A 56888-nucleotide genomic window follows, 5' to 3' on the forward strand; every position below is an offset into this window, starting at 1 on the left:
GAAGTTGCCCTCGAACCAGAACCACTGCCCCTCGGCGACGTTGCCCTCCCACGCGAGGATGTGCGTGCAGGTCCGGTCGAGGAACCAGCGGTCGTGCGAGATGACCACGGCACAGCCGGGGAAGTTCTGGAGCGCGTTCTCCAGGCTGGACAGCGTCTCGACGTCGAGGTCGTTGGTCGGCTCATCGAGGAGGATGAGGTTGCCGCCCTGCTTCAGCGTCAGCGCGAGGTTGAGGCGGTTACGCTCACCACCGGACAGCACCTTCGACGGCTTCTGCTGGTCCGGGCCCTTGAACCCGAAGGCGGAGAGGTACGCGCGGGACGGCATCTCGTTCTGGCCGACGTGGATGTAGTCCAGGCCGTCGGACACGACCTCCCACACGGTCTTCTCCGGGTCGATGTTCTCCCGGTTCTGGTCGACGTAGCTGAGCTGCACGGTCTGGCCGACCTTGACCTCGCCGGAGTCCGGCTCCTCCAGGCCGACGATCGTCTTGAACAGCGTGGTCTTGCCCACACCGTTCGGTCCGATGACGCCGACGATGCCGTTGCGCGGCAGGGTGAAGGAGAGGTCCTTGATGAGGGTGCGCCCGTCGAACCCCTTGGTGAGGTCGTTGACCTCGACGACCTGGTTGCCCAGGCGCGGCGGGGTCGGGATCTGGATCTCCTCGAAGTCGAGCTTCTTGTACTGCTCGGCCTCCGCAGCCATCTCCTCGTACCGCTGGAGGCGGGCGCGGTTCTTCGCCTGCCGGGCCTTCGCCCCGGACCGGACCCAGGCGAGCTCCTCCTTGAGGCGCTTCTGGAGCTTCTGGTCCTTCTTCCCCGCGACCTCGAGGCGCTGCGCCTTGGTCTCGAGGTAGGTGGAGTAGTTGCCCTCGTAGGGGTAGAGCTTGCCGCGGTCGACCTCACAGATCCACTCGGCGACGTGGTCGAGGAAGTACCGGTCGTGGGTCACGGCCAGCACGGCGCCGGGGTACTTCGACAGGTGCTGCTCGAGCCACAGCACGGACTCGGCGTCGAGGTGGTTCGTCGGCTCGTCGAGCAGCAGGAGGTCCGGCTCGCTGAGCAGCAGCTTCGCCAGGGCGACGCGGCGGCGCTCACCACCGGACAGGTGCGTGACCTTCTCCTCCGGCGGCGGGCAGCGCAGGGCGTCCATCGCCTGCTCCACCTTCGAGTCGATCTCCCAGGCGTCGGCGGCGTCGATCTTCTCCTGGAGGTCGGTCATCTCCTCCATGAGCTCGTCGGTGTAGTTCGTCGCCATCTCCTCGGCGATCGCCTCGTACCGCTGCTTGATCTCGAAGATCTCGCCGAGGCCCTCCTCGACGTTCTGCCGGACGGTCTTGTCCTCGTTGAGCGGCGGCTCCTGCTGGAGGATGCCGACGGTCGCGCCCGGATCGAGGAACGCCTCCCCGTTGGAGGGCTGGTCGAGACCCGCCATGATCTTCAGGATCGACGACTTGCCGGCACCGTTCGGGCCGACCACGCCGATCTTCGCGCCCGGGTAGAACGCCATCGTGACGTTGTCCAGGATCACTTTGTCGCCGTGCGCCTTGCGCACGTTCTTCATGGTGTAAATGAACTCGCCCACTGGAGTGTAAGCACCTTTCAGCAGTCTGCGGCACACAGATGTCCCTGTTTTCCGAGCGCCAGTGTACGTGCCCCGTCCCTGAATCCCCATCCCGCCCCGGCCACCGCGGACGACGCCGCCCGACGACGCCTCCCGCGCCGGTCCCGCCGGTCCCCCCGTCCCACGGCGACGGCGGGGACGCCGGTTCCACCCCGGCCTCCCCGCTCCCGCCGGCCCGTCAGAACGGCGGTGCCGCCGCACCCACCCCGGCCACCTCCCGGGCGGTGGTCGCCCCGGATGTCGCCGTGGACCCCGGTTCCCCGTCGGGTGTCGACGAGCCCGACGCCGTGCCGACCGCACCGCCGGTCGCCCCGGTTCCACCGTCCGCGGGGCCACCGGGGCCGCCGGTGGCGTCGGTGGCGTCGCTGTCGGCGTTACGGCGTGCGATCCGTTCCGCCTCGCGCCGGCGCTCGTCCTCGGTCATGCCGTAGCGGTCGTCGTCGCTGCGCCGCGGGCGGACCGCCGTGACCTCGACCCGGTTGAGGTCCGGGCCGCAGTGCGTCGCCTTGAGCCGGATGGCCTGGCGCTGGCGTGTCGTCCCGTCGGGCAGCTCCTCCTGCCACCGGGACATGATGAGCCGGCCGACGACGATGAAGGCCATCCCCTTGCTCACCGACGTCAGGACGTTGCGTCCGAGCTGGCCCCAGCACTGGACGTCGATGTAGACCGTGTCCCCCTGCTGCCACTCCGTGCCGTCGAACCAGCGCCGGTCCGACGCCATGCGGAACGTGACGAGGTCGAAGGTCCCCTTCCTGCGCTCCGGATTGCCGACGACGTTGCCCGCGAGAACGACGCTCGCGATGTTGAGGCTCATGCCCCATCCCCCCTCTGGATGTCAGTGTGTGGTCGCCGTGGACCGGTGCCGGGCGGCCCGGTCGGGCGCGCACCCTCGGTGCGTGGCGCCCAGTCAACCAGCGGTTCCCCCGGCCCGACAGCCCCCTGCCGTCAGGCTGTGGACAACCCCGCTCCCCGGGCGGCCGCGGGCCCCGCCCCCGCCGGGCTGTCCACAGGCGTGCGCCGGCGGGTGGCGCGCACCGCCGGTGTGTGTCAGGCGCGGGTGTCAGCCGCGGGTGTCCGGCTCAGGCCCGTCGACGCCGCCCGCGTTCCCCGCGCCGCCGTCGTTCCCGACGCCGTCTTCGTCCCCGACGCCGTCTTCGTTCGCGACGCCGCCCGCGGCTCTCCGCCGGGGCCGCGTCGCGGCGCGGCCGTCCCCGCGCGCACCCCGGCCCCCGCGGATGAACCCGTGGACCTCGTCCTCGGCGTAGTCGTCCGTGTAGTAGCCGGAGTCCCCCGGCACCTCACCCTGCTGGAGACCGGCGAGCATCGCGTTGTAGGCGTCGAGCTCACTGTCCTCGTGGTGCTCGGCCCGGCGTTCCTCCGTCCGGTCGAACCGGGCGGCCTCGCGCCGGTCCTGCCGGAGCCACTGGACGAAGTGCGCGCCGACGACGATGAGCAGCGGGATCTCGCCGAGCCCCCAGGCGATCGCCCCGCCGTTGTGCTGCTGGGCCAGCAGGTCCACGGGGAAGGGCAGGTGGAGGGACTCGTAGTAGTCCCGGGCGATCGGCTCCCGCATCTGCATCATCGTGATGCCGAAGAACGCGTGGAACGGCATGACCGCGAAGATGGTCAGCATCTTCGCCAGCGGGCTCAGCTGCCGGGGCGCGGCGTCGACACCGATGACGACCCAGTAGAAGACGTACCCGGAGATGAGGAAGTGCACGTTCATGAACAGGTGCCCGGCGTGGTTCTCCGCGAGGAACCCGAACAGGGACGTCAGGTACAGGATGTAGAAGCTGAGGACGAACTGGACGGCGGCGACGACCGGGCTCGTGAGGAACCGGGACACCGGGTTGTTGATGAACACGACGATCCACTCGCGGGGCCCCCGCACGCCCGTCCGCCCCGCCGCCGGCAGGGCCCGGAGCAGGAGCGTCACCGGCCCACCGAGCACCCAGAACACCGGGATGAGCATGGTGAGGATCATGTGCTGGAGCATGTGCGGCTCGAACATCGCCATCGCGTACAGGCCCAGCCCGCTGCTCGTCGCGACGAGCAGCGACACGTTGCCGAGGGTCCAGCAGACCACCCGGATGACCGGCCACTCGCCGCCCCGGCGGCGCAGGGAGATCCACGCCCACAGGTACACCGCCTCGAGCAGCAGGGCGCCCGTGCCGAAGACGAGGTCGAAGCGCCACGTGCCGAGGAACGACGCCCACCCGGGCGGCTCGGTGAGGGTGAAGCCGAGGACGAGCTCCATCGGCGTGACGTCCGCCACCTCCCCGACGGGCGGCGGGATCCGGGACAGGGAGACGGCCACGCCGATGGTCGCCGCCATGATGAGCACCTCGACCGCCGCGAGGCGGATGAAGGGCCACCGCCGGGGGGAGCCGTCGTCCCCCTCCCCCGACCGGGACCCGCCGAGCGCGGGGATCGTGACCTTCCGGTGGGCGAACCCGATGAGCCCGAGGACGACGGTGAGCACGGCCTTCGCCGTGATGACGTGGCCGTAGTCGGTGGTGAACCATTCGTCGAACCGCAGGCGGATCGCGGCGTTGACCACGCCGGACACCGCCAGGCCGATGATGCAGAAGAGCGCGAGGATGCTGTACCGGCGGGTGATGACCTCCAGGTGCGGCCCCCGGCGCAGGGCGTGCGCGATGAGCGCCATGAGCCCGCCGATCCACAGGGCGGCGAGGATGATGTGCCAGAGGAAGGAGTTCACGCCGTAGTCGTGGTTGCCGCCGGACGCGGAGTGCCCCTCGAGCGCGAGGGGGACGAGACTGACGACCGCCAGCGCGAGGAACACCGGCTGCCAGATCCACCGCCGCGTGAACAGGGAGAACAGGGCCGCCGCCCCGGCGAAGACGGCCACCCACAGCATCGCCGTCGCCGTGGACACCTGCTCCAGGGCGACGGACCACAGGGCGGGCCGGATCGTCTGCGTCAGCGGGGCGCCGGACAGGTCGGAGAGGTACAGGGGGATGAGCAGCAGCGCGCACAGCGCCCAGACGAGCATCGACCACGTGCCGGTGCGCGCGGCCCGGTAGCCGTCGAGGTCGAGGGCCCCGTCCGTCCGCGGCGGGGTGCCGAACGCGCTCATGAGGAAGGAGCCGACGCCGAGGCACGCGAAGAGCGTCCCCGCCGACCGGACGAACGGCAGGCCGACGGTCGTGAGCTTCCCCGGGTCCGGGATCCCGAGCGCGGCGAGCGACAGGCCGAGGAAGGAGAAACTCACCCACGCGCCGACGACACCTGCGACGAGGGCCGCCGCGCCGTACGTCCAACCCGGGGAGACGAGCCGTGCGCGGGACCGGGTCCCGGCCGGGGTGGCGGAGCGATCATGCTGCTGGTCAGCCATACCCGGGACCTTACTACCCGGGGTGGACATCCCCGACGCCGCGGGCCGGGGCGGGTCCCACCCTCGCCGCCCCTGGGGGGAGGGGGTCACGACGCCGCGGGCCGGGGCGGGTCCCACCCTCACCGCCCCTGGGGGGAGCGGGTCACGACGCCGCGGGCCGGGGTGGGTGCCACCCTCACCGTCCCACGGGGTGGGCTAGGATGATGGTCGCCCTCGGCACGAACGCTTCCGGGTCTTCACCTCGGGCTGCGTCGACGGCCGTGGCACGCCTCCGTAGCTCAGTGGATGAGAGCATCCGGTTTCTACCCGGCTGGTCGCGGGTTCGAATCCTGCCGGGGGCACCCAGCGGGCGGCGGATCACCCCGGGATCCCGCCGCCGTCACCCCCGCCCGGCACCGTCGACAGCGGTGCCCGGCGGGGGTTCCACATGTCCCGCGCCGCACGTCGTCGCCCCGCGCCCGCCCCGGCGGCCACCCCCTCCCGAAGTAATACAGTCGCATTTGTAACGACCCATCAGTTCTTCGCGTTCAGTGATGTGAACCGCGCCGGCGCTCCAGTCCGGCAGCACGGTCCACCACCCGTCCACACCCGGCCGCCCCCGGCGCCGACCCCTCACCGAACGGAAGACCCCCATGCGACCGACGACGCTCCCGCCGACCCGTACCCGCCGCGCCCGCCGCACCCTCCCCATCGCCGTCTGTGCAGCTCTCGCACTCGCCACCGCCGCGTGCTCCTCCGACGACGAGGGGTCGACGGCCCCCTCCACGAGCGCGCCCTCCAGCTCCACGACGACCACCACCACGTCCGCCACCACGTCCGCGTCGTCGTCGACCACCCCCGCCCCGGCCTCCCCCGGAGCCGCCGATCCGAGCGCGGAGCCCGGCGTCGACACCCACACCCACGACAGTGACACAGACGTGCACGACGACCACGGCGCCGACGCCCCCGCCCCCGCCCACCACGACGCCCCGGCCCCCGAGGCGCCCGAGAAGGAGGCCCCCCTCCCCGCGGACGACCCCGCGCCGGAGCAGCAGGCCCCCGCCCTCATCCCGGCACCCGCCCCCGCGCCCGCACCCGAGGCCGCTCCGGACCCCGTCGCCTACTACGACAACTGCGCCGCCGTCCGCGCCGCCGGCGCCGCGCCGCTGTACGCCGGACAGCCCGGGTACAGCCCGGACCTCGACCGGGACGGCGACGGCGTCGCCTGCGAGTCGAAGCGGTAACCGCCCCGGCCCACCTCTCCACCACACCACCGCCACCACCCCGCCACGCCCCTCCCCCGATCCACCACACCACCGCCACCCACCGCGTCACCACCACCCTCCACACCACCGACCCCCGGGGCCCCTGACGACCCCGGGGCGCGCGGGCGTCCGCCGTGTAGCCTGAACCGCAGACCGACCGCGGGCACCACCGGGGCGGCCGCGTCCCGCACCGGCCCCCGTCGGCACCCCGCCGACGCCCGGCCCGGCACCACCCGGACCTGACCGGCCCACCGGCGGTCGTCGCACCCCACCCGGCCCCCGCCGGGCCCGCCCCGTCCAGGCACAGTCAGGAGTCGATCCCCAGTGGCAGCACACGGTCACATCCCCGCACCCCGGCCGACTGCGGTCGCCGTCGTCACCGGCGCGTCGTCCGGCATCGGCCGGGCCATCGCCCTCGAGCTCGGGCGACGCGGCCACAACCTGCTCCTCGTCGCCCGCACCCCCGGGCCGATGGAGGAGATCCGGGACGCGCTGCCCGGCGTGACCGTCACCGTCCGGCCGTGCGACCTCGCCGACCCGGACGCCCGGGCGGAGCTCATCGCCGAGCTGCGGGACCTGGAGGTCTCGGTCATCGTGAACTCGGCGGGCATCGCGACCTTCGGGGCCTTCCACAAGCTCAACCCGGAGCACGAACGCACCCAGTTCGAGCTCAACGCGACCGCCCTGTTCGAGCTCACCGCCGCGGTGCTGCCCGGCATGGTCGAGCGGCACGCGGGCGGGATCGTCAACGTCGGCTCCGTCGCCGGCAACGCGGCGATCCCGAACAACGCCACGTACGTCGGCACGAAGGCGCTGGTCAACACGTTCACGGAGTCCCTCCACCACGAGCTGCGGGACACGGGCGTCGCGTGCACGCTCCTCGCCCCCGGCCCCGTGCGCGAAGAGGTCAAGGCCGACACCGAGCGGACGGTCGTCGACCGCGCGACGCCCGACTTCGTGTGGACGACCTACCCGGACTGCGCGCTCGACACCCTCGCCGCGCTCGACGCGAACCGGATGCGCGTGGTGCCCGGCGGGTTGTCGAAGCTGGGCAACATCCTCACGACGTACCTTCCCCGGCGGCTCACCGCCCCGGTGCTGGGGGCGCTGTACTCCCGGATGTCCGAGACCGACTGACCGCCCGGGACGCGTCGCCACCCCGACCGACCCCACCGCCCCCCTCCCGACCCGAGAAGGACCCATGAGCTCCGGCAACACCACCCCGAACCAGATCGCGAAGAACGACCGCATCGTCTGGGCCGACTGCGAGATGACGGGCCTCGACCCGTCGCGCCACGTGCTCGTCGAGATCGCGGTCGTCGTCACCGACGCCGACCTCAGACCCCTCGACGACGGCATCGACATCGTCATCCACGCCACCGACGACGAACTCGCCGAGATGGACGACTACGTGACGACCATGCACCGCTCCTCCGGCCTCACGGACGAGATCCGCGCCAGCTCCGTCAGCGTCGCCGAGGCCGAGCGCCGGGTCATCGACTACCTGCGACGGTTCATCGCCGTCGAGGGCGCGGCGCCGCTGGCCGGCAACTCCATCGCGACGGACCGGCGTTTCATCGCGGAGCAGATGCCGGGTCTCGACGCCTTCCTGCACTACAGGATGATCGACGTGTCCTCGGTCAAGGAGCTCGCGCGACGCTGGTACCCGCGGACGTACAGCGGACAGCCGGGCAAGGGGATGGCGCACCGGGCGCTCGCGGACATCCTGGAGTCCATCCGGGAGCTGGACTTCTACCGGCGGACCGTGTTCGTCGCCCAGCCCGGGCCGACGAGCCTGCAGGTCGACGCCGCCGCGAAGGAGTCCGTCCGCGCCGTGCCGGTGGGCGGCTCCGCGGACACGGCGGGGTGACACGGCCGACGGTCCGGGAAAACCCGCCACTTCCAGCCCGTTTGGTCGTCCGGTGCAGGTGACATAGTATTGGGCACGCTGTTCACGCGGCCCTCCGGCCCAGCGTGACGTCCCTCGCGACCCCGGTCGCCGGGACTCCCCGCGGTGGTTCTCCGCCGCAGGTCACACCGCCGGACGGACATGCAGGACAGCAATGGTGACTGTAGTTCAGCTGGTAGAGCACCAGGTTGTGATCCTGGGTGTCGCGGGTTCGAGTCCCGTCAGTCACCCCGAGGCAGAACCCCCGTCCGCATCACTGCGGGCGGGGGTTCTCGCATGTCCGGGGCCTCCCCGGCACAGTCGGCGGCACGGGACTAGCCTCGGCCACACCCACCCGCCCCTCCCGAAAGGCCCCACATGCTCCCCCTGTCCCTCATCGACTTCGCGACCGTCCACCGCGGCGAGGCCCCCCGTGACGCCTTCCGCCGGTCCGTCCTCATGGCGCAGAAGGCGGAGCGGCTGGGGTTCTCCCGCATCTGGTACGCCGAGCACCACAACATGCCGAGCATCGCGTCGAGCGCCCCGGCGGTGCTCATCGCCCACGTCGCCGCGCACACGGAGTCCATCAACCTCGGCGCGGGCGGCGTCATGCTGCCGAACCACGCCCCGCTCGTCGTCGCGGAGCAGTTCGGCACGCTCGCGGAGCTCCACCCGGGGCGGATCGACCTCGGGCTCGGCCGCGCCCCGGGCACGGACCAGACCACCCTGCGCGCCCTGCGCCGGGACCCGCGCAGCGCCGAGTCCTTTCCCGAGGACGTCCGGGAGCTCCGCGGCTACCTCGAGGGCCGGTCGGTGATCCCGGGGGTCCGGGCCGTCCCCGGCGCCGGCACGGATGTGCCGGTGTACATCCTCGGGTCCTCGCTGTTCGGCGCGCAGCTTGCGGCCCAGCTGGGCCTCCCGTACTCCTTCGCCTCCCACTTCGCCCCCGCGGCACTGGAACAGGCGGTCCAGGTGTACCGGGACACGTTCCGCCCGTCGGAGGCCCTGTCGGAGCCGTACGTCATCGCGGCGGTGAACGTCACGGCGGCGGACACCACGGAGGAGGCCGCGGAGCAGGCGCACCGGGTGCGGCGCCGCCGGGTGGCGGGGATGATCGGGCAGCGTCGGCCGAGTGCCCCGCACCTCAGCGACGACGAGCTCGACCTCGTCATGGAGTCCCCGGCCGGCCGGCAGATCGTGGACATGCTGCACTACTCGGCGATCGGCACCGGGGAGGAGGTCCGCGCGTACCTCACGGCGTTCGCGGAGAAGGCGCAGGCGGACGAGCTCATGGTGGCGTTGTCCTCGCCGTCGGAGGAGACGCAGGACCGGTCGATGGACATCCTCGCCGAGGCGTGGGGGCTCGGCGGAGGGGCCCCTGCGGACCGGGTGTAGATTCTGAAGGTATGGCACACCTCAGCGAGCTGTTCAGGACCGCCTTCCGTCATCATCCGACCGGTGTCGCGCTCATCACCGCCCGTGTCGGTGGTGAGCCGGTGGGGATCACGGCGAGCAGCGTCGCCTCCCTCGCGGTGGACCCGCTGGCGGTGAGTTTCTCGCTGACGAAGCGGGAGGGCAGCGCGGGGGCGATCTACGACGCGGAGAGCTACCTCATCCACTTCCTCGGGGAGGATCACGCGGACGTCGCGTACCAGTTCTCGCGGTCGGGGGGACGACGCTTCACGCCGGACCAGCCCTGGGAGACCGTGGAGACGGGCGAGCCGATGCTCACGGACGCGCTGACGGTCATGCGTGCGGTGCCGGAGGACCGGATCAGCGTGGGGCAGTCGACGCTCATCGCCGCGCGGGTGACGGACATCCTGCAGGCGCCGGAGGACGACACGGGCTGCGCCGCGGCGGCGGACCGGCAGGAGCCGGCGCCGTTGATGTTCCGGGCGCACAAGTTCTACCGCTTCCCGGTGGACCAGCCGCCGCTGTGAGCGCCGTTGTGAGCGCGTCGGGCGCGTGACGCCCCTTGCCCCCCCGGGCTCACCTTCCCCCCGTGACCGGCGGCCGGCGCGGGCCCTACTCGGCGCGGGTCGCGGTGTAGCCGGCCTCGTAGACGGCGGCGAGGACGTCGTCGTCGGTGACGGCGTCGGGGGCGTCGAGGGTGAGGGTGCCGGTCTCGGCGCTGACGGTGACGTCGCTCACGCCGTCGAGCGCGCCGACCTCCTCGCGGACCGCATTCTCGCAGTGTCCGCAGCTCATGCCGGTGACGGTGTAGGTCCGGGTGCTCACAGGTGTCTCCTCATCCCGACCGGTTGCCCGGTCGTGTTCTCAACTGGCAGTGACCACCGCCCGACAGTACCCCCCTGGGGTATGTCGCGCATCCGCCGCCCTCACCCGGCGCCGCCGGCCCCCGCCCTCACCCGGGCCTGAGCCCGGGGCCCGGCCCCGCTCACGCCGCGTCGGCGTTCCCGGCCGACCACACGTCCCACGGGATGTTCCAGTCACCGAGGCCGTCCGTGCCGTCGAGGGTCGGCCCGAGGGTGCCGGAGACCTCGACGAGGTCGCCGCGCTTGACGTTCTCGTAGACCCACTCGGCGTTCTCCGGGGAGACGTTGAGGCACCCGTGCGAGTCGTTCTGCACGCCCTGGATGCCGACGTTCCACGGGGCCGAGTGGATGTAGATCCCGGAGTAGGACATCTGTGTCGCCCACTGGATGTTCGAGCGGTACCCCTCCGGCGCGGACACGGCGAGGCCGAACGTGCTGGAGTCCATGACGATGGACGGCACCTGGTCGCCGACGATGTACGTCCCGTTCGGCGTGGGGTACTTGTCCTTGCCCATGGACACGGGCATGGACCGCCACTCCTCCCCGTTCTTGTAGAAGGTGAGGATCTTGTTCGCGTCGTCGACCTTACCGACGACCTCGTCGCCGATGGTGAACGCCGCGTGCCGGTCGACCTCGCCGTACGTGCCGCCGCCGAGGTCGTGCCCCTTGAGCGCCGCGTCGACGGTGACGTGCGTGCCGGGCGCCCAGTGGTCCTTGGGGCGCCAGCGCACCTCCTGGTTGCTCACCCAGTAGAACGCCCCCTCCACGGAGGGTTCCGTCGTGACCTTGATGAGTTTCTCGACGGCCCGGCGGTCGTGGATGACCTCGTCGAACCGCAGGGCGATGGTCTGGCCGACGCCCACGGTCGCGCCGTCGAGCGGGGCGAGCGCGCCGTTGGTGACGGTCTCCGGGGCGAAGGTGGTGAAGGTCTCCGAGAGGGTCCGGTCGCCGGCGGCCGCGGTGAGGGTGTACGTCGTCGAGTAGTTGAGCCCGCCGGTCGAGGTCCACGTGCCGGCGGCGGTGTCGAGGTCGCCGTCGACGACGGTGCCGTCCGCGTCGGTGAGGCTCACCCGTGACAGCCCCTCCCCCTTCACGGTCACCGGCTCGGTCACGCTCACGCCGGTCGCCCCGTCCTTGACGTTCGAGGTGGGGGCCTTCGGCGCGTTCTCCGTGGAGTCCGCCGAGGAGCCGGAGGCCGACGACTGCGACCCGTCCCCCTTGTCGATCGTGCAGGCTGCGGTGGTCGCGAGGGCCACTGCGGCGGTGGAGGCGACGATGAGCCGGAGGGCTGTCGTCGCCGGGCGGCGGCCGGGGCGTCGGTGAGTGAACATGACGTGTCGCTTTCTGTCCGGCCGATGGATCGCCACCGGCCGCGTGATGACGTGTGAGTGAACCTGGTGATGCAGAGGTGCCGTGGTGTGACGCGCGGCGACGGTCACGGCCGTGGGGTCCGTGCCGTGAGGTGCCGTGCCCCACCGCGGCGGGGGTCGTGCCTGTCCTCCTGTGACGGGAGTGTGCCCCGGGGTTACGGGTCCGGGACATCTGTCCCGGCACCGGTCCCCGAGGCGGGGTGGGGGGACCCGCCGCCCGTCGATGGTCCACATCGTGTGGTGGAGCGGCTGGTCCCCCGGTCGGAAGGAAGGTTACAGCCGCGGTGGGGCAGGGACCGCATTCCCGCCACGCCTGTCCCCAACTTGTGTCCGAATCGTTATCGGCATGACACGCCACCGTGATGCAGCCCGGTTCACCTGGCAATTCTGTGGGTTCACTGTGCACGGGTCGCGCGTCGCCGGGGTCCGGCCCCGGGAGGGGGACGACGGCCCCCTCCGCCGGCGGGCGGGTGCGCGACGGGGTGCGCCTCCCCTCCGGCGCGGGCGGCGGGCGGCGGGCGCGCGGAGCAGGCGGGTGGCGGACGGGCAGGGCGCCGCGGGCGCGCAGGGGTCGAGCGGGGGGAGCAGGCGGGCGCGGGCGGGCCGGTCCGGTGGACTCCCCTGTGAAAACACCCCGCAACCTGGAGATTTGTCGGGTCCGGCGGGGTGGGGCTATAGTTTCCCACGTCGCACGGCAGACCGGCAGAGTCCGGAAGCCAGGACATGCGCCATTAGCTCAATTGGCAGAGCAGCTGACTCTTAATCAGCGGGTTCGGGGTTCGAGTCCCTGATGGCGCACAGTTCCACCCCCGTCGGGATCCGTCCCGCCGGGGGTTTTTCGTGTCCCCTCCCGGCACCGCGGTCCGGGCGCCGCCGCCCCCACCGGCGCGCACACGCACACCGTCAGCGCCGCGCCCACGCCGTCAGCGCGCGCCCACGCCGTCAGCGGCGCGCCCACCGCCCGAGGAGCACGGGGATGTACGCGCCGACGACGAGCATGACGACGACCCGCACGACCTGCACCACGGTGACCACGGCCCCGGCGTGGGCGTCGTGCGCGTAGGCGAGGACGGCGTAGATCCCGCCCGGGGTCGTCGCGAGGTACGCGTCCAGGAGCGGCAGGCCCATCCCCCGGGCGATGACCCACGCCGCGGCGAGGCACCCGGCGAGGGCGGTGACGATCGCGCCGACGATGATCGGCAGGGCGGAGGCGAACTGCCGCAGCGAACTCCACGTCAGCGTCCCCCCTGCCTGGACGCCGACGAGCGCGTAGGCGAGCGTCGTCACGATACCGTGCGGGAGGAGGAACGCCTCCGGCACCCCCACGGCCGCGAGCACGACGACGAGGGGGATGCTGAGCAGCAGGAACGGCGAGGGTACCGGCACGACGGCCGCGATGAGCCGCACGAGGACGTACACCCCGACGACGCCGACGACGGGCCGCCAGTCCACCGCCCACCACGCGTCGGGCCCGGTGCCCGCACCACCACCGGCCCCGCCCCCGCCTGCCCCGTCCCCCGGCGCGCCGAGCACCCCGACCATGACCGGGATCGTGAGCACGACGAGGGTGAGCCGCAGGTACTGGGTGAGGGTGACGAAGCGGGCGTCGGCGTCGAGGTCCCGGGCCATCATCGTCATCGCGCTGGCCCCGCCGGCGAGCGTGGACAGCACCGCCGTCACGGGGCCGACGCGCGCCCACCGCGTGAGCAGCACGGCCGCACCACCGCACACGGTGAGGGTGACGACGGTCGACAGCAGCGCCGGCCAGGCGAAACTCACGACGGTCCGCAGCCCCACGTCCACCAGCGGCACGGCGCACAGCATGGAGATCACGACCTGCGCCGGGGTCATCGCCGACCGGGGCGGGGTGACCCGGCGGTCGCCGACGACCGCCCACGCGCCGAAGACCAGCAGGAACGACACGATCCACGGCGCGGGCACGCCGAGGTGGACGCACAGCACCGCGAGCAGTCCCGCGCACAGCGAAACCCCGGCGACCTCGATGAGTCGCCGGGGTCGGGTCACGCCGGGCATCCGTCCGACGCGCGGACCGCGCGGGGTCAGCGTGTCGCCGCCAGGAGCCGCTGGATCTCCTTGAGCTGCTTCTTCTCCTTGCGCTTGCCCGCGGCGGACAGCGCGATGAGGAGGGCCACGCCGGCGGCGACGCCGCCGAGGACCATCTGCACCTTCGGCTCCCGGAGGACGCCGACGGCCTGCCCCTTCGCGTCGTCGGCGAGGTTCTTCGGGTCCGCGCGGATGCTCAGCTCCTCGAGCGTCTGGGCGAGCTGGGTGCGGGTGCGCTCAATGTCACGCTGGATGGCGTCGGTGCTGCGGGCCACGGAAAACTCCCTCGGGTCGGATGGCGGCTGAGCCTGGTGGATCGGTCTCTGCCGGTCTTGGTCGGTCTCGGTCGGTCTCGGTCGTGACCGGGCGCGCCGGCGGGCGGCCACGTGTCTCGTCACCGTCATTGTAGAGGTTCAGGGTCGTCGCGCGCAGAGGAGGGTTCGTCCCGACGCCGTCCTGCGCCCCCGACCCCGCCCACCCGGGTCCGGTACACCCGTGCTGCAGTCGGCGGCGCACGGGGACGTGCAGCCGCGCGTCCCCGGTTAGACTGACCCCCATGGCAGCCTCAGAGGACACGACCCCCACGACAGACACGACCGAGACGACGGACGACCGGGTCCGGCTGGAACCGGGCCAGGAGGCCCCGGCGTTCTCCCTCCCGGACGCCGACGGGAACACGGTGTCGCTCGCGGACTTCCGCGGGCGCAGCGTCGTCGTCTACTTCTACCCGAAGGCCGACACCCCCGGGTGCACGACGGAGGCCTGCGACTTCCGTGACTCCCTCGACGCGCTGGAGGGCACGGGGACGACGGTCGTCGGCATCTCCCCCGACCCCGTCGAGGCCCTCGCGGCCTTCCGCGACAAGCACGGCCTGACCTTCCCCCTCCTGTCCGACCCGGACCGGACCGTGCTCCGCGCCTACGGCGCCTACGGGCAGAAGAAGAACTACGGGAAGGTCGTCGAGGGCGTCATCCGGTCGACCGTCGTCGTCGACCCGGAGGGCCGGGTGACGCTCGCGAAGTACAACGTCAAGGCCACCGGGCACGTCGCGCGGATCGCCAAGGAGATCGGCGCGGCCTGACACGCCCCCGCGCGGGAGGGTCGCGTCGTCCCCCTCACCCGGCCCCCCGCGCGGCGACCCCGACCTCCCCGACACCGCCCGCCCACGACCGACGGCAGATACCCACCATGACCCACTCCCCCTCCGGACCGGCTCCCGCAGCAGCGGCCCCGCGCCGCCTGGCCGACCCGACATCCACCCCGACCCCGACCCCGCGCCCCGCCCGACCCCGGGCCGGGCGCCACCGCCTGCCCCCGACCCGCCCGAAGGGGTGGAGCACGGCGGTCGCGACGATCTCGTCGGTGATGATGACGCTGGACATCACCATCGTCCTCGTCGCCCTCCCGTCCATCGCGAAGGACCTCGACCTGTCCCTCAGCGGCGGGCAGTGGGTCATCAACGCCTACAGCCTCGCCTTCGCCTCGCTCCTGCTGTCCGCGGGCAGCATCTCGGACATCATCGGCCGCCGGACGATCTTCCTCATCGGCCACGTGCTCTTCCTCGCCGCCTCCGTCGGCTGCGTCACCGCCGGGTCGGAGGGGATGCTCATCGCCTCCCGCGCGGTCCAGGGCGCCGGCGGGGCGCTGGTCTTCGGCACGAGCATCCCGCTGCTCAGCGACGCGTTCCTCCCCTCGGAGAAGGGCCGCCGCACGAAGGCCATCGCCGTGCTCATGGGCACGAGCGCCGCGGCGAGCGCCCTCGGCCCGCTCATCGGCGGCGCGCTCGTCGAGTACGGGGCGTGGGAGTGGATCTTCATCATCAACATCCCCATCGGCATCTTCGCCGTCCTCGCGACGCTGCTGGTGATCCCCGACATCCACCGGGAGACCGCGGACGACCGGTCCTCCGACCTGCCGCCCCTCGACCTGCCGACGACCGTCATCGCGGCGGGGATGCTGTTCACCCTCAACTACGGCATCATCTCCGGCTCGGACCGGGGGTGGACGGACGGGCTCGTGCTCTCCAGCTTCGGCGCGGCGCTGCTGCTGTTCGTCGTCATGGCCTCGATCCAGCTGTCGAAGGGCGACCGCGCGATGGTCGACCTGCGGTTGTTCTCCATCCCCTCGTTCTCGACGGTCACGTTCGCCGCGTTCGCGGCGCGGATGTTCAGCTTCGGCATGATGCCGTTCCTCGTCCTGTGGCTGTCCGGGCACGTCGGCCTCACCGCCCTGGAGATCGGCTACGTCTCGACCGCCATGGCCGGGCCGATCGTGCTCTTCGCCCCGGTCGGGCTGCTGCTCGGGAAGCGGATGCGACTGGGCTACGTCCAGGCGATCGGCATGGTCGTCGTCGCGGCGGGCCTGCTCCTCGGGCTGCTCGTCCAGCCGGAGTCCGGGTGGCCGGCGCTCATCCCGGCGTACGTCGCCATCGGCGTGGGCACGGGCATCATGCTGCCGCACCTCATGGACCTCGCCGTGTCGGTCGTGCCGGAGGGCCGGACGGGCACGGCCAGCGGCATCGCGAACACCGCCCTGCCGCTGGGCACGTCCTTCGGTGTCGCCGCGTACGGGGCGTACCTGTCCCACACGGTCCGCGACGCCCTCGACGGCGCACCGCAGCGCATCCTCGACGCGGCGGAGGGCGGGCAGTTCGCCCTCATCGAGAAGGTCTCGCCGCCGTTCGCCGCGACGGCCCTCGACGCGTTCGTCGACGCGCTGCACGGCATCTTCGTCATCGCCGCGGTCCTCGCGGTCATCGGTGCCCTGGCCTGCGCGGTGTTCATCCGCGAACGGCACGACGACACCACGGCCCCGGAGCCGGAGCCCGCGCCCGTCGCGGAGGGGGCCGTCGGCACCTCCTCCCCCGACCCCGCACCCCGTCCGGCGGCGGACGTCCCCGCCGAACCCGTGCGGTACCTGGCCCCGCGACGTCCCCTCCCCCCGCCGCTGCCGACCGACACCCCCGGCCGGCACGCCGCGGCCCCGGACGACGACCGCCGCTGACCCGCGCCCCCCGGGCGCACCGCAGGGGACGCGCACCCGCGTCAGCGGATGCGCCGTGGTGCGCCCGGGGGGACTTGAACCCCCACGTCCGAGGACACCGGGACCTAAACCCGGCGCGTCTGCCGATTCCGCCACGGGCGCGTCGCCGGTTCATCGTAGCAGCGCGGGAATTGCCGCTCCCCCGCTGGTGAGGGGTAGGGTGGACCGCGTGTCCGACAGTCGCCAGGAGAACCCGTTCCCGCTGCGGGTGAGGGTCGTCCAGATGATCTTCCTCGCCCTCGCGGTCGTGGCGACGCTCCTGCTCGCGTGGTGGCAGTGGACCCGTTTCCGGTCCGGCTCCGGCAGCTTCCAGAACCTCGGCTACGCACTGCAGTGGCCGGTGTTCGGCGTGTTCTTCATCATCGCCTACCGGAAGTACATCGAGTACGAGCGCGACCGGATGCTCGGGGACGAGACCCCGGCCGCGCCGTCCACCGACGACGAGATGCGCGCCCTGCCGGAGGACCTGCTGCCCACGCGGGTCCCGGAGCCCACGGTGGAGGTCGACGACCGCCGCCGGTCGAGCCGGCGCGGTGACCTCACGGCGGCGCTCGACCGGGACCGTCGTCCCGGCGGCCTCGGCGGGGACACCCCGGCCGGGACACGCACCGACCGTCCCCGCACCCCGCACACCACCCGGGGGTCCGGCACCGCCGACCCCGCTTCCCACGGAGGATCCTCAGCCCGATGACCGACACCCCGCGCAGCGAGAACCCCCGCAGCGACGCCCAGCACACCGCCACCCCGGCCACCGACGCGACCGGCACGGCCGGCCCCTCGACGGCCCCCACCGGCACCCCGGCGACGGGGACCGCGGCGGCCGGGACCGACGGCGCCCCCGTCGTCAACGGGCGGCCCGTGACCCCCACCCGGCAGCGGCAGGTCCGGGGCGCCCTCACCCGCTACTCGGTGATGGCCTACGCCACGGGTGTGATGCTGCTGCTCCTGTGCGTCGTCATGATCGTACGGTACATCATTCTGCCCGCGACGTCGGGCGGGGAGATCCCGTCGTGGACGAGCTGGGTGGCGAGGATCCACGGGTGGCTGTTCATCGTCTACCTCGTGACGTGCCTCGACCTCGGGGTGAAGGCCCGGTGGGAGCCGGTGAAGTGGCTGACGACCGGCCTCGCCGGCGTCATCCCCGTGATGTCCTTCATCGTGGAGCGCAACCGCCGCCGCGAGGTCCGGAGCACCTTCCTGCTCGACGCCTGACCCCGGCGGTCTACCCGACGCCCGACCCCGGCGGTCTGCCCGGCGGCCGACCCCGGCGGTCTGCCCGGCACCCGACCCCGGCGGTCAGTCGGCCCGGGAGGTCTCCACGCTCGTGGCCTCGACGTCGCTCTCCGACGGGCGGTCGCCGTCCTCCCCCTCGTCCGCGGGGCGCTCGGGCCACTCGTGCCCGAGGCAGGACAGCACCGCGACGGCCGCGGCCTCCGTCGCCACCGGCAGGGACGACAGGTCCGGCAGGAACGCGGGGTTGTGGTTCGTGGGGATGTCGACGTCGAGCCTCCCCGACCTCTCCGCCCGGTCCCACTGCCGGCACGGGGTGATCCCCACCGTCCAGAACAGGTACGGCACACCGAACGCCTTCGGCAGGACGGAGAAGTCCTCCGACGCCGTCCACGGCTCCATGTCCACGGACTCGTCGCCGAAGTGGGCGTCGAAGTCCGGGCGGACGATGTCGAAGACCCCCGGGTCGTTGTCCGTCGCCCCGAGCAGGCCGAGGAACCGGAAGTCCGGTTCCCGCTCACACCCGCTCGCGACGGCCTCCGCGCGGACGATCCGCTTGACCGCGTCCACGCACTTCTTCCGCAGCACCTCGTCGTAGAACCGGCAGCTCAGGGCGATGCGCGCGCTGTCGGGGATGACGTTGCTCGCCTTGCCCGCCTCGACCGACGCCACGGTGACCACGGCGAACTTGTCCGGCGGGACCTCCCGGGACACGATCGTCTGGAGTTTCATGACGACGGACGCCGCGAGGACCACCGGGTCGACCGCGCGGTGCGGCATCGAGGCGTGCGCGCCCCGGCCGAACAGCGTGATCTCGACGGTCGTCGAGGAGGTGAGCACCGGGCCCGGGGCGGTGAACACCCGCCCCGCCGGGCCGGGCACGACGTGCTGGCCGAGGCACACGTCCGGCCGGGGGATGAGGTCCGCCAGCCCGTCGGTGACCATGCGGTGCGCGCCGGTCGACGCCTCCTCCGCCGGCTGGAACAGGGCGACGACCGTGCCGGACCACCGCTCCCGGGTGGCGTCGAGCAGCGTCATCGCGCCGAGCAGGCTCGTCGTGTGCGCGTCGTGCCCGCAGGCGTGCATCGTCGGCACCCGCCGGCCCTGCTCGTCGAGCTGGGAGTGGATGGAGGCGTAGTCCACGTCCGTCGCCTCGGCGACGGGCAGGCCGTCGAAGTCGGCGCGGATGAGGACCGTCGGGCCGTCGCCGTTGGCCAGCACCGCCGTGATGCCGTAGCCGCCGATACCCGTCGTGACCTCCCAGTCCGGGAAGCGGCCGAGTTCCTCGGTGATCCGCGCGGCCGTCCACTCCTCCGCCCCGGACAGTTCCGGGTGGCGGTGGAACGTCTTGTACAGGCCCTCCAGCCAGCTCAGGTCGGCGTCAGCGTTCGCGACGATGTCGGCGGGGGTACCCTGCAGGCTCACGGCGGCAGTCCTTTCGGTGGCTCGGCGGCGCGGTGTCACCGACCCAGCATACTGAGCCGCCCGAGCAGCGGAGCGAGTTTCGTCAGAGCTGCTCCCCGGTGGGAGAGCTCGTCCTTGCGGCCGGGGGTGAGCTCCGCCGCGGACCGCCCGGGCTCCTCGTCCGGACCGAACAGCGGGTCGTAGCCGAAACCGTGCGTGCCCTGCGGTGCCCGGAGGAGGGTCCCCCGCCACGTGCCGCGCACGGTCGTCTCGGCGGCGACGCCCTCCCCGCGCGCCCGGTCGGCGAGCTCCGGGGGCAGGACCAGCGCGCACACGGAGACGAACTCCGCGCCCCGGCGGTCGTCCGGCACGTCGGCGGTCTGCGCGAGGAGCAGGCGGTTGTTCGCGTCGTCGTCCCCGTGGCCGCCGCTCCACCGGGCGGAGAGCACCCCGGGCATCCCGTTGAGCGCGTCGACGCACAGCCCCGAGTCGTCCGCGACCGTCGGCAGCCCGCTGTGCCGGGCCCCGTCACGGGCCTTGATGAGGGCGTTGTCCTCGAACGTCGCCCCGGTCTCCGGGGTCTCCGGGTACTCCGCCACGTCACGGAGGCCGACGAGCTCCACGCCGGCGACACCGGCGGCGCCGAGCACCCGCTCCAGTTCGACGAGCTTCTTCGCGTTGCGTGAGGCGACGAGGAGTTTCACCGCGCCTCCCCGTCGGTCGCGGAGGTGCCCGTCGTCACCGACTCCCCCGGACCCGGCCGCGGGGCCGCGAGTGCCTCCCGCTGGACGTCGATGATCCGGCGGAGCCCGCCCTCGGCGAGGTCGAGGAGGGCGGTGAGGTCCCCACGGCTGAACTCCGCGTGCTCGCCGGTGCCCTGGATCTCGACGAACCGGCCCGCGGCGGTCATGACGACGTTCATGTCGACGTCCGCGCGGGAGTCCTCCTCGTACGGCAGGTCGAGGCACGGCACGCCGTCGATGACGCCGACGCTCACCGCCGCGACCGGCTCCCGCAGCGGCGTGCCGGGGACGACGCCCCGCTCCGCGAGGACGTCCAGCGCGTCGGCGAGGGCGACGTACGCCCCCGTGATCGCCGCGGTGCGCGTCCCGCCGTCCGCCTGGAGCACGTCGCAGTCGACCATCACCGTGTTCTCACCGAGTTCCCGCAGGTCGACGGCCGCGCGGAGGGCCCGGCCGACGAGCCGCGAGATCTCGTGCGTCCGGCCCTTGACCTTGCCGCGCATCGACTCCCGCGGCATCCGCTCGTGCGTGGACCCCGGGAGCATGGAGTACTCGGCGGTGAGCCAGCCCTCGCCGGAGTCCCGCTTGAACCGGGGCACGCCGACCTCGACGCTCGCCGTGCACATGACCTTCGTCGAGCCGAACTCGACGAGCACGCTGCCCGCCGGGTTGTCCGTGAACCCGCGGGTGATGCGGACGGGGCGCAGCTCGTCGGTCGCGCGGCCGTCGGCGCGGGTCACGGCGGGTGTCGCGGCGTGTGTCGCGGTGGTGGTTCCGGAATCAGTCATGGGGGCAGTCTACCGACGGGGTTGTCGACGCCGCCCCACGCGTCAGCCACCGGCGGCGCCGGACCACCCGCCGCGCGGTCCCCGCCCCCCGCACCGCGGGAATTCCGACGAACGGTGACGGCCCTGTAGCGTTGTGCGCGTCGGAAGTCCCGGACGAGACGGAGGAGCCCGACGTCATGACCGCACCCCGTGGAATCGGACGCGACATCTGGGCGCTGTCCGTCGCCACGTTCATCAACCGGGCGACCGGCTTCCTCGGCCTGTTCGCCGCGATCTTCTTCTCCGTCACGGGCATGGACCCGGGCACGGTGGTCGTCGCGCTCGTCGTCGTGGGTGTCGCCGGCGTCGCGGGGTCGGTGATCGGCGGGCAGCTGGCCGACCACGTCGGGAAGGTCCCCGTTCTCGTCGGCAGCACGCTGGTCAACGTCGTCCTGTTCACCGCGCTCGCGCTCGTCGACCATGCGCTGACCGGGTGGGTGATCGCCCTGTCGGCGGTGAGCGTCCTCGTGTCGCAGGCGTTCGTCGGCCCGGCGTCGGCGCTGGTCGCGCAGTCGGCGGAGGGTCCGGAGCGGGTCACCCGCTTCGCGTTCTACCGCATCTTCATCAACGTCGGCAGCATCGTCGCCCCGGCGCTCGTGGGGCTCATCGGGCGCGACCACTTCCCCACCCTGTTCTGGCTCTCGGCCGTCGGGTCGCTCATCGTCCCCGCCGTGCTCGTCGCCGGCTCACGCGCCGGTGCCGGTGCCGGATCCCGGACAGCCGGGGACGGGGAGGGGACGACGGCCCCCTCCGCCCGCGACACCCCCACGACCGCGACCACCGCGCAGGGCGGCGTCGACCCCTCCCCCACCCCACGCCACCGCGCGACCCTCGCCCTGCCGCTGGTCTACGCGGCGATGGCCCTGACGATGGTCGTCTACGCCCAGCACCAGAGCGCCGTGCCGCTGCGCCTCGACGACGAGCCGGGCGGCGTGGGCCTGTACTCGCTGCTGCTCATCATCAACCCCGTCATCGTCATCGCCGTGGAGTTCCCGCTGAGCATGGTGACGAAGCGGATCCCCGGGCACCTCGCACTCGCGCTCGGGGTGGTCGTCATGGGCACCGGCGTCACCGTCACCGGGGTCTTCGCCGGGACCGCCGCCCTCGCCGTCGCGGGCTGGGTGCTGTTCTCCGTCGGCGAGTGCGTCTTCGCGCCGATGTCCAACAGCTACGTCGCGGAGCTCTCCGACGCGTCCGGGCAGGCCCGGGCGCAGGGCCGGCTCGCGGCGGTCCAGGCCGTGGGCTCCGCCCTCGGTCCGGGCATCGGCAGCTGGATGCTGCTCGTCCTCGCCGCGGGGGCGTGGGCCGGGTTCCTCGGGCTCACGGTCGCCGCCGCGGTGCTCGTCCTCGCGGCGGCCGCGCTCGCGGCGACCCGGCGCGGAGACCCCCGGCGCGCGGCCGCCGCCACCGGCACCGGCGCCGCCGACGCCGACGCCGCCTCCACCTGTACCGCCGACCCCCACCCCCGGGAGCAGTGATGTCCGTCCTCCTCGTCGACCCGTTCAGCTCAGGAAGCCACTATCACGGTCTGCTGCGTGACCGTGGCCTGACGTACCACTGCGTGCGCACCCGCCGCGCCCTCGACAGCGGCCTGGCCGACGGCGCCACCGTGCCGCACCTCGCCGTCGACGACGCCACCGTCGACGACCTCGAGGCCCTCGTGCAGTTCAGCCGGGAACACGGCGTCGGGACCGTCGTCACCGGAGCCGAGTCCGGCGTGCCGGTGGCCGAGGCCCTCAAGGTCGAACTCGGCCTCGCCTCCCCCGACTTCGGTGAGCACGGACGGCGGTTCTGGGACAAGGACCTGCTCTACTCGACGCTGCGGGACGCCGGGGTCCGCGTCCCCCGGCGGTTCGGCGTGCTCACCGCCGGGGACGTCGCGGCGGGGCGCGACAGGGACGTCCTCGCCGGCGTCGACTACCCGGCCGTCACGAAACCCGACGTCGGGGCGGGCAGCGTCGGCGTGCGGATCGTCGACGACGCCGCCGGGGCGGCCGACGCCGTCCGGTCGATCGTCTCCGCGGCGGGGTTCTTCGGCGGCACCGTGCCGGCCGCGATCGTCCAGGAGTACGTCCGCGGCCGCGAGTACGTCGTCGACACCGTCTCCCACCGGGGCCGCCACCACGTCATCGCCGTGTGCACCTACGACAAGCACCCGTCGTCGACCGGTGCGATGGTCTACGACCGGATCCGCTGGCTCGACGGCGACGCCCCGGACACCACCCGGCTCACCGCGTACGCCGGGCAGGTGCTCACCGCCCTCGATCACCGGGAGGGGTCGGTGCACATGGAGGTCATCCTCGACGACCGTGGCCCCTGCCTCATCGACCTCGGCGTCCGCCCCCACGGCGCCGGGCACCCGGTGAAGACCCACGCGCTCACGGGGTCGTCGCAGCTCCACGCGGAGGTGGACATCGCCGCCGGGGCCGGCCTGCCGGACACGCCCGGCTACACCCTCACCGCGCCCGCGGCGATCGAGTTCCTCAGCCTCGACCGGCCCGGGACCGTCCGCGCGGACGCCCGGCCGGAGGAGCTGCTCGACCGGGACGTCGTCCGCGGCGGGAGCATCGCCGCCCGGCCGGGGGCGAGCTACCCGGAGACGCAGTCCTTCCTCGACTCCGAGGCGCTGGGGCTGGTGTTCGTCGACAGTGTCGACGAGGCCACCCTCCTGGAGAACGCCGCGCGCCTCCGCGCGGACTTCGCCGCGATGGTCGACCCGGCCTGAGCCCCCGCCCCTACCCCTCCCCGACGGGCACGACGAGGTCCGGGCGGGCGAGCGTGATCCGCCCGTCGAACGTCCGGCGCGCCCCGCGCAGCGCGTCCTCCGGGTCGACCCACGGGGGGATGTGGGTGAGCACGAGGTGCCCCACGCCGGCGGCGGACGCGACCTCCCCCGCGTCCCGGCCGGACAGGTGCATGTCCGGCACCTTCCCGTCGGAGGTCTCCCCCCACGTCGCCTCGCAGAGAAGGACGTCGGCCCCCGTCGCGAGGTCGACGAGATCCGGCGTGGGCCCCGTGTCCCCGGAGTAGACCAGCCGGTTTCCGGCGGCGTCCTCGACGCGGAGGCAGTAGGACTCCGTGGGGTGGACGGCCGGGCACGCGCGGAGGGTCAGCCCGCCGACGGTGACGGTCGGGGTCTCGTCCCAGGTCGCGAGGTCGAAGGTGTCCGAGAAGTCGTCGCACTCGTCGGGGTGGTCGGCACCGGCCCGGCCGAGGTGGAGGGCGGTGGTCGAGGGGCCGACGAGGCGCTGGCGGCCCACCGCCGGTGCCGTGGGGTGGAACCGACGCCACACGAGCAGCGAGGGGAAGTCGAGGCAGTGGTCGGCGTGGAGGTGGCTCAACGCGACGTCGACCGAGCTCGGGTCGGCGTGCCGCTGGAGGGCGGCGAGGACCCCGGGGCCGATGTCCATGAGCACCCGGTGACCCCCCGCCGTGACGGTGTCACGGACGAGATAGCCGGACGCGGGTGAGCGTGGGCCGGCGAGGCTGCCCGAGCAGCCCAGGACAAGCAACTCCATGCCCCGTATTCTTGCATGCCCGACCGGCCGGGGTCTGCCCCTGCGGCGGGGATCGGGGCGTGCTGGAGGCAAACTAACAACCCCCGTCACGGTGAGGTGTACGTCACACCGGGGGGCGGGGCGCCGCGGGTGCCCCCGGACGGGGTCAAAACCCGGGAATCCGGCTCACACCGGAGACGTCCGGCCCGAGGAACCGCTTCGCCAGCTGCGCGAACCGGTGGGGGTCCCCGGTGGACTCGAAGCTCAGCTCCGCGCGGTGCCCCGGCCCCTCGTCGGCGAGCAGCCCGTTCTCGGACAGCGTCCGGTAGGTCAGCTTCGCCGTCTCCTCGGCGGACGACACGAGCTGCACCTCGTCGCCCATGACGAGCTGGATCACCGCCGAGAGCAGCGGGTAGTGCGTGCACCCCAGCACGAGCGTGTCCACGCCCGCGTCCTTCAGCGGCTCCAGGTACGTCTCCGCGAGGCCGAGCAGCTGCCGCCCGGAGGTGATGCCGCGCTCGATGAACGGGACGAACTGCGGGCACGCCGCCGCCGTGACCTCGATGCCGGGGGTGGCGGCGAACAGGTCCTGGTACGCCTGGGAGGTGATGGTGGCCGTCGTCCCGATGACCCCCACCCGGCCGTTCCGGGTGCTCGCGACCGCGCGCCGGACGGCCGGGAGGATGACCTCGACGACCGGCACCGGGTACCGCTCCCGGGCGTCCCGGATGAACGCCGAGCTCGCGGAGTTGCACGCGATGACGATCATCTTGCAGCCGCGGTCCACGAGGTCGTCGGCGATGGCGGTGGACAGCGCGCGCACGCGGGCCAGCGGCTTGTCGCCGTAGGGGGAGTTCGCGGTGTCGCCGATGTAGATCATCGACTCGTGCGGCAGCTGGTCGACGAGCGTCCGGCAGACCGTCAGGCCGCCGACACCGGAGTCGAACACGCCGATGGGGCGGTTGTCGCCGTCCCCGTCCCCGGCGGCCGCGCCGGGCACGGCCGCCACGGTCCCGGTCGCCACGGTCCCGGTCGCGACGGCCCCGGCGGCACCCGCCGCGTCGCCGTCCCCGTCGGTCACGGCAGCTCACCCATCATCGCGGTGAGCAGGCTGTCCTGGTGGAACCCCAGCCACTCGAGGTAGTTGTCCGCCGCCTGGACCTGCTCGGAGTCCGGGCCGAGCTCCTCCCGGAACCGGTCGAGCTGCGCGGCGTGGTAGTTCCGCACGTCGTTGACGGCCCCGAGCCACACCCGCGCCTCCTCCGGCCCGAGGGTCACGGCCACCGACCCGTCCGGCCCGAGCCGGTCGCCGATGAGCCGCAGGTTCCGCAGCTTCTCCCGGATGATGTCCGTCTCGGTGAGCTGCCGGGTGAGGGCGGCCTCGCCCTCGACCTCCTCGTCCCCCTCCCGGAAGAACGACGGCAGCAGCCGCGCGAGGCCGGGGTCGGCGGGCGGTTCGGCGTGGCCGGGGGTCATGCCGGTGAGCTCGGAGAGCTCGTCCTTCGGCGCGGTCCGGACCCGCTCCATGAGGTGGTCGCTGATCGTCGCCGCGCTGTCACCGAGCATCTCCCGCTCCAACGGCTCGAGCACCGTCTGGAACCGGGTGCCGCGCATGATGCCGGACTTCCTCGTCCAGGGTTTCATCTCTCGTGGTCTCCTTCGCTGTCGCCTGCCGTCACCCGGTGCGGTGCGTTGTGTGGTCCGGTGTCACCGTGGTGGTCCGGTGTCACCGTGGTCCGTCACGGTCCGGTGCCACCCGCCGGGACCGGCGGTCACCGCGGTCCGGGCCGGCTCAGCCGTCGGTCCGCTGGATCGTCGCCCACAACCCGGCGACCTGGAGTTTCTTGGCGTCGGACTCCACCTTGTCCCGCGCCCCGGAGGTGACGACGGCCTTGCCCTCGGTGTGCACCTCCATCATGAGCTCCGTCGCCTTCTTCCGGGAGAATCCCAGCACCGTCTGGAAGACGTAGGTCACGTAACTCATGAGGTTGACCGGGTCGTCCCAGCAGATGCAGACCCACGGCAGGTCGGGCGACGACGCGGTCTCCGGGGTGGTCTCCGTCCCGGGGGTCGCGACCGGGGCTGCGGGTGCGGCTGGTGACGTCATGGGGCCCAAGGATAGCGCCGGGACGCACCCCGGATGTCACGTCGGGGCTGGGCACCCGCAGGGCGGGGGTTTACGATGGCGGTGTGACTCACGCGACTGACCCGAGCCCCTCACCCGACAGCCGGTTCCACCACGGCCCCGGTCCGCGGTCGTCGGCCCTGCTCACCGACATGTACGAGCTGACGATGCTCGACGCCGCCCTGCGGGACGGCACCGCGCACCGCGCCTGCGCGTTCGAGGTGTTCACCCGCCGGCTGCCGAACGAGCGCCGCTACGGCGTCGTCGCCGGCACCGCCCGGGTGCTCCGGGCCGTCCGTGACTTCGTCTTCACCCCCGAGCAGCTCGCCGAACTGGACTTCCTCTCCCCCGAGGCGCTGGAGTACCTGCGCGACTTCCGGTTCCGGGGGCGGATCGACGGCTACCGCGAGGGCGAGCTGTACTTCCCCCACTCCCCCATCCTCACCGTGCGGGGCACGTTCGCCGAGTGCGTCATCCTCGAGACGGTCATCCTGTCGATCCTCAACCACGACTCGGCGGTGGCCTCCGCCGCCGCCCGCATGGTCACCGCCGCCGCCGGCCGGCCGATCATCGAGATGGGCTCGCGCCGCACCCACGAGTACGCGGCGGTGTCCGCCTCCCGCGCCGCGTACCTCGCCGGGTTCACCGCGACGAGCAACCTCGAGGCCTCCGCCCGCTACGGCATCCCCGCCTCCGGGACGGCCGCCCACGCGTGGACGCTCCTGCACACGACGGAGGACGGCCCCGACGAGGCGGCGGCGTTCCGCGCCCAGGTCGAGGCCCACGGCACGGACACGACGCTGCTCGTCGACACCTACGACATCACCGACGGGGTCCGCACCGCCGTCGAGGTCGCCGGCACCGGCCTCGGCGCGGTGCGCATCGACTCGGGTGACCTCGGCGTCCTCGCCCGCCAGGTCCGCGAGCAACTCGACGCGCTGGGGGCGTACGACACCCGCATCGTCGTCTCCTCCGACCTGGACGAGTTCGCCATCGCCGCCCTGCGCAGCGAGCCGGTGGACTCGTTCGGCGTTGGGACGTCCGTCGTCACCGGGTCCGGTGCCCCGACCGCCGGGCTGGTCTACAAGCTCGTCGAGGTCGAGGGCGTGCCGGTGGCGAAGCGCTCCCGCAACAAGTCGAGCCAGGGCGGGGCGAAGCGCGCGGTCCGGGCCGTCCGGGCCACGGGCACGGCCGTCGAGGAGGTCGCCTTCCCCGTCGACGGTGACGTTCCCGACCTGGGGGTCCTCCGGGCCGTCGACCTCACCGTGCCGCTCATGGTCGACGGCGACCTCGTCGACGACCTCGGCACCCTCGACTCCTCCCGGGCGCTCCTCGCCGAGCGCCTCGTCTCCCTGCCCTGGGAGGGCCTCGCGCTCTCCCGTGACGAGCCGGTGCTGACCGTCCGTGTCACGGGGTTCTGAGACCGGCGGGGGCCGGTCGGGGGGTGGGGTCGTCGACCTGCTCGACCGGGCCGTCGCGGCCGTCGGCGGCGCCCCCCGGGAGGGCCAGCGGAGGATGACGACGGCCGTCGCCGCGGCCCTCGAGGGGGACAGTCACCTCGCCGTCCAGGCGGGGACGGGCACGGGCAAGTCCCTCGCCTACCTCGTGCCGTCGCTGCGGCACGCCGTGCAGGCCGGGGAGCGGGTCGTCGTGTCGACGGCGACGATCGCGCTCCAACGCCAGCTCGTCGAGCGCGACCTGCCCCGGGTGACCGACGCCCTCGCGGAGGGCCTCGGCCGGCGGCCGACGTTCGCGATCCTCAAGGGCCGGAACAACTACCTGTGCCTCAACAAGATCAACGGCATGCCGGACCCGGTCGACGACGCGGAGGCGCTGCTCGACCCGTCGGCGGTGTCGCGGGTCGGCTCCCAGGTCGCCCGGCTCCACGAGTGGGCGGAGGAGACCGAGGACGGCGACCGGGACTCCCTCGCCCGGGGCGTCGTCGACCAGGCGTGGCGCCAGGTCAGCGTGGCGTCCCGCGAGTGCGTCGGGGCGTCCCGCTGCCCGTTCGGGGACACGTGCTTCGCCGAGCGCGCGCGGGCCACGGCGGCGGAGGCGGACGTCGTCGTGACCAACCACGCGCTGCTCGCCATCGACGCCCTCTCCGATCAGCCGGTGCTGCCGGAGCACGAGGTCGTGGTTGTCGACGAGGCCCATGAGCTGGAACGACGCATCACCTCCGTCGCGACGGCCGAGCTGTCCGGCGCGGCGGTCGCCGTGCTCGCCCGCCGGTGCGCGAAGGTCGGGCCCGAGGGGTGCTCCGACGCGCTCACCGAGGCCGGGGACACGTGGGTCAGCGCGGTCGAGCACGTCGGTGACGCGGCGGTCGGCCGGTGGACGTCCGTGCCGCCGGACCTCCACGCCCCCCTCGTGGCGCTGCAGGACGCCCTGTGGCGGACGCGGCTGTCCCTCACCGGGCGGGGCGGCGCGGGGGCCGCCGGCGGCGGGACCGGTTCCGGCGGCGACGCGGCAGACGCCTCGCGCACGGCGGAGATCCACGCCTGCACCGCCGCGCTGGAGGAGCTGCACGACACGGTCGTGCGGGTGCTCGACAGTTCCCCGGTCGCCGCCGGTGGTGCCGGGGCCGCCGGGGCCGCGACGACGGCCGGCTCCCCCGGGTCCGGGGCCGACACCACCTCCCCCGCCGCGACCCCCGGGGACGCGGACTCGCTGTGGGGCGAGGACGTCGTGTGGCTCTCCGGCGACGCCCACCGCCGGACCGTCCGCGTCGCCCCGCTGAGCGTCGCCGACGTGCTCCGCCGGCGGCTGTTCAGCCGGCGCAGCGTCGTCCTCACCTCCGCGACCCTCGCCCTCGGCGGCCGGTTCGCCGCGATGCTCGCCACGTGGGGCCTGTCCGCGGACGCCTGCCGCACGATGGACGTCGGCAGCCCCTTCGACCCCGCCCGCCACGGCATCCTCTACACCGCCCGGCACCTGCCCGCGCCCGGCCGGGGCGGCCCGACCCCCGAGGCGGTCGACGAACTCGCCCGCCTCGTCAACGCCGCCGGGGGCCGCACGCTCGGCCTGTTCTCCTCCCGCCGCGCGGCCGAGGAGATGGCCGCGCAGATCCGACAGGTCAGCCCGTACCCGGTGCTGTGCCAGGGCGACGACGCCCTCGGCGCGCTCATCGACCGCTTCCGCGACGAGGAGCAGACGTGCCTGTTCGGCACCCTCAGCCTGTGGCAGGGCGTCGACGTGCCGGGCCCGTCGCTGTCCCTCGTCGTCATGGACCGCATCCCCTTCCCCCGCCCCGACGACCCGCTCATGCAGGCCCGCAAGGAGGCGGCGGACTCCGCCGGGCGCAACGGCTTCATGGAGGTCGCGGCGACGCACGCGGCGCTGCTCATGGCGCAGGGGGCGGGGCGACTGCTGCGCAGCGTGACGGACCGGGGTGTCGTCGCGGTCCTCGACCCCCGCCTGTCGACCGCCCGCTACGGCCGGTTCCTCCGCGCGTCGATGCCCCCGTTCTGGCCGACCGAGGACGCGGGGACGGTGCGGGGGGCACTCCGCCGGCTCGTCGGCCCCGAGTCGGGGACGGGCGGCCCCGCGGCGACGTAGGCTGGCGGACGTAGGCTGGAGGACGTGACCGGGCCGTGACGGGCGACCGTGTCGCCCCGCAGCGGGACGGACCGCCGCACCGACCGCCGGACGTGCGGACGGACCGGCGGTGACGGCCGTCCCCCGGCCCCGGCCACCCCGGGTGACACCCGGGTCATGACCGACCACACGTACCCACCGACCCCGACCCACCGACCCTTGTGGCCGACCCGACTGTGAGGAGACGCACCGTGCCAGTCCCCAGCCCGCGAGCAGACATCCGGATCCCCGACGTGGGGCTCCACGAGTTCCTCTACGGCGACCTCACCGCGGAGGACGAGGACCGCGTCGCGGTCGTCGATCTCGCCGAGGGCACCGAGACGACGTACGGGCAGCTCCGCCACTACGTCGACGCCGTCGCCGGCGGGCTCGCCCACCGGGGCGTCGGCGTCGGTGACGTCGTGGCCCTCCACGTGCCGAACTCCGAGGCGTTCATCATCGCGACCCACGCCCTGTGGCGCATCGGTGCCGTCGTGACCCCGGTGCCGCTCCTCGCCACCGCGGAGAGCGTCGCGAGCCAGGTGCAGGACTCCGGGGCCCGGATGCTCCTCACCCTCGCGGGGATGGGCGACGGCGACGAGGAGGCCGCGCGCATCGCGGGGCTGGACGACGACGCCGTCGTGCACATCGACCTCCCCCAGGGTTTCCGGCAGATGTACGCCGAACGCCGCCGGCCCCCGTCGGTCAACATCGACCCCGCGACGCACCTCGCCGCCCTGCCGTACTCCTCGGGGACGACGGGCCTGCCCAAGGGCGTGCGCCTCACCCACCGCAACCTCGTGGCGAACATCGCCCAGAGCGCGGACGCGGAGCTGTGCCTCCGCGACGACACGGTCTTCGGCGTCCTTCCCTTCTTCCACATCTACGGGCTGACGGTGCTGGCGAACCTCGTCATCCGCCAGCGGGCCCGGGTCATCGCCGCGCCCCGCTTCGAGCTCGGCACGTTCCTCCGCGCCCACCGGGACCACCGCGTGACGTTCACGTTCATCGCCCCTCCGGTCGCGGTGCTGCTCGCGAAGGACCCGGCGGTCGACGACGCCGACCTCTCCTCGGTGCGCGGGTTCTGCTCGGGTGCGGCCGTGCTGGACGGGGACCTCGCCCGCGCGGTCGAGTCCCGCCTCGGGGTGCCGGTGTACCAGGGGTACGGGCTCACGGAGACGAGCCCCGTCGCCCTGGCGAACTTCGACCCCGACCTCGACCGGGGCAGCATCGGCCTGCCCGTCGCGAACACCGAGTACATGCTCGTCGACCCGGGGACGGACACCGAGATCCCCCGGCCCGCCGCCGGTGAGACGAGCGCGGTCGGGGAACTCTGGATCCGCGGCCCGCAGGTCATGGCCGGGTACCTCGGTCACGACGACGAGACGGCGCAGGCGCTGCCGGGTGACGGGTGGCTGCGCACCGGGGACCTCGCGACGCGGACGGCCGACGGGGCCGTGACCGTCGTCGACCGGCTCAAGGAGGTCATCAAGTACAAGGGCTACCAGGTGCCCCCGGCCCAGCTCGAGGCCGTTCTGCTCGCCCACCCGGCGGTCGCGGACTGCGCGGTCGTCGCGGCGCCGGGTGAGGACGGCGGCGAGGTGCCGAAGGCGTTCGTCGTCCCCGTGCAGGGCCGGGAGATCTCCGGGCAGGAGCTCATGGACGCCGTCGCCGCGGTCGTCGAACCGTACAAGCGGATCCGGCAGGTCGAGTTCATCGACCGGATCCCGAAGTCCGCGACCGGCAAGATCCTCCGGCGGGAGCTGCGGGACCGGGCGAAGCAGGGCTAGGACCCCGGGCCGGTGCCCCTCCGGGCGGGCCGGGCGGGCCGGGCGGGCCGTGTGACCCCGGGGATCCGGGCCCCGCTCAGTCCCCCGGCCGGTCGGCGCACGCGGCGACCGTCACGGCCCCCGGGGCGACCTCGGTGAACCCGGCGTCGGCGACGACGGCCACCGCACCCCGGCGGGCGTCCGCGAACGTCGCCGCGTCGACCTCCGCCACGCGCAGCGGGAACCCGGCGGCCGCCCACCGCCGGGCCGCGTCCCGGCCCATCTCCGCGGCGAGCAGCATCGACGCGTGGCCGACCTGCGCCGCCGCCTTCCCCACGGTCATCCCGAGCGTCCGGTCGACGTAGAGGACCGGCAGCCCCTCCCCCGCCCACCGGCGGGCCGACGCCGCGACCTCCGCGGCGTCACCGGGCGGCAGGTCCGTGCCCTCGATCTGCAGGCGGTCGACGAGCGGGTCCGTGCGGTACACCGGCCCGGGCACGAACGCCCGGGCCCGCGCCCCACCGACCTCCGCCGTGACGCCGGGGAGGGCCTGCACGGCGTCCCACCGCGCGCCCCGGGCCCGGCGGGCGACCTTCCGGATCCGCGCCCCGTACCAGCGCTGCAGCGCCGCCGCCCACTCGCCGTCGTCCCCCGCCGCCGGCGCGAGACAGCAGGCGACGGCGGCGGTCGCCGCGGCCTCGAGCAGCGCGCGCCGGTCCGGGCGCGGGGACTTCGGGACCTCGAGGACGACAGGCATGGCCTGCACGGTCTCCGGGTCGTCCGGGTTCTCCCCGTCGCGGGGGTCCGCGTCACGCCGCAGGACGCTGAGGCGGTCCCACGCGGCGTCGAACCCGCTCCCCGCGGCCGGATCCGTATCCCCAGGCTCCGCGGCCGGGTCCGCGCCCGCCGGGTCAGCCATGCGGGAACTCCCCCCGGGGCACCCGGCGGTACGTGCCGTCCTCCCGGTCGGCCTCCTCGATCTCGTCGCGGGACACCCCGAGGATGAACAGCACCTCGTCGAGGAACGGGTGCGTCACCGACGCGTCGGCGACCTCCCGGAGCGCGGGCTTCGCGTTGAACGCGATGCCGAGCCCGGCGGTGGAGAGCATGGCGATGTCGTTCGCCCCGTCCCCGACGGCGACGGTCTGGTGGAGCTTGATGCCGTTGGACCAGGCGAACTCCTTGAGGCTCTCCGCCTTCGCCTCCCGGTCGATGACCGGGCCGATGACGCGCCCGGTGAGTTTGCCGTCGGCGATCTCCAGGGTGTTCGCCCGCGCGAAGTCCAGGTCGAGCTCGCGGGCGAGCGGCTCGATGACCTGGATGAACCCGCCGGACACGACGCCGCACCGGTAGCCCAGGCGCTTGAGGGTCCGGATGGTCGTCCGCGCACCGGGGGTGAGTTTCACGTCGGCGGCGACCTCCCGGATGACGGAGACGTCGAGCCCCTCGAGGGCACGGACGCGTTCGTGGAGGGACTGGGCGAAGTCCAGTTCGCCGCGCATGGCCCGCTCGGTGACCTCGGCGACCTCCTTCTCCCGGCCGGCGTGGGCGGCGAGCATCTCGATGACCTCGCCCTGGACGAGGGTGGAGTCCACGTCGAAGCAGATGAGCCGCTTCGAGCGCCGGGCGAGTCCGGCCCGTTCGACGGCGATGTCGACGGCGATCTCGTGGGCGAGGGCGGCGAGGTCCTTGCGCAGGGCGACGCCGCCGCCGGGGGCGGGGTTCGCGACGCGGATCTTCAGTTCCAGCCCGGTGACCGGGTAGTCGGCGACGCCGCGGATCGTGTCGATGTTCGCCCCGTGGTCGGCGAGGGTGCGGCCGATGCGGGAGATGTGCTCGGCGGTCACGGGGTTGCCGAGGACGACGACGGCGTGCGTCGACCGCGGGCGGGTCGCCGCGGGGTGCTCGTCGAGGTGGAGGTCGACGCGGACCCCGTGGGGGTCGAGCGCGTCGGTGAGGGCCGCCGTCAGTGCGGGGACGTCGTCGGCGGAGCAGCCGATGAACGCAGCGAGGGACAGGCCGCCGCGGAAGAGGGACTGCTCGATGTCGAGCAGCTGCACGCCGTACGTGGACAGGACGTGGAAGAAGGCGGCGGAGACACCGGGTCGGTCGGGGCCGGTGACGGTGACGACCGCCGGGGAGAGCCCGTCCGGGAGGGTGTCGCTGAGATCAGTGGCAGAGGTGGTCACCGTGTCATTCTTACACCCGGGGTGGGACGGTGCGGACCCCGGGCTCACACGCTAGAGGGACGACGCCACGTCCCCCCGGGGTCACACGGTCGGGGGACGACGCCACGACCCCCCGGGCCGACGCCCCCGGGGAACGGCGGCGCGTCCCCGGGCCCACCCCCCGGAACGGCGGAGGCCGCACCCCACGTGTGCGGGGTGCGGCCTCGGTCAGGAGGGACGACGGTCAGGTCAGAAGTGCGGACCGACGTGCGCCTCGTCGCGCATGCGCTTGACCATGTGCGGGTAGTGCAGCTCGAACGCGGGGCGCTCGGAGCGGATCCGCGGCAGCGACGTGAAGTTGTGGCGCGGCGGCGGGCAGCTGGTGGCCCACTCGAGGGAGTTGCCGTAGCCCCACGGGTCGTCGACGGTGACGACCTCGCCGTAGCGCCAGGACTTGAAGACGTTCCAGATGAACGGCAGGACGGACAGGCCGAGGACCAGCGCACCGATCGTGGAGATCTGGTTGAAGATCGTGAACCCGTCGGAGTCCAGGTAGTCGGCGTACCGGCGCGGGAAGCCGATGTTGCCGAGGTAGTGCTGGACGAGGAACGTGGCGTGGAAGCCGACGAAGGTGAGCCAGAAGTGGATCTTGCCCAGGCGCTCGTCGAGCATCCGGCCGGTCATCTTCGGGAACCAGAAGTACACACCGGCGAAGGACGCGAAGGCGATCGTGCCGTACAGCGTGTAGTGGAAGTGCGCGACGACGAAGTAGGAGTCCGAGACGTGGAAGTCCAGGGCCGGCGACGCGAGCATGACACCGGTGAGGCCACCGAAGAGGAAGGTGACGAAGAAGCCGAGGGAGAAGAGCATCGGCGTCTCGAAGGTGAGGTGCCCCTTCCACATGGTGCCGAGCCAGTTGAAGAACTTCAGGCCGGTCGGGACCGCGATGAGGAACGTCATGAAGGAGAAGAACGGCAGCAGCACGGCGCCGGTGACGAACATGTGGTGCGCCCACACGGCGGAGGACAGCGCGGCGATGGAGAGCGTCGCGAAGACCAGGCCGACGTAACCGAACATCGGCTTCCGGCTGAAGACCGGGAAGATCTCGGAGACGATGCCGAAGAACGGCAGCGCGAGGACGTACACCTCGGGGTGGCCGAAGAACCAGAACAGGTGCTGCCAGATGATGGCACCGCCGTTGGCCGGGTCGTAGATGTGGCCGCCGAGCTTGCGGTCGTAGATCACGGCGAGGGCCGCGGCCGCGAGGAGCGGGAAGATGAGCAGCGCCAGGATCGAGGTCACGAGGATGTTCCACGTGAAGATCGGCATGCGGAACATCGTCATGCCCGGGGCGCGGAGGCAGATGATCGTCGTCAGCATGTTGACGGCGGAGGCGATGGTCCCGACACCGCCGGCGCCGACGCCGATGATCCAGAGGTCGGACCCGACACCCGGGGAGTGGATGGCGTCAGCCAGCGGCATGTACATCGTCCAGCCGAAGTCGGCCGCACCGCCCGGCGTGAGGAAGCCGGACAGCATGATGACGCCACCGCCGGCCGTCAGCCAGAAGCCGAAGGCGTTGAGGCGCGGGAACGCCACGTCCGGCGCACCGATCTGGAGCGGCATGATGTAGTTCGCGAAGCCCCACACCACCGGGGTGCCGTAGAGCAGGAGCATCACGGTGCCGTGCATGGTGAACAGCTGGTTGAACTGCTCGTTGGACACGAACTGGAGTCCCGGGTGGAACAGCTCCAGGCGCATGAGCAGGGCCATCAGACCGCCGATGAAGAAGAACGTGAAGGCGGTGATGATGTACATGATGCCCAGCTGCTTGTGGTCCGTCGTGGTGAGCATCTTCCACGCGAAACCACCCTTCGGCGTGCTTCCTGAGGGAGCAGGCCTCTCGGGGACGACCCTGTGGTCCTCCCGCGGCGCTACTGCGGTCATTCAATCCTCCTGACTACGCGGTGCCGGCCGTCGGTCCGGCACCCAAAGAATGATCTGCTCCGAGTGAGAGCGGGGTGAAGTCGTCGATCTCAACCCGCACAGACGCAGGCTGACGTTGATGTTATCGCTTATCGGCCCGAATGAGTAGGCGAGGGTGCGGCATCACCCCTGCGGCCACCCGAATTGGGTGTGCTGGTCCCGCATGAGCCGAAGCCCCCCGGCCTCCCCCGCACCCACCCGGGCCGCCGCGGGCGGTCACGCACCCCCGCTCCCCCGGCCCGGTCCGGACCCGCCGGCCCGGGGGACCCCGCCGACCGGGACCGGGACGTCGGGCTAGAAGTCCCAGTCGTCGTCGGTCGTCGTCTCGGCCTTGCCGATGATGTACGAGGACCCGGACCCGGAGAAGAAGTCGTGGTTCTCGTCCCCGCCGGGGTTGAGCGCGGAGATGATCGCCGGGGAGACCTTCGTCTCGTCGTCCGGGAACAGCCCTTCGTAGCCGAGGTTGTTCAGCGCCTTGTTCGCGTTGTAGCGCAGGAACCGCTTGACGTCCTCGGTCCAGCCGAGGGCGTCGTAGAGGTCCTCGGTGTACTGCGACTCGTTGTCGTAGAGCTCGTAGACGAGGTCGAAGGTGTGCTCCTTGAGCTCGTCCTGCCGCGCCTGGCTCTCCTCGGCGAGGGCCCGCTGGTACTTGTAGCCGATGTAGTACCCGTGGACGGCCTCGTCACGGATGATGAGCCGGATGACGTCGGCGGTGTTCGTGAGCTTCGCGTGCGACGACCAGTACATCGGCAGGTAGAAGCCGGAGTAGAAGAGGAAGGACTCGAGCAGCGTCGAGGCGATCTTCTTCTTCAGCGGGTCGTCCCCGTTGTAGAAGTCGAGGATGATGTCGGCCTTCTGCTGGAGGTTCCGGTTCTCCTCGGACCAGCGGAAGGCGTCGTTGATCTCCGGGGTGGACGCGAGCGTCATGAAGATCGAGGAGTAGGACTTCGCGTGCACGGACTCCATGAAGGCGATGTTCGTGTACACGGCCTCCTCGTGCGGGGTGAGGGAGTCCGGGATGAGGCTCACGGCGCCGACGGTCCCCTGGATCGTGTCGAGCATCGTCAGGCCGGTGAACACGCGCATGGTCGTCTGCTGCTCAAGCTCGGTGAGCGTGGACCAGCTCTGGATGTCGTTGGACAGCGGGACCTTCTCCGGCAGCCAGAAGTTGCCGGTGAGCCGGTCCCAGACCTCCATGTCCTTGTCGTCCGGGATGGTGTTCCAGTTGATGGCCGTGACCGGGGTCCCCGGGGTGTGGTGGACGGGTGTGTGGGACGTTGCGGATGAACTCATCGCTCCTGCTCCTGCGAAGGGCGCGCTCCCGGGTCCGTCCGTCGCGGGACGGCCGGGGGCGCGCGTGGTGTCGGTGCAGGTCCGGGTGGTGCAGCGGCCGTGATCGGACCGGTGCCGCGGCGGCCGGTGTCGGGTCGGTGCCGCGGCGACCGGTCGTCCGGTCGGTGTCACTGTCACGGTGGGTGTCTCCGGTCCGCGACGCACCCGGTCTGCTGTTCTCGGGGTCCATCGTAGCCGAGGCCGCCCGGCCGGCGACCCCGGGGAGGACAGCGCGGGGGAAGCCGTCACCCTCCCCCGGAAGGGGGTGGTTCCACGGCGCCGGTCAGGGGTTCGACGGCCCCCTCCGCCGGCCGCCGTCTCCCCGGCCGTCGCGGCGTCGTCCCCGTCGGGACACCCCTCCCCCCTCCCCCCACCTGGGGATTCACCAGGCGGCCCCGGGACCGCCACAGGGTAGGGAACCCACTCACCCGTGAGGTAAACCATACCTGTTTACCTGCGACGATAGGCTGATCTTTGCCTTCCCTGACTAGCATGAGGGAAATTCGATCATTACTGTCGGCCGCATGAGCATCAACGAGAAGTTCCAGGAAGAACTCAACAACCAGGTCATCGCCGAGCACCAGGCGGCCCTCATCTACACGCAGCTCTCCTACGAGCTGGACCGCCTGAGCTTCCCCGGCATGCGGGACTGGATGCAGGTCCAGGCCGAGGAGGAGCGGGAGCACGCCGCGAAGTTCTCCCAGCACATGCTGGACCGCGACGCCCGCGTCGAGCTCCGCGACATCGAGATCCCGCAGATCAAGATCGCGACCCCGCTCGACGCCTTCGAGCTCGCGTACAACCACGAGCAGAAGGTCTCCGGCATGATCCGCAACCTCGTCGCGGTCGCCGAGGAGACCGGTGACGTGGACTCCCGGTCCCTGCTCAACTGGTTCCTCGACGAGCAGATCGAGGAGGAGTCCACCGTCTCCGAGATCATCGACCGCATCAAGCTCGTCGGCAACGACGGCTCCGGGCTCCTGCGCATCGACGCCGAGCTCGGCACCCGCGAGGACTGACCTCCCCGCGGCCCGGGACGACCACCCGGACAGCCGCCCGCCGCACCCCCCGGCCCCGGCCGGGCACCGGTCCACACGCGGTGCATGAACGACGAACCGCCCGCCCCACGTCACCGACGTCGGGGCGGGCGGTTTCCCGTGTTCGGGGGATCTCAGGCAGGACCGCGCTCCCCCGCGGCCGGAGGCGAACCTCAGGCAGGGCCGCGCTCCGCGCGGCCCCGGGCTCACGCGCCCCGGACCGTCACAGCATGCAGCTGACGCAGCCCTGGACCTCCGTGCCCGTGAGCGCGGTCTGGCGGAGCCGGATGTAGTAGATCGTCTTGATCCCCTTGCGCCAGGCGTAGATCTGCGCGCGGTTGATGTCGCGGGTCGTCGCCGTGTCCTTGAAGAACAGGGTGAGGGACAGGCCCTGGTCCACGTACTTCGTCGCGACGGCGTACGTGTCGATGATCTTCTCGAACCCGATCTCGTAGGCGTCCTCGTAGTACTCGAGGTTGTCGTTCGTCATGTACGGGGCCGGGTAGTACACGCGGCCGATCTTGCCCTCCTTGCGGATCTCGATCCGGGAGGCGATCGGGTGGATCGAGGATGTGGAGTTGTTGATGTAGGAGATGGACCCCGTCGGCGGGACGGCCTGGAGGTTCCGGTTGTACAGGCCGTGCTCGGCGACGTCCTTCTTCAGCGCCGCCCAGTCCTCGGCGGTCGGCACGTGGATCGTCGAGCCCTCGATGATCTCCCGCACCCGGTCGGTGCGCGGGGCGAAGTCCGCCGGGTCGTACCGGTCGAAGAACGCGCCGGAGGCGTAGTCGGACGTCTCGAAGCTCGTGAACCGGGTGCCGCGCTCGCGGGCGAGCGTCATCGACGCGCGGAGGCACTCGTACATCACCGCGGCGAAGTACACGTTGGTGAAGTCCAGCCCCTCCTCCGAGCCGTAGTGGATCCGCTCCCGGCCGAGGAAGCCGTGGAGGTTCATCTGGCCGAGGCCGATGGCGTGGGAGTGCTCGTTGCCCTGGCGCACCGACGGCACCGAGTCGATGGACGTCTGGTCGGCGACGGCGGTGAGCGCGCGGATGGCGGTCTCGATCGTCGCCGGGAAGTCGCCGGAGTCCACGGCCTCGGCGATGTTGAGCGACCCGAGGTTGCAGGAGATGTCGTCACCGATCCGCGAGTACGTGAGGTCCTCGTTGAACTCGCTCGGCGTGGAGACCTGGAGGATCTCCGAGCACAGGTTGGAGTGGGTGATCCGCCCCTCGATGGGGTTCGCGCGGTTCACCGTGTCCTCGAACATGATGTACGGGTACCCGGACTCGAACTGGATCTCCGCGAGGGTCTGGAAGAAGTGGCGGGCGTTGATCTTGCGCTTGCGGATGCGCGGGTCCTCGACCATCTCCTCGTAGTGCTCGGTGACGGAGATGTCCGCGAAGGGCTTGCCGTAGATGCGCTCGACGTCGTACGGGGAGAACAGGTACATGTCGTCGTCGCGCTTGGCGAGCTCGAAGGTGATGTCCGGGATGACGACGCCGAGGGAGAGGGTCTTGATGCGGATCTTCTCGTCCGCGTTCTCCCGCTTCGTGTCGAGGAACCGCATGATGTCCGGGTGGTGCGCGTTGAGGTACACCGCGCCGGCGCCCTGCCGCGCCCCGAGCTGGTTGGCGTAGGAGAACGCGTCCTCGAGCAGCTTCATGACGGGGATGACGCCGGAGGACTGGTTCTCGATGTGCTTGATCGGCGCGCCGTGCTCGCGGATGTTCGACAGCAGCAGGGCGACGCCGCCGCCGCGCTTCGACAGCTGGAGCGCGGAGTTGATCGACCGGCCGATGGACTCCATGTTGTCCTCGATGCGCAGGAGGAAGCAGGAGACCGGCTCGCCGCGCTGGGCCTTGCCGGAGTTGAGGAACGTCGGCGTCGCCGGCTGGAACCGGCCCTCGATGATCTCGTCGACGATCCGCTCGGCGAGGGCGGTGTCCCCGGCGGCGAGGGTGAGGGCGACCATGCACACGCGGTCCTCGTAGCGCTCGAGGTAGCGGCGGCCGTCGAAGGTCTTCAGCGTGTACGAGGTGTAGTACTTGTACGCCCCGAGGAAGGTCCGGAACCGGAACTTGTGGGCGTAGGCCCGCTTGAACAGGCTCTTGATGAACGCGAAGTCGTAGGGCTCGAGCACCTCGGGGTCGTAGTAGCGGTTCTCCACGAGGTACTCGATCTTCTCCTCGAGGTCGTGGAAGAAGACCGTGTTCTGGTTGACGTGCTGGAGGAAGTACTGGTTCGCGGCCTCGCGGTCCTTGTCGAACTGGATCCTGCCGTTGTCGTCGTAGAGGTTGAGCAGGGCGTTGAGCGCGTGGAAGTCCAGCTGCTCGGTGGGCTGGACGGGCTCGGCGACGCTGCGGCCGACTCCCTGTGCGGTCTCGGTCATGACGGGTCCTCTCCTGGGGGGCACTCTTCGTGTGCCGGTTGTCGGGTGGTCTGTGGTCTGGTCTCGGGTGGTCTGTGGTCCGGTCTCGGGTGGTCTGTGGTCCGGTGACCGGTGTCTGTCTGTCGGGTGGTCTGTGGTCTGTCGTCTGGTTGTCGGGTGGTCTGTCGTCGGGTGGGCGCGGCGCCGGGCGGGGTCAGGCGGCGGTCGTCGTCCACCGCCCTTCCGCGCGGAGCGCGTCCTCGAACTCCCGGAGTCCCTCACGGACCCGCTCGACGTCGGTCGGCGTGCCGAGCAGCTCGAAGCGGTACAGGTACGGCACGCCGCACTTCGCGGCGATGACCTCCCCCGCCTTGCCGTAGTCCGCGCCGAAGTTCACGTTCCCGGAGGCGATGACCCCCCGGAGGAGACGCCGGTTGCCCTCGTCGTTGAGGAACCGGATCACCTGCTTCGGCACCGGGCGCGACAGGTCGCCGGAGATCGACGCCCCTCCCCCGTAGGTGGGGCAGACGAGCACGTACGGGCGGTCGACGGTCAGCGGGTCCTCCGTCCGGAGCAGGGGGATCCTGCTGGAGGGGAGACCGAGCTTCGCGACGAAGCGCGCGGTGTTGTTCGTTGTCGAGGAGAAGTAGACGACGTGCATCGGTCAGCTGTCCTTCCGCTCGGGGCCGGTCGACCCGGCACGGGTGGGTGTGGTGGGTGTGGCGGTGGTCTGCTCGGTGGTCTGCTCGGTGGTCCGGTCGGTGGTGGTGTCCGCCGCGCCGGACGGTGCCGGGTGCGCGGACGGTGCCGGGTGCCGGTCGTCGCCGTCGCCGGGGGCGGGACGGTCGCCGTCGCCGGGGGTGGGGGTCCCCGGGGAGGACGACGCCACCCTCCCCGCGGACGGCGCGCGGTGGCGGAGGAAGGCCGGGGCGAGGGCGACCGCCACGAGCGTGCCGACGATCGCGAGCACGCCGCCGGCCGCGGTCGTCGGCCCGGCCCCGAAGGTCGTGCCGCCCCACCCGTGGAGGATGTCCGCGAGCCGCGGCCCGCCGGCGACGACGACGATGAACACGCCCTGGAGCCGGCCCCGCAGTTCGTCGTCGGCGGTCTCCTGGACCATCGCCGAGCGGAGGACGGCGCTGACCATGTCGGCGGCGCCACCCGCGGCGAAGGCGACGAGGGCGACGGCCGCCCACACCCCCACCACCCCGTCGGCGGCGGTGACGGCGAGCCCCATGACGACGATCGCCAGCCCCCACACGACGACGGAGACGGTGACGCCGAGACCCTGCCGCCGCATCCGCGTGATCCGCCCGGAGAACACGCCGCCGAGCACCGCGCCGACGGGCAGCGCCGCGAAGAGCAGGGCGTAGATGAGGCCGCCCCCGGCGGGCTCGCCGAAGTCGACGGTCGACATCTGCGGGATGAGGGCCCGGGGCATGCCGAAGACCATCGCGATGATGTCGACGACGAAGCTCACGAGGAGCACCGGGCGGGTCACGAGGTAGCGGGCCCCCTCGAGGACACTGCGGAGACCGGCGCGCCGCGGGGAGGCGGCGTCGTCCCCCTCCCGCCGGGACCCCGCGGCCCCCGCACCGTCCGGGCCCTCCCCCGGGCGCATCGGCGGCAGGGAGATCACCGCCCACAGGGTGGCGAACAGGGCGACGGCGTCACCGAGGTAGAGCCAGGCGAAGCCGACGAACGGGATGAGCGCGCCGCCGACGAGCGGGCCGACGATCGCGCCGGCCTGCTGCACGGTCATGGTGAGGGACGTCGCGGCGGCGATGTTCTCGACGCCGACGAGCCGGGGGATGACGGCCGTGCGCGCCGGCTGATTGACGGCGAAACACGCCTGCTGCACGGCGAAGATGCCGAGGATCAGCCACACGTTCCCCACCCCGGCGGCGGCCTGCGCCCAGAAGGCGACGGCGGTGAGGATGAGCCCGCTGGTGGTGAACAGCAGCAGCCGGCGGCGGTCCATGTGGTCCGCGAGCGACCCGCCGTACAGGCCGAAGACGATGAGCGGCACGAGGCCGAACGCCCCGGCGAGGCCGACGTACGCCGAACTGCCGGTGATGACGTAGATCTGTGCGGGGACGGCGATGATGGTGAGCTGCGCCCCGATGACGGTGATGATGTTCGCCGTCCAGAGGCGGCGGAACCTCGGGTACCGCAGGGGGGTCGTGTCCGCGAGGACGGACCTGAAGGCCATGGCTGCACACCTCACGCAGGATGTCGGTGGAAGAAGGCGAAGGCACGGGGGACGGACGACGGGAGGGGCGCGCGATGGTGGGGCGCGGGGCCGGGGGCACGCCCCCGGCGGTGACGACGGGGCCGGTCAGGCCGCCGCGGCGCTGAGCTGCCGGATGCGGTCCGGGCGGAAACCGGACCAGTGCTCCTCCCCCGCGACGACGACCGGGGCCTGGAGGTGACCGAGGGCCATGACGTAGTCCCGGGCCTCGTCGTCCATGCTGATATCCACGAGCTCGTAGGAGAGACCGGCGCGGTCGAGGGCCTTCTTGGTGGCGTTGCACTGGACGCAGGCGGGCTTGGTGTACACGGTGATCATGGGGAGGACTCCTGGAGTGGGGCTGTGGGTGTCGGTGTCGGGGTGCAGGACCGCGCTCGACGCGACGGTACCCGTGGTGACGGTGGCTGATCGTGAAGCTGGTACGGACGCGTCCCGGCTGTTCCCTGAGATGGCGGTCGGGCCTGTTCCCCGGCCCGTCCGGCGACCCGTGCAGGACGCGCTGACCTGACCGAGACTACACAGTCAGACACCGTCCCGGCAAGCTCCGGGAACCCAACATTTTGGGGTGTGATCCTGGTCAAAACACTATATGTAGTAGTTACATTACGGGAATTCGCTGGTGGCCGGGAAGCGTGGCACTACATCTAGGGACCGGGGGAACATGGATGTAATTCCAGGGATGTCCGTCGCGCCACACCCCCGGAAAGGTCGGCTGCACAGGCTGACCTCGACGTCTGCGCAGGACCCCGGCGGACCCCGGCCGCGCCGCCTCCCCACCCCCCGCACCGACCCCCTCGCCGGGCCCGCGGCGGTCCCCGGCCGCGCCGCCTCCCCACCCCCCGCACCGACCCCGGACAGACGAAACCCTCCCGGCCGGGACGGAGATCCCGGGGGAGGGTCGGTCAGGGGCGGGGCCCCGGCGCGGCCTGGGCCGCTCAGCCCTGGCGGGCCTTGAAGCGCGGGTCGCGCTTGTTGATCACGTAGACCTTGCCGTGGCGGCGGACAACCTGAGCGCCCGGCTTGTTCTTCAGCGACCGAAGGGACTTGCGGACCTTCATCGGGCGCTCCTTTCTTCCTTCAGGTGGACAGGAGTTGCCTCACACGACTTGCCAGGCAACCTGGCGGCCACGTCCGGGACGCTCCGGGGGCATCGCGGGGCGACGTCCGGGCCGAACTGACCATGACACAAGCGGTCATCATAGCCCGCGACCACGGGCCTGACCAAAACGTGGCCGCAGCGCCCACGCCGGTCGGCGCCGCCGCGGCCGGTAGGATCGGCCGCATGACGACGCCGCCGACCACCACGAACCCCTCCGACCCCTCCGACGACCGGGACTCCACCGGTACCACCGGCACCACCGCCTCCCCCGGCGGCCCGGGAGCCGGCGCACCGGCCCGCCCCCTCCGCGAGACGATCATCGACGAGCTGGGCGTCGAACCCCACATCGACCCCGCCGCCGAGATCGAGCGCCGGGTGACCTTCCTCACCAACTACCTCCTCGCCTCCCACACGCGCGGGTTCGTCCTCGGCATCTCCGGGGGCCAGGACTCGACGCTGGCCGGGCGCCTCTGCCAGCTCGCCGTCGAGAAGCTGCGCGGCACCGCCGACGCCGGGCACCCGGACGCGCGCGACGTGGAGTTCATCGCCGTGCGCCTGCCCTACGGGGAGCAGGCCGACGAGGACGACGCGCAGACCGCCCTCCGGTTCATCGCCCCGGACCGCACCGTGAGCGTGGACATCCGCCCCGCCGCCGACGCCGCGGCGGCGGACGTCGCGGCCGCGCTCGGTGTGGACCGCCTGTCCGACCTCAACAAGGGCAACGTCAAGGCCCGGCAGCGGATGATCGCCCAGTACGCGCTCGCGGGCGAGCGGGGGCTGCTCGTCGTCGGCACCGACCACGCCGCCGAGGCCGTGACCGGCTTCTACACGAAGTTCGGCGACGGCGGCGCGGACGTGACCCCCCTGGCCGGTCTCACGAAGCGCCAGGGCGCGGCGCTGCTCCGCGAGCTCGGGGCCCCGGAGTCCACGTGGACGAAGGTTCCGACCGCCGACCTCGAGGACGACCGCCCGGCACTGCCCGACGAGGAGGCGCTCGGCGTGACGTACACGCAGATCGACGACTACCTCGAGGGCGCGGACATCGACGGCGGGACCGCCGCCCGCATCGAGCACCTGTGGCGGGTCAGCCGCCACAAGCGCGCGATGCCCGTCGCCCCGCACGACACGTGGTGGGCGCACCAGGTCTGACGGGGGTCGCGGGGCCGACGGGGTCCGGGGTCGGGACGACTCACCCGGGGTCGGGACGACGCACCCGCTGAGCGGGGGCCCGGCACGACCGTCCCCCACCCCGGTCCGGGGTCAGGACGACGCGAAGAGGTCCGACCCGAACTGCTGGATGATGAGCGCGGCGAAGCCGAGGTACCAGACGAGGACGACGAGCGCGGGCAGGGCGTTGCGCCGCACCGGCTCCTCCCCCGCCGCCCGGCGCCGCTCGCGGGCCACGTGCACGAGCGTCGTGACGAACAGCGGCAGCGTCACCGCCCACACGATCATGCACCAGGGGCACAGCGCGACGATCTCGTAGACCGCCTGGTAGGCCAGCCAGTGCACGAAGACCACCGCGAGGGTCAGGCCCGCGGTGAAGCCCCACCAGAACCACGGCCGGAACCGGGCGCCGGCGAGCAGCGCCATGCCGACGGTGATGACGACGGGGAAGCCGACGAGCCCGATGATCGGGTTGGGGAACCCGAAGGCGCTCGCCTGGTCCGAGGCCATGACGTCACCGCACGCGATGACGGAGTTGACGGTGCAGGACGGGACGAAGCCGCTGTCCTGCATCATGTGGATCTTCTCCACCATGATGACCGCGGAGAAGATGAGGCCGACGGCCCCGAGCAGCGTGATCCACACGCCGTAGAGGGCGCTGCCGCCCCACCGGCCGTCGGGGGCGGCGCCGGCCGCGGCGCCGGTCGCGGCGGTCCGGGCGGCGGACGGTGTCCCGGGGGCCGGTCCGCCCGACGCGGCGGTCACGGCGGTCACGGCGGTGTCACCGCCCGGGGTGCTGGCTGCGGTCATGCCCGACATGGTGGAGTCCTTCACAGGGTGTGTGGGGAGGCGTCGTCCGCCGCGACCCGTGCGGGTCGCCGCGCCCGCGCCCCGCTGGTGTGTGTGGTCGTCGCGTGGCGTCGCCCGCGCGGCGCGGGGACCCGGCCGACCGGCCGGTGCCCGCGCCCGGGGGACGCCGCCCCACATTGTACGACCGGCCCGCCCGCACCGAAAGCTGACATGTCAACAATGTCGGTGCAGCAGAGTCCCCCTCCCCCGGCACCCCCGCCGCCGCAGCGGCGCGCCCCGGAGCGCCCGGCCGCACCGCCGCCGACCCCGCGCTGACCTGCGCCCGGACCGCGATCCGGCCGGGGCCGCCACCCCACCCGGACGCCGCCGGTATCGCGTCTGCGACCCCCGCCCGAAGCGTGCCGTCGTCTCCCCTCGGAAAACCGCATTTCATGACAGACGGCCGCAGAACCGCTATTGTCGTCACGGTTCCCGAACCGGAAGGAAATTCCATGCGACGAAGCCACAAAAGTGCTTCAGTCCTCCGCGAAGAGGACATCCATGTCGTCGACCAGGACGAAATGAAAAAAGCCCTCCGGGCAACCCTCCTGGGAAACTTCATGGAGTGGTTTGACATCGGCATTTTCGCCTACGTCATGACCTACATTTCACTCCTGTTCTTCCCGCTGCCGTCCCCGTGGGACCAGCTGGCCTCGTTCGCCACCCTCGCCGTGACCTTCCTGGTCCGGCCCCTCGGCGGACTGATCCTCGGCCCCCTCGGCGACCGCATCGGCCGCCGCCGGATCCTCGCCTTCACGATCGTGGCGATGTCCCTGGGCACGTTCCTCATCGGTGTGCTGCCGACGTACGCGCAGATCGGCATCGCCGCCCCGGTGCTGCTCATCCTGCTGAAGTTCATCCAGGGCTTCTCCACCGGCGGCGAGTACGCCGGCGCGGCGACGTTCATCGCGGAGTACTCCTCCGACCGGCGCCGCGGATTCTGGGGCTCGTTCCTCGACTTCGGCTCCTACCTCGGGTTCGCGGCCGCCGCCGCGCTCGTCACCGTCGTCGAGCTGCTGACCGACGACGCCCAGATGGAGTCCTGGGGCTGGCGCATCCCCTTCCTCGTCGCCCTCCCCCTCGGCCTGGTCGGCGTGTACATGCGCTCCCACATCAAGGAGTCCCACACCTTCGAGGCCAACCAGGAGGACAAGGAGAAGAAGGCCCAGGCCGGCGGTGCCCCCGAGGAGGGCATGGTCGCCCAGGTCCGCTACCTCGTGAAGACCTTCTGGCCGCAGATCCTCATGGGCTCCGGGCTCGTCATGTGCGCGCAGGTCGTCGGCTACGCCCTGACGACCTACATGCCGACCTACCTCACGGACTCCCTCGGCTACGACACGCTCCACGGCAACGCGCTGCTCGTCCCGGTGCTCATCATCGTGTCCGTGGCGCTGCCGCTGTTCGGCGCGCTGTCCGACCGTGTCGGCCGGCGCCCGGTCATGCTCACCGGCTGTGTCGCGGGTGTGATCCTGGCGATCCCGGCGTTCATGCTCATGATGATGGGCCACACGTGGTCCACCCTCGCCGGCCTCATGATCATCGGCGTCATCATGATGTTCCAGGTGTCCGTCCAGGCGTCGGCCCTGCCGTCGCTGTTCCCGACGGAGAGCCGCTACACCGCGATGGGCCTGATGTTCAACATCGCCGTGGCGCTGTTCGGCGGCACGACCGGCTTCGTCATCAGTGCCCTGCAGAGCATCATCGGCTCCGACATGGCCGGCGCGTACTACATCATCTTCGCGTGCATCGTCGGCGGCATCGGCGTGTACTGCATGAAGGAGTCCTCCGGCCGCAACCTCATCGGCTCCATGCCGGTCGTGGACCACGAGCACGAGGTCCGCGGGGTCGTGGAGAACGTCGAGGCGAACGAGAAGTACGACCTCGAGACGATGCCCGTCGACGGGCCCGTCGACATCGAGACGCTCCGCGGCAACTGAGTCGCGGAGGCTGAGCCGCTGACGCTGACCCGCGGGGGCCGGGGAAACCCGCGGGGGCCGGGGGACATTGGCGGGGATTCCGGGGGGCTCGACCCGCCGGGACCGGGGGCGGGGCTGGGGGGCTTCGCCGGGGACCCGGGGTCGGGTTGAGGGGTGGGGCCCGGGGGCCGGCTCCGCGGGCAGGTGCCCGGGGGCCGGTCTCCGGGGAGAGAGACAACGTGACCCGGGGGATGAGTCACTCACGACGCCGCCTCTCCCCGCCTCCGCGCTCCCCCGGTCCCGCCCGCCGGCGCCGTCGGGCGCGCGGATGGTGAGAGTTCCCGGGGGCTGCTCCCCCGGGTTGGCCTAGAAGGCTGAACAGCTACACAAGGCCTCAAGCCGCAATTGGCCCCCGAGGTAGAGAAATGCCCACAGGGCCGTAGATACATGGTCGCAGCAGAGGCTCAGATCAGAGCCTTGCGAAGACGCTCCGCTCGGCGCCCCTCGCCACGCGCGGAAGACCAGACAGGCGAACTCAGCTGACAGCGTGACGAGCCTCACTGTCAACACGCCCTCGACAAGCAGAAGGTGTTCGGCCAGGCGAGAAGCCCAGTGGCACATCCCCCCCCTCAAGCACTGCCCTGTATCGACAGGTCAGACAACCGAGTACAGCACGCCACCAACGATACACCCCCACATGGGGGCACATTTTTATAGGATCGGCACCCTCCCTTTTACGGGACACCCCACGCCGGCCCCACAAGAAAAGTCGAACCTAGGGACGAAAACAACTGGCCACAATGCCGAACGGAGAAGTACCAATATAGACATAGTGACACCTCTCTCTCTTTGAGCGACTGACGTTATAAGCATCTGGAAATAATCGCCCAAGACCCTAGACCGCGGGCTTCAGGTCCGCTATCCTGATCGCAGGGAATTCCCCCAACCCACCCCAGAACACCAACGACAGGAGGTGAAAAAGATGAAGAACGTCACCGTTCGCCGAGCTGACAAGCTCGAGGCAACCGTCCACTGGATCGTCTTCTGACGCACCAACAGAAGGTAGAGAGACCCGGTGATCCATACTGCGTACGGATCACCGGGACTCCGTGACTTTCGAACCGTTTTAAGGCCAAGTTGAAAAAGGGTATCAAATGTTTGAATCTTCCAGTCGCCCCACTATAAAACCAATCTATCCCGTATACAGGCTCGACAGCGAAACGTTCCGCATTGGCGCCCAGATCGGTATCACGGCGGAGTTCCACGACCCAGACGCAACCCTGTGGACTCTCGTCTCCATCATGGACGGACGGACAACAGCGGAGATCGTGCAGGAAATGACAGGTCGATTCCCGGACCTTGACGAAGGCGATGTCCTTGACGGGATCAACCTGCTTCACAACGAGGGCTTTGTTGAAGACGGCAGCGGACCTAGTCGAATCTTTGGCGCACGCCTACAGCCTAACATCAGCTATTTTAGCCATTTCTCCAGCCCGGAGAAGTCTAAATATGACGTTCAAAATGCCATCAAAGACACAAATGTTCTTCTTTTGGGTCTCAGCGGAGGCGGATCCAATATCTTGACCCTGCTGGCCGGCATCGAACCCAAGTCGATCACCGCAGTCGATTACGATCGTGTCGAGGAAGGGAATCTTGGTCGTCAATTTATCTACCGCGAGCATGACATCGGGACACTCAAGACTACAGCCGCAGCAAACGCACTGGCGGAGATGAACTCAAACATTGCCTTTCACGCGGTGAACGAAAAAATCGAATCGCCGAGCCAAGTCACAGACCTCCTCCACGACAACGATATCGCGATTTGCGCAATCGACGAACCCCCCTTCAAGGCCCAACGCATCGTAAACAAGGCCTGCATCCTGGCCGGCAAGCCGTGCGTTTACGGCGCTTCGCAGGTGAGCCACGGACGAGTATTCACAATCATTCCGGAAGAAACGGGATGCTTTGACTGCTTGAACATTCACTACAGTCAGCGCGACCCCCAGTTCCTGAGCCAGTTTGAGGGATTTGCGGAATCTAAGTTCGATCCGCCATCGATCGCCTACGGACCTGCGATGTTCACGCTAAGCGCTACGATCGTCGACGAAGTTGTGCGGACGATAACAAGCTATGCTCCTCCGCGCTCACATGGACTCCAACTAGAGGTTGATTACGAAGACGGGTCGCAATCACAACACCCTTCCTGGCCCCGATTCGCCGACCTTTGCCCAACGTGCGGAGCCGGCGACGAGTCGCAGTGGCCGATTTTCTCACTTTATGGATAAGGCACACAACGGAAGGAGGCGTATCGTGAATCTGAAACCCGTGTCAGCACGAAAGCTGCGGTCGGGAAGTTGGGTAGTCGTGGCCGACGGATCAGCCCCGCTCGTAATGACTGAAGAATTAAAGGACGAGATGATCCACGGCGAGATTGACTCCTGCGAGCTTTCTCTCGACTTACTACGGGAATCGGGCTTCATTGCGGATTCTGCGACCACCTGCCCGAGCATCCCGACAGCGGACGACATCCCTCTCGGGACGATTTCAACTCCCGCTCTCTGGACCATCGGCAGGCTGTCCGTGCTGACGTTGACAAAGCACTTCATCACGTTACGGCGTAAACCTCTTTCAGGTCCAGGAAAAGCGCCTGCATCAGTGGTTCGTTTTTTATTGTCTGCAGTCGCTAGCGGCGTGTTGGGATCTATCCCCCACGAGGCCTCCCACATATATTTTGGTGCCGCATGGAGAAGCGGGAAAAACCCCCTTCACGTTTCCGTATTGAAGGGTACGGCAACAACGTCACTGACACATGTCTGGACCTGGGGAGTTCGTGAACGATTGACTGCCGTTAGTTCCGGGATTATTATCGATTTGGCCAGCTTGGCAGCCCTGGAGTTGTTGAACAAACGTAAACCATCCAGTCTGTTGTCAGTTGCGTCGTCGATGACTGCAGCACGCTTGTCACTCCAACTCCGCTTCCACCGGAACTGCGACGGACGGCATATTGCGATGTTACTCATTGACAACCCGGATATCGCGGCCGAATGTAGGGACTTCGCTAAAACAAAGTCGCTGGCGTCAGCACCTCGCGAAGTTAAGCTATGGTTCACACTCGAGGCTATCGGTAGACTTATAGAGGTTTCCTCAATTTTCTACTGGATAGTTCGGCCCGCACTTAGAATGATCAATAGGAAAGCTGGCATCCGACATCGCGCCCCCTTAATGCGACGCATGTTGGCACCGTATTCGCGGCTGGGATTCATGGAAGGGAAACCTTGATGGCTATCACCAAAACTGCCAACGATGCAGTGTGCCTTAAGAACATCCGTAAGACCTACCGCGGGTCGACCACGCCGGCGAACGACGGCATCACCCTGACCTTCTCCCCCGGCGAGGTCATCGCGCTCATCGGCCACAACGGGGCGGGCAAGACCACCCTGCTCGGCCAGATGTCCGGCCTGGTCGCCCCCGACTCGGGCAGCATCCGGTACCGCGACCGTGACCTGACGCGGGACCCGTCCTTCGCCCGGACGGTGACCGCCATGATGCCGCAGGCCGGCACACCGCTGACCGGGGTGACCCCCCTCCAGGCGGTCACGTCCATCGGGCGGATCCGCGGGTACGGCGGACCCGCGGCCCGGCGCGCGGCGGGGCAGCTCGTCGACGCGCTCGACATCGGGGACTGGGCCTCGACCCGCGGTGACCGGCTCTCCGGCGGCATCCGCCGCCTGACCTGCTTCGCGATGGCGACGATCGCCCCGCCGCCGGTGCTCCTCATCGACGAGCCGACGAACGACGTCGACCCCACCCGCCGGCCCCTGGTGTGGAGACACCTGCGGGCCCTCGCGGACGACGGACACGTCGTCATCGTCGTGACCCACAACCTCAACGAGGTCCAGGAGACGGCCGACCGTGCCGTCCTCCTCCACCACGGCCGGGTGCGCCTGGACACGACGTCGGCGGAGCTCGCCGCCGACAGCGACCCGCGGTCGGTGCGCATGACCGTCCGGACCCGCGACCCGACGGTCCGGGCACCCGCGTCCTGGGGCGGCTCGTGCCACACCGACGACGGCGGGCTCGTCGTCGACGTCGAGCCCGCCGACCTCGGGACCGCGACCACCTGGGCCACCGCCCTCGTCCGCTCCGGGGAGGCGGACGGGTACAGCGTGTCCCCCGCGTCCACCTCGCTCGAATCGACCTACCGGAGGCTCACCGATGACCACTGACCCGGTGACCGTCGTCCCCGCGGACCCGCTCCCCCGGACCCGGTGGGTGACCAGCTGGCTGGCGCTCGTGCGGTGGAGTGTGATCCGGCACGCGTACTTCCTCCCCGTCGTCGCGGCGGTCCAGGTCCTGTTCTCCGTGGCGGTGATCTACGGGATCCCCCTCATGCTCCCGGCCGTCGACGAGACGACCGCGCGGTACGTCTCCACCGGGACGTGGACGCTGTGCACGCTCGCGGTGGGCTGCGTGCTGGCCCCGCAGCTGCTCAGCGTGTCCAAGGTGGAGGGGCTGCTCGACTATCAGAGGACCCTGCCGGTCCCCCGGTCCGCGCTGCTCATGTCCGACGTCCTCGTCTGGCTCGTGATCGCCCTGCCCGGGATCGTGTCCGGCATCGTCGCCGCGCAACTCCGGTTCTCCGGGTACATCACGGTCACCCTCACCGTGGTTCCCGTCATCCTCGCCTGCCAGGTCACCGTGCTGCTCATCGGGTACGCCCTGACGTTCTGGCTTCCCGCGGACGCGAGTTCCCTGGCGACCCAGGTCATCCTCATCGGGTCCCTGCTCTTCTCACCGATCGTCTACCCCTCCGACCGGCTGCCCGGGTGGCTCGTCACCGTGCACGGGTACCTGCCGTTCGTTCCGGTCAGCAGGGTGATCAGACACTTTTCCTTCCCCACCGACGGCGTCCCGCTCGCTCCGGTGTCGGTCATCGTCGTCTGGACCGTCGTCGCCTACGTTCTGTGCCTCGCGGCACTGTCAAGGAGAAAATAACCGATGGATCGATACCCGATTCTCAGTACGCAGAGCCTGGCGAAGAGCCACGGCAGAAAAGTTCTCGTCCACCCCACCACGATGGAGATCCTCCCCGGGGAGGTGTGCGCCCTCATCGGACCGAACGGCGCCGGAAAGACCACACTGCTCAAGACCGTGTGCGGGTTCGTGCAGCCGACGTCGGGGACCGTCCTGGTCGACGGCCAGCCCCTGACCACCGCCACCCGCACCACACTGCTGCCCCGGATCGGCGTCGTCATCGGCCCGCTCGAGGTCCCGAAGCGCACGACCGCCCGGCAGGTGCTCGAGCGCCACCTGCGGCTCATGGGCCGGACCGGTGACGACCCGGTCGAGCCGATGCTGCGGCGCGTCGGCCTCGACTACGCCGCCGACCTCCCCGTGAACAGCTTCTCCCTCGGCATGAAGCAGCGACTGTCCATCGCCCGCGCCCTCGCCCACGGGCCGTCGCTGCTCATTCTCGACGAACCCACCAACGGCCTGGACCGGGACGCCGTCGACGGCCTGAACGACATCCTCACCGAGATCGCCGCGCAGGGCCACGCCGTCATCCTGTCCACCCACGTCCGGTCGGACATCTCACTCATGGCCCGGACCGCCTACATCATGCACCGGGGCCAGCTGGGCCGGAAGTTCGACCTCACCACCATGCCCGCTGAGGGTCCCGGCTCCCTCGACGACGCCTACCGGGCCGCCACCACAGGAGGACACCAGTGAAAACCATGATCGCGACAGAGTTGAAGCAGTACCGGTCGACCCTGGTCTACCTCTTCCTCGCCGGCTTCGTCCCCGTCCTGCTGTTCCTCTACTTCTTCGGCGCCATCAGCAGGGCGGACTCCGACCCTGACGCCGCGGCGTTCCTCGACTACCACCTCGTCGTGAACCTGTCGCTGACCGTCACGCTCGGCGTCGTGTCGGTGACCGGCGCGGTGGTGTTCGCGCGGTCCGTCATCGCCGACTACGTCGGCGACCGGCGCATCGCGCTCTACATGTACCCGTACGGCCGCTCGCCCCTCTTCACCGCCAAGACACTCGCCGCCCTCATCGCGATGGGCATGGCGGCGGTCGGCACCGTCGCCGGCATCATCGTCTTCATCCTCGCGCAGCAGGCGTGGGCCGTCATCCCGGACATGCCGCTGGCCGAGGCGCTCGTCTACGCGTTCGGCGCCTCCGTCAGCACCGCCATCCTGTCGCTCGCGCTCACCGTCCTGTCCGGGTGCATCGGCATGTGGTGGCGCTCCCCCCCTGGGGTGCCTGATCACCGGCGTGATCCTCGTCTGCATCTGCGGCAACAGCGTCGGGATGTCCTCCTCCTCGTCGCTGGGCGTCTCCTGGTTGACGACGGGCGTCGCCGTGGTCCTCGCCCTCGTGGGGGTGTTCGTCATCCGTCGCCGGACGGACACCGACGACATCCTCTGACGCACTGCTCGTCGGACACGCGAAAACCCCCGGTCGCTGAGACCGGGGGTTTGTCGTTGATGGTGGAGCTAACGGGACTCGAACCCGTGACCCCCACACTGCCAGTGTGGTGCGCTACCAGCTGCGCCATAGCCCCGTTGCATGACCTTCCGGGAGCGTGTCCCGGCTGCCGTGCGAACGATCTACACCGTACACCGCCGCCGGAACGGGGAACAAATCCCCAGGTCATTCACCAATTCGGCGGTTCCGGGGCGGTGGGCGGCGATTGCGGTCCGGGCCGGGTGAGGTCCGGGCCGGTCGAGGTCCGGGCCGGCGGAGGGCCCTCGGGGGACCGGGTGCCGGCGGCACCGGACCGGGTGCCGGCGGGGCGGGCTCAGCCCTTGACGACGTCGGAGACCCAGGAGGACGGCTTGCCGTTCTCCCCGCGCTTGAGCTGGACCTCCTTGCCGTCGGCGTACACGACCGGGGCGGAGACCTTGCCGGCCTTCTGCTTCAGCTCCTCGGTGTTCGCCGCGGCGACATCCTCGCCCTTCTTCTGGACGGAGCCGTCACGGATGGAGTTGATGACGGAGTCGTCGAGGTTGTAGTCCTTCAGCGAGTCGGCGAACTGCTCCCAGCCCCACTGGCGGGCGACCTCGTCCTGATCGAGGAAGGCCTTGGCGTGCATGTTCCAGAACGCCTTGGGGTTGTTCTCCGCGAGGACCGTGGCGACGGCGGCGGCACGGGTGGAGGACCCGGGCTTGCCACCGTCGAGGAAGTTGAGGAAGTGCAGGTTGACGGTCATCTTGCCGTCGGAGACAGCCTGCTTGATGTCCTCGTTGTCCGCGGTGACGAGGTCAGCGCAGTGCGGGCAGCTGAAGTCCTCGTAGATGTCGACGACCGGCGCGTCCTTGGCGACCTTGTCGCTCTTGAGGGTCACCTTGTTGTCCTGCGCGGTCACGGAGAAGTCGACGTCGTCCTGCCCGATCGCGAGGGCGTCGGCGTTCTTCGAGCTGCCCTTCCAGACGACGAACGCGATGACGACGGCCGCGATGACGATGATGGCGACGACGCCCCAGAGGAATCCGCCCGCCCCCTTCTCGTTCGGCGCCTTGATCTTCTGACTCACTGCTGTGTTCCTTCCCGTCGCGTCGACACCCGACCGGTGGCGGTCGCCAGTCCGCCCGGGGGCGGACGTCGGCGGTCGACGAGTACAAAAGTCCGACAAAATCGTCTCTCAGACTAGTCTCATGCACGGTCCGGGGACCATCCCGGGGCCGGAGGAAACCGCAGATCGCCGGAGATTGGCGGGGCATTCGCGGCAGGCTCCCAGGAAACCTGAAGGTCCGTCCCGCCGGACACAGCGGACTGCCAGCCTCCCGGCCCGGGCGGTCACCCGCCGAGGACGCCGTCGACGATGCCCTGCGCCTGCTCCAGCACCTGCCGCAGATGCCCCTCACTGCGGAAGGACTCCGCGTAGATCTTGTACTTGTCCTCGGTCCCGGAGGGGCGGGCGGCGAACCACGCGTTCTCCGTCGTGACCTTGACACCGCCGATCGCCGCACCCGTGCCGGGGGCGTCCGTGAGCACCCCGGTGACGGTCTCCCCCGCCAGCTCGTCCGACCCGGCCGTCAGGCCCGTGTCCGCCGCGGACAGGGCGCGCAACCGGTCCCGGCGCTCCCGGTCGGCGGGCGCGTCCACCCGGTCGAGGTACGCCCGGCCGTGCCGCTCCTCCAGCCGCGCGTACGCCGCCGACGGGCTCTCCCCCGTCACCGCGAGGATCTCCGAGGCGAGGAGGTCCGCGATGATGCCGTCCTTGTCCGTCGTCCACACCGACCCGTCCCGGCGCAGGAAACTCGCCCCCGCGGACTCCTCACCGCCGAAACCGACCGACCCGTCGACGAGCCCCGGCACGAACCACTTGAACCCCACGGGCACCTCCGTGAGCCGGCGCCCCGCCGCCTCCGCGACCCGGTCGATCATCGACGAACTCACCACGGTCTTCCCCACGGCCGCGTCCGCCGGCCAGTCCGGGCGGTGACGGAACAGGTAGTCCACGCACACCGACAGGTAGTGGTTCGGGTTCATGAGCCCGCCGTCGGGGGTGACGACGCCGTGCCGGTCCGAGTCCGCGTCATTGCCCGTCGCGATGTCGAACGAACCCCGGTTCTCCACGAGCGAGGCCATCGACCAGCGCGAGGAGCAGTCCATGCGGATCTCCCCGTCGGCGTCGAGCGTCATGAACCCGAACGCCGGGTCGACCTG

General features: G+C 71.1%; 50 protein-coding genes and 5 tRNA genes (2 of these 55 cut by a window edge). 26 read left to right on the top strand and 29 right to left on the bottom strand.

Annotation, left to right across the window (positions count from 1 at the left end):
• The 3 genes from ettA to CBOVI_RS07690 all read right to left on the bottom strand — a co-directional run.
• Window positions 1–1584: the 5' portion of an energy-dependent translational throttle protein EttA gene (gene ettA / locus CBOVI_RS07680; RefSeq protein WP_010274300.1), read on the bottom strand. It extends 87 nt beyond the left edge of the window; 1584 of the gene's 1671 nt are visible here — the first part of the coding sequence; it begins with the start codon at window positions 1582–1584; its stop codon lies beyond the left edge, outside the window.
• A 217-nt stretch (window positions 1585–1801) separates the two neighbouring features.
• Window positions 1802–2437, bottom strand: a complete 636-nt coding sequence (locus tag CBOVI_RS07685) for a single-stranded DNA-binding protein (RefSeq protein ID WP_010274302.1) — start codon at window positions 2435–2437, stop codon at window positions 1802–1804.
• Between the two features lie 246 nt (window positions 2438–2683).
• Entirely contained in the window at window positions 2684–4981 is a 2298-nt protein-coding gene (locus tag CBOVI_RS07690; RefSeq protein ID WP_125196737.1) for a bifunctional copper resistance protein CopD/cytochrome c oxidase assembly protein, read from the bottom strand.
• 267 nt (window positions 4982–5248) lie between these two features.
• Here CBOVI_RS07690 and CBOVI_RS07695 point away from each other — a divergent pair.
• The 7 genes from CBOVI_RS07695 (at window position 5249) to CBOVI_RS07725 (ending at window position 10053) form a co-directional block, all read left to right on the top strand.
• Window positions 5249–5322: transfer RNA gene (locus CBOVI_RS07695), tRNA-Arg, on the top strand.
• Between the two features lie 291 nt (window positions 5323–5613).
• Window positions 5614–6204 (top strand): excalibur calcium-binding domain-containing protein, encoded by a 591-nt coding sequence (locus CBOVI_RS07700; protein ID WP_010274159.1) that lies wholly within the window; start codon window positions 5614–5616, stop codon window positions 6202–6204.
• Between the two features lie 345 nt (window positions 6205–6549).
• A complete protein-coding gene (gene cmrA, locus CBOVI_RS07705) occupies window positions 6550–7362 on the top strand; it encodes a mycolate reductase (protein WP_010274787.1) in 813 nt (270 codons plus the stop codon).
• 64 nt (window positions 7363–7426) lie between these two features.
• Window positions 7427–8095 (top strand): oligoribonuclease, encoded by a 669-nt coding sequence (gene orn, locus CBOVI_RS07710; RefSeq protein ID WP_010274790.1) that lies wholly within the window; start codon window positions 7427–7429, stop codon window positions 8093–8095.
• 196 nt (window positions 8096–8291) lie between these two features.
• Window positions 8292–8364, top strand: a tRNA-His gene (locus CBOVI_RS07715).
• A 127-nt stretch (window positions 8365–8491) separates the two neighbouring features.
• Window positions 8492–9508, top strand: coding sequence for an LLM class flavin-dependent oxidoreductase (locus CBOVI_RS07720; protein WP_010274793.1), 1017 nt, complete (start codon window positions 8492–8494; stop codon window positions 9506–9508).
• 11 nt (window positions 9509–9519) lie between these two features.
• Window positions 9520–10053, top strand: a complete 534-nt coding sequence (locus CBOVI_RS07725; protein ID WP_010274795.1) for a flavin reductase family protein — start codon at window positions 9520–9522, stop codon at window positions 10051–10053.
• An 85-nt stretch (window positions 10054–10138) separates the two neighbouring features.
• Here the strand turns inward: CBOVI_RS07725 and CBOVI_RS07730 are convergent, their stop codons facing one another.
• Together CBOVI_RS07730 and CBOVI_RS07735 are read right to left on the bottom strand one after the other, a co-directional pair.
• Window positions 10139–10351 carry a heavy-metal-associated domain-containing protein gene (locus CBOVI_RS07730; protein WP_010274799.1) on the bottom strand — a complete coding sequence of 71 codons (213 nt, stop codon included), beginning with the start codon at window positions 10349–10351 and terminating at the stop codon, window positions 10139–10141.
• Window positions 10352–10511: 160 nt separating this feature from the next.
• Window positions 10512–11720, bottom strand: a complete 1209-nt coding sequence (locus CBOVI_RS07735; protein WP_010274802.1) for a L,D-transpeptidase — start codon at window positions 11718–11720, stop codon at window positions 10512–10514.
• 764 nt (window positions 11721–12484) lie between these two features.
• Between CBOVI_RS07735 and CBOVI_RS07740 the strand changes: the two genes are divergently transcribed.
• A tRNA-Lys gene (locus CBOVI_RS07740) sits at window positions 12485–12557 on the top strand.
• A gap of 144 nt (window positions 12558–12701) precedes the next feature.
• Here CBOVI_RS07740 and CBOVI_RS07745 read toward each other — a convergent pair.
• Both CBOVI_RS07745 and CBOVI_RS07750 read right to left on the bottom strand, forming a co-directional pair.
• Window positions 12702–13793 (bottom strand): AbrB family transcriptional regulator, encoded by a 1092-nt coding sequence (locus CBOVI_RS07745; RefSeq protein WP_029157743.1) that lies wholly within the window; start codon window positions 13791–13793, stop codon window positions 12702–12704.
• 26 nt (window positions 13794–13819) lie between these two features.
• Window positions 13820–14098, bottom strand: coding sequence for a DUF3618 domain-containing protein (locus CBOVI_RS07750; RefSeq protein ID WP_010265939.1), 279 nt, complete (start codon window positions 14096–14098; stop codon window positions 13820–13822).
• Window positions 14099–14379: 281 nt separating this feature from the next.
• On the opposite strand from CBOVI_RS07750, the gene bcp reads away from it, so the two are divergent.
• Window positions 14380–14904 (top strand): thioredoxin-dependent thiol peroxidase, encoded by a 525-nt coding sequence (gene bcp, locus CBOVI_RS07755; protein ID WP_010265936.1) that lies wholly within the window; start codon window positions 14380–14382, stop codon window positions 14902–14904.
• Window positions 14905–14938: 34 nt separating this feature from the next.
• Here bcp and CBOVI_RS07760 read toward each other — a convergent pair whose 3' ends face one another.
• Window positions 14939–15205, bottom strand: coding sequence for a hypothetical protein (locus tag CBOVI_RS07760; protein WP_125172981.1), 267 nt, complete (start codon window positions 15203–15205; stop codon window positions 14939–14941).
• Between CBOVI_RS07760 and CBOVI_RS07765 the strand changes: the two genes are divergently transcribed.
• Window positions 15192–16826 carry an MFS transporter gene (locus tag CBOVI_RS07765; protein WP_010265929.1) on the top strand — a complete coding sequence of 545 codons (1635 nt, stop codon included), beginning with the start codon at window positions 15192–15194 and terminating at the stop codon, window positions 16824–16826. The two genes, CBOVI_RS07760 and CBOVI_RS07765, sit on opposite strands and share 14 nt — an antisense overlap.
• A 56-nt stretch (window positions 16827–16882) precedes the next feature.
• On the opposite strand, the gene CBOVI_RS07770 is transcribed toward CBOVI_RS07765, so the two are convergent.
• Window positions 16883–16967 (bottom strand) — tRNA-Leu (locus tag CBOVI_RS07770).
• 67 nt (window positions 16968–17034) lie between these two features.
• On the opposite strand from CBOVI_RS07770, the gene CBOVI_RS10825 reads away from it, so the two are divergent.
• Complete coding sequence (locus tag CBOVI_RS10825; protein ID WP_198485324.1) at window positions 17035–17556, top strand: hypothetical protein; 522 nt, start codon at window positions 17035–17037, stop codon at window positions 17554–17556.
• A gap of 167 nt (window positions 17557–17723) precedes the next feature.
• Window positions 17724–18077, top strand: a complete 354-nt coding sequence (locus tag CBOVI_RS07780) for a DUF3817 domain-containing protein (protein WP_029157741.1) — start codon at window positions 17724–17726, stop codon at window positions 18075–18077.
• An 84-nt stretch (window positions 18078–18161) separates the two neighbouring features.
• Here CBOVI_RS07780 and CBOVI_RS07785 read toward each other — a convergent pair whose 3' ends face one another.
• The 3 genes from CBOVI_RS07785 to rph are packed head-to-tail and all read right to left on the bottom strand — an operon-like array spanning window position 18162 to window position 21030.
• Window positions 18162–19520, bottom strand: a complete 1359-nt coding sequence (locus CBOVI_RS07785) for an amidohydrolase (RefSeq protein ID WP_010265922.1) — start codon at window positions 19518–19520, stop codon at window positions 18162–18164.
• A 35-nt stretch (window positions 19521–19555) separates the two neighbouring features.
• Complete coding sequence (locus CBOVI_RS07790; RefSeq protein WP_010265920.1) at window positions 19556–20203, bottom strand: non-canonical purine NTP pyrophosphatase; 648 nt, start codon at window positions 20201–20203, stop codon at window positions 19556–19558.
• On the bottom strand, window positions 20200–21030 hold the full coding sequence (rph, locus tag CBOVI_RS07795; RefSeq protein WP_010265918.1) for a ribonuclease PH: 831 nt from the start codon (window positions 21028–21030) through the stop codon (window positions 20200–20202). Before rph ends, CBOVI_RS07790 begins: the two co-directional genes overlap by 4 nt.
• 176 nt (window positions 21031–21206) lie before the next feature.
• Between rph and CBOVI_RS07800 the strand changes: the two genes are divergently transcribed.
• Both CBOVI_RS07800 and CBOVI_RS07805 read left to right on the top strand, forming a co-directional pair.
• Window positions 21207–22547: an MFS transporter gene (locus CBOVI_RS07800; RefSeq protein ID WP_183273602.1), complete on the top strand. Its 1341-nt coding sequence runs from the start codon at window positions 21207–21209 to the stop codon at window positions 22545–22547.
• Complete coding sequence (locus tag CBOVI_RS07805; RefSeq protein WP_010265904.1) at window positions 22547–23794, top strand: ATP-grasp domain-containing protein; 1248 nt, start codon at window positions 22547–22549, stop codon at window positions 23792–23794. The genes CBOVI_RS07800 and CBOVI_RS07805 overlap by 1 nt, the downstream gene beginning before the upstream one ends.
• A gap of 10 nt (window positions 23795–23804) precedes the next feature.
• Here the strand turns inward: CBOVI_RS07805 and CBOVI_RS07810 are convergent, their stop codons facing one another.
• The 4 genes from CBOVI_RS07810 to clpS form a co-directional block, all read right to left on the bottom strand.
• Window positions 23805–24587 (bottom strand): MBL fold metallo-hydrolase, encoded by a 783-nt coding sequence (locus tag CBOVI_RS07810; protein ID WP_010265902.1) that lies wholly within the window; start codon window positions 24585–24587, stop codon window positions 23805–23807.
• A gap of 145 nt (window positions 24588–24732) precedes the next feature.
• The gene (gene murI / locus CBOVI_RS07815) at window positions 24733–25590 is read right to left on the bottom strand and encodes a glutamate racemase (RefSeq protein ID WP_050798194.1); all 858 of its coding nucleotides are present in this window, start codon (window positions 25588–25590) and stop codon (window positions 24733–24735) included.
• Window positions 25591–25643: 53 nt separating this feature from the next.
• The gene (locus CBOVI_RS07820) at window positions 25644–26210 is read right to left on the bottom strand and encodes a DUF2017 domain-containing protein (RefSeq protein ID WP_010265898.1); all 567 of its coding nucleotides are present in this window, start codon (window positions 26208–26210) and stop codon (window positions 25644–25646) included.
• Between the two features lie 148 nt (window positions 26211–26358).
• A complete protein-coding gene (gene clpS / locus CBOVI_RS07825) occupies window positions 26359–26673 on the bottom strand; it encodes an ATP-dependent Clp protease adapter ClpS (protein ID WP_010265896.1) in 315 nt (104 codons plus the stop codon).
• A gap of 83 nt (window positions 26674–26756) precedes the next feature.
• On the opposite strand from clpS, the gene CBOVI_RS07830 reads away from it, so the two are divergent.
• From CBOVI_RS07830 to CBOVI_RS07840, 3 genes are all read left to right on the top strand, one after another.
• Entirely contained in the window at window positions 26757–28112 is a 1356-nt protein-coding gene (locus CBOVI_RS07830) for a nicotinate phosphoribosyltransferase (RefSeq protein ID WP_010265894.1), read from the top strand.
• Window positions 28096–30249 (top strand): ATP-dependent DNA helicase, encoded by a 2154-nt coding sequence (locus CBOVI_RS07835; RefSeq protein WP_269780441.1) that lies wholly within the window; start codon window positions 28096–28098, stop codon window positions 30247–30249. Before CBOVI_RS07830 ends, CBOVI_RS07835 begins: the two co-directional genes overlap by 17 nt.
• 230 nt (window positions 30250–30479) lie before the next feature.
• Window positions 30480–32057: an AMP-binding protein gene (locus CBOVI_RS07840; protein WP_029157738.1), complete on the top strand. Its 1578-nt coding sequence runs from the start codon at window positions 30480–30482 to the stop codon at window positions 32055–32057.
• A 76-nt stretch (window positions 32058–32133) separates the two neighbouring features.
• Here CBOVI_RS07840 and CBOVI_RS07845 read toward each other — a convergent pair whose 3' ends face one another.
• The 4 genes from CBOVI_RS07845 to nrdF form a co-directional block, all read right to left on the bottom strand.
• Window positions 32134–32955 (bottom strand): peptidyl-tRNA hydrolase, encoded by an 822-nt coding sequence (locus CBOVI_RS07845; protein WP_125186011.1) that lies wholly within the window; start codon window positions 32953–32955, stop codon window positions 32134–32136.
• Window positions 32948–34225: a phosphoserine phosphatase SerB gene (serB, locus tag CBOVI_RS07850; protein ID WP_010267768.1), complete on the bottom strand. Its 1278-nt coding sequence runs from the start codon at window positions 34223–34225 to the stop codon at window positions 32948–32950. The genes CBOVI_RS07845 and serB overlap by 8 nt, the downstream gene beginning before the upstream one ends.
• Before the next feature lie 228 nt (window positions 34226–34453).
• Entirely contained in the window at window positions 34454–36151 is a 1698-nt protein-coding gene (ctaD, locus tag CBOVI_RS07855; protein WP_029157830.1) for an aa3-type cytochrome oxidase subunit I, read from the bottom strand.
• Between the two features lie 333 nt (window positions 36152–36484).
• Window positions 36485–37483 (bottom strand): class 1b ribonucleoside-diphosphate reductase subunit beta, encoded by a 999-nt coding sequence (gene nrdF / locus CBOVI_RS07860; RefSeq protein WP_010267770.1) that lies wholly within the window; start codon window positions 37481–37483, stop codon window positions 36485–36487.
• A 563-nt stretch (window positions 37484–38046) separates the two neighbouring features.
• Between nrdF and CBOVI_RS07865 the strand changes: the two genes are divergently transcribed.
• Window positions 38047–38541, top strand: a complete 495-nt coding sequence (locus CBOVI_RS07865) for a ferritin (RefSeq protein ID WP_010267771.1) — start codon at window positions 38047–38049, stop codon at window positions 38539–38541.
• A 241-nt stretch (window positions 38542–38782) separates the two neighbouring features.
• Here CBOVI_RS07865 and nrdE read toward each other — a convergent pair whose 3' ends face one another.
• The 5 genes from nrdE to ykgO all read right to left on the bottom strand — a co-directional run bounded on the left by nrdE (window position 38783) and on the right by ykgO (window position 44239).
• Window positions 38783–40951 (bottom strand): class 1b ribonucleoside-diphosphate reductase subunit alpha, encoded by a 2169-nt coding sequence (gene nrdE / locus CBOVI_RS07870; protein ID WP_010267772.1) that lies wholly within the window; start codon window positions 40949–40951, stop codon window positions 38783–38785.
• Window positions 40952–41144: 193 nt separating this feature from the next.
• The gene (nrdI, locus tag CBOVI_RS07875; RefSeq protein WP_010267773.1) at window positions 41145–41591 is read right to left on the bottom strand and encodes a class Ib ribonucleoside-diphosphate reductase assembly flavoprotein NrdI; all 447 of its coding nucleotides are present in this window, start codon (window positions 41589–41591) and stop codon (window positions 41145–41147) included.
• 3 nt (window positions 41592–41594) lie between these two features.
• On the bottom strand, window positions 41595–43142 hold the full coding sequence (locus CBOVI_RS07880; protein ID WP_010267774.1) for an MFS transporter: 1548 nt from the start codon (window positions 43140–43142) through the stop codon (window positions 41595–41597).
• A gap of 126 nt (window positions 43143–43268) precedes the next feature.
• Window positions 43269–43499, bottom strand: coding sequence for a glutaredoxin-like protein NrdH (nrdH, locus tag CBOVI_RS07885; RefSeq protein ID WP_010267776.1), 231 nt, complete (start codon window positions 43497–43499; stop codon window positions 43269–43271).
• Between the two features lie 617 nt (window positions 43500–44116).
• Window positions 44117–44239, bottom strand: a complete 123-nt coding sequence (gene ykgO / locus CBOVI_RS07890; RefSeq protein ID WP_006839679.1) for a type B 50S ribosomal protein L36 — start codon at window positions 44237–44239, stop codon at window positions 44117–44119.
• Between the two features lie 224 nt (window positions 44240–44463).
• On the opposite strand from ykgO, the gene nadE reads away from it, so the two are divergent.
• Window positions 44464–45429, top strand: a complete 966-nt coding sequence (nadE, locus tag CBOVI_RS07895; protein WP_010267788.1) for an NAD(+) synthase — start codon at window positions 44464–44466, stop codon at window positions 45427–45429.
• Window positions 45430–45540: 111 nt separating this feature from the next.
• On the opposite strand, the gene CBOVI_RS07900 is transcribed toward nadE, so the two are convergent.
• Window positions 45541–46257: a vitamin K epoxide reductase family protein gene (locus tag CBOVI_RS07900; RefSeq protein ID WP_125187267.1), complete on the bottom strand. Its 717-nt coding sequence runs from the start codon at window positions 46255–46257 to the stop codon at window positions 45541–45543.
• Window positions 46258–46856: 599 nt separating this feature from the next.
• Here CBOVI_RS07900 and CBOVI_RS07905 point away from each other — a divergent pair.
• The 7 genes from CBOVI_RS07905 (at window position 46857) to CBOVI_RS07935 (ending at window position 54644) form a co-directional block, all read left to right on the top strand.
• Window positions 46857–48233: an MFS transporter gene (locus tag CBOVI_RS07905; RefSeq protein ID WP_010266734.1), complete on the top strand. Its 1377-nt coding sequence runs from the start codon at window positions 46857–46859 to the stop codon at window positions 48231–48233.
• Between the two features lie 1133 nt (window positions 48234–49366).
• Window positions 49367–50497, top strand: coding sequence for a ThiF family adenylyltransferase (locus tag CBOVI_RS07910; protein WP_010266728.1), 1131 nt, complete (start codon window positions 49367–49369; stop codon window positions 50495–50497).
• 25 nt (window positions 50498–50522) lie between these two features.
• Complete coding sequence (locus CBOVI_RS07915) at window positions 50523–51491, top strand: hypothetical protein (protein WP_183273631.1); 969 nt, start codon at window positions 50523–50525, stop codon at window positions 51489–51491.
• Window positions 51491–52438, top strand: a complete 948-nt coding sequence (locus CBOVI_RS07920) for an ABC transporter ATP-binding protein (protein WP_043360868.1) — start codon at window positions 51491–51493, stop codon at window positions 52436–52438. The genes CBOVI_RS07915 and CBOVI_RS07920 overlap by 1 nt, the downstream gene beginning before the upstream one ends.
• Window positions 52428–53207, top strand: a complete 780-nt coding sequence (locus tag CBOVI_RS07925) for an ABC transporter permease (protein WP_010266721.1) — start codon at window positions 52428–52430, stop codon at window positions 53205–53207. Before CBOVI_RS07920 ends, CBOVI_RS07925 begins: the two co-directional genes overlap by 11 nt.
• Before the next feature lie 3 nt (window positions 53208–53210).
• On the top strand, window positions 53211–53942 hold the full coding sequence (locus tag CBOVI_RS07930; RefSeq protein ID WP_083825998.1) for an ABC transporter ATP-binding protein: 732 nt from the start codon (window positions 53211–53213) through the stop codon (window positions 53940–53942).
• A gap of 549 nt (window positions 53943–54491) precedes the next feature.
• On the top strand, window positions 54492–54644 hold the full coding sequence (locus CBOVI_RS07935; RefSeq protein ID WP_010266712.1) for a hypothetical protein: 153 nt from the start codon (window positions 54492–54494) through the stop codon (window positions 54642–54644).
• A 60-nt stretch (window positions 54645–54704) separates the two neighbouring features.
• Here the strand turns inward: CBOVI_RS07935 and CBOVI_RS07940 are convergent.
• The 3 genes from CBOVI_RS07940 to pgm form a co-directional block, all read right to left on the bottom strand.
• Window positions 54705–54780 (bottom strand) — tRNA-Ala (locus tag CBOVI_RS07940).
• Between the two features lie 237 nt (window positions 54781–55017).
• Complete coding sequence (locus CBOVI_RS07945) at window positions 55018–55752, bottom strand: DsbA family protein (RefSeq protein ID WP_010266709.1); 735 nt, start codon at window positions 55750–55752, stop codon at window positions 55018–55020.
• A 263-nt stretch (window positions 55753–56015) separates the two neighbouring features.
• On the bottom strand, window positions 56016–56888 hold the 3' portion of the coding sequence (gene pgm / locus CBOVI_RS07950; protein ID WP_010266706.1) for a phosphoglucomutase (alpha-D-glucose-1,6-bisphosphate-dependent). Its footprint extends 840 nt past the window's final position; only the last 873 of its 1713 coding nucleotides appear in the window; its start codon lies off the right edge, out of view; it ends in the stop codon at window positions 56016–56018.

Source organism: Corynebacterium bovis DSM 20582 = CIP 54.80 (genome assembly GCF_030408615.1).
In the GTDB taxonomy this organism is placed as follows: Bacteria; Actinomycetota; Actinomycetes; order Mycobacteriales; family Mycobacteriaceae; genus Corynebacterium; species Corynebacterium bovis.

Bases quoted from the DNA above. Each gene is read 5' to 3' on its own strand.
- CBOVI_RS07820 (WP_010265898.1), bottom strand. From the start codon at position 26,210: ATGAAACCCTGGACGAGGAAGTCCGGCATCATGCGCGGCACCCGGTTC.
- orn (WP_010274790.1), top strand. From the start codon at position 7,427: ATGAGCTCCGGCAACACCACCCCGAACCAGATCGCGAAGAACGACCGC.
- CBOVI_RS07925 (WP_010266721.1), top strand. From the start codon at position 52,428: ATGACCACTGACCCGGTGACCGTCGTCCCCGCGGACCCGCTCCCCCGG.
- ykgO (WP_006839679.1), bottom strand. From the start codon at position 44,239: ATGAAGGTCCGCAAGTCCCTTCGGTCGCTGAAGAACAAGCCGGGCGCT.
- CBOVI_RS07765 (WP_010265929.1), top strand. From the start codon at position 15,192: ATGACGCTGGACATCACCATCGTCCTCGTCGCCCTCCCGTCCATCGCG.
- nrdF (WP_010267770.1), bottom strand. From the start codon at position 37,483: ATGAGTTCATCCGCAACGTCCCACACACCCGTCCACCACACCCCGGGG.
- CBOVI_RS07725 (WP_010274795.1), top strand. From the start codon at position 9,520: ATGGCACACCTCAGCGAGCTGTTCAGGACCGCCTTCCGTCATCATCCG.
- clpS (WP_010265896.1), bottom strand. From the start codon at position 26,673: ATGACGTCACCAGCCGCACCCGCAGCCCCGGTCGCGACCCCCGGGACG.
- nrdE (WP_010267772.1), bottom strand. From the start codon at position 40,951: ATGACCGAGACCGCACAGGGAGTCGGCCGCAGCGTCGCCGAGCCCGTC.
- CBOVI_RS07745 (WP_029157743.1), bottom strand. From the start codon at position 13,793: ATGCCCGGCGTGACCCGACCCCGGCGACTCATCGAGGTCGCCGGGGTT.
- rph (WP_010265918.1), bottom strand. From the start codon at position 21,030: ATGACTGATTCCGGAACCACCACCGCGACACACGCCGCGACACCCGCC.
- nadE (WP_010267788.1), top strand. From the start codon at position 44,464: ATGACGACGCCGCCGACCACCACGAACCCCTCCGACCCCTCCGACGAC.
- CBOVI_RS07735 (WP_010274802.1), bottom strand. From the start codon at position 11,720: ATGTTCACTCACCGACGCCCCGGCCGCCGCCCGGCGACGACAGCCCTC.
- CBOVI_RS07865 (WP_010267771.1), top strand. From the start codon at position 38,047: ATGAGCATCAACGAGAAGTTCCAGGAAGAACTCAACAACCAGGTCATC.
- CBOVI_RS07760 (WP_125172981.1), bottom strand. From the start codon at position 15,205: ATGTCCAGCGTCATCATCACCGACGAGATCGTCGCGACCGCCGTGCTC.
- CBOVI_RS07910 (WP_010266728.1), top strand. From the start codon at position 49,367: ATGTTTGAATCTTCCAGTCGCCCCACTATAAAACCAATCTATCCCGTA.
- CBOVI_RS07900 (WP_125187267.1), bottom strand. From the start codon at position 46,257: ATGACCGCAGCCAGCACCCCGGGCGGTGACACCGCCGTGACCGCCGTG.
- CBOVI_RS07810 (WP_010265902.1), bottom strand. From the start codon at position 24,587: ATGGAGTTGCTTGTCCTGGGCTGCTCGGGCAGCCTCGCCGGCCCACGC.
- CBOVI_RS07880 (WP_010267774.1), bottom strand. From the start codon at position 43,142: ATGGCCTTCAGGTCCGTCCTCGCGGACACGACCCCCCTGCGGTACCCG.
- CBOVI_RS07690 (WP_125196737.1), bottom strand. From the start codon at position 4,981: ATGGCTGACCAGCAGCATGATCGCTCCGCCACCCCGGCCGGGACCCGG.
- CBOVI_RS07800 (WP_183273602.1), top strand. From the start codon at position 21,207: ATGACCGCACCCCGTGGAATCGGACGCGACATCTGGGCGCTGTCCGTC.
- CBOVI_RS07930 (WP_083825998.1), top strand. From the start codon at position 53,211: ATGGATCGATACCCGATTCTCAGTACGCAGAGCCTGGCGAAGAGCCAC.
- ctaD (WP_029157830.1), bottom strand. From the start codon at position 36,151: ATGACCGCAGTAGCGCCGCGGGAGGACCACAGGGTCGTCCCCGAGAGG.
- CBOVI_RS07700 (WP_010274159.1), top strand. From the start codon at position 5,614: ATGCGACCGACGACGCTCCCGCCGACCCGTACCCGCCGCGCCCGCCGC.
- CBOVI_RS07805 (WP_010265904.1), top strand. From the start codon at position 22,547: ATGTCCGTCCTCCTCGTCGACCCGTTCAGCTCAGGAAGCCACTATCAC.
- nrdI (WP_010267773.1), bottom strand. From the start codon at position 41,591: ATGCACGTCGTCTACTTCTCCTCGACAACGAACAACACCGCGCGCTTC.
- CBOVI_RS07905 (WP_010266734.1), top strand. From the start codon at position 46,857: ATGGAGTGGTTTGACATCGGCATTTTCGCCTACGTCATGACCTACATT.
- nrdH (WP_010267776.1), bottom strand. From the start codon at position 43,499: ATGATCACCGTGTACACCAAGCCCGCCTGCGTCCAGTGCAACGCCACC.
- CBOVI_RS07685 (WP_010274302.1), bottom strand. From the start codon at position 2,437: ATGAGCCTCAACATCGCGAGCGTCGTTCTCGCGGGCAACGTCGTCGGC.
- CBOVI_RS07720 (WP_010274793.1), top strand. From the start codon at position 8,492: ATGCTCCCCCTGTCCCTCATCGACTTCGCGACCGTCCACCGCGGCGAG.
- CBOVI_RS07845 (WP_125186011.1), bottom strand. From the start codon at position 32,955: ATGGCTGACCCGGCGGGCGCGGACCCGGCCGCGGAGCCTGGGGATACG.
- bcp (WP_010265936.1), top strand. From the start codon at position 14,380: ATGGCAGCCTCAGAGGACACGACCCCCACGACAGACACGACCGAGACG.
- CBOVI_RS07920 (WP_043360868.1), top strand. From the start codon at position 51,491: ATGGCTATCACCAAAACTGCCAACGATGCAGTGTGCCTTAAGAACATC.